The organism is Actinomyces sp. oral taxon 180 str. F0310, assembly GCF_000185285.1.
Taxonomy (GTDB): domain Bacteria; phylum Actinomycetota; class Actinomycetes; order Actinomycetales; family Actinomycetaceae; genus Pauljensenia.
In genome coordinates this window covers 1-56,414 of the sequence record NZ_GL622194.1, presented here as the reverse complement: position 1 = coordinate 56,414, position 56,414 = coordinate 1, and the positions used below count along the sequence as shown (strand labels likewise).

Genomic DNA, 56,414 nt, shown 5'->3' with positions numbered 1-56,414 from the left:
GGGAGATCACGGCCTCGCGCTCGAGCGCATCGGCGACGGCGCGGGCCTCTAGCAGCCGAAAGATCGCCTCACCTTCACTGGCGAAGATCTCAGCGATCGAGCGGCCCGTCCGCTCGACGATCATCGCGTCGGTGTCGATGTGCGGCACGTCCAGGTCGCGTGCGAGGAGGCGTCCCACCTTCGACTTGCCGGCACCGGGTAGGCCCACGAGCACGATGGGCAGGTCGGCGCTCATGCGCGTTCTCCGACGCGGCGCAGGTACGCCGCCAGATTGCGGCGCATCTCGGTCACCGAGCGCCCACCGGCGTGCTCAAAGAGCGCGTCCGCTAGCACGAGCGCGACCTCCGCTTCACAGATGAGCGCACCGGGAACGACCTGACAGGTGTCCGACCGCTGATGGAGCCCCACTGCCTCTTCCCCGGTGGCTAGGTCAACGCTGCGCAGCGCGCGCGGCACGGTCGAAATCGGTTTGAAGGCGGCGCGAGCAACCACGGGTGCACCGTTGGACGTTCCCCCTTCGATTCCCCCGGCGTGATTCGACGCGCGCACAAGGTGCCCATCCTCCCCGCGCACGATCTCATCGTGTGCGGCCGAGCCGGGAAGGGCCGCCTGGGCAAACCCGTCGCCAATCTCGACCCCCTTGACCGATTGAATGGACATGAGTGCTCCGGCGATGCGCGCATCCAGTCGTTCGCGGGCGGTGACGTGAGAGCCGAGTCCCACCGGCACGTCATACGCGATCACCTCAACGACTCCACCGATCGTGTCCCCCGCGCGCTTGGCCTCGTCCACGGCTGCCTCGAAACGGTCGTTGTCGGCGGCATCCAGAGTGCGCATCGACGCCTCGCACAGCGCCTGCTCGTCCAGCGGAGTCGGGAGGACGCAGGACGTTGCGCGTTGCGAGCCGACAGCAACCACGTGAGACACGAGGCGGATCGCGCCAACCTGAGTGAGGAGCGCCTGCGCAAGCACACCGAGCGCGACGCGAGCCGCGGTCTCGCGGGCGCTCGCGCGCTCCAGGACGGGCCTGGCCTCCGCGAGGTCGTAGGACAGCATACCGGGAAGGTCCGCGTGTCCGGGTCGAGGCCGAGTGAGCGGGCGATTACGCGCGATCTCGCGTTCATCTCCGGTGCCCGCGTCAATGAGCAGATCGCGTGGATCCACGGGGTCGGCGCTCATCACGGTCTCCCACTTAGGCCACTCCGAGTTGCCGATACGAATCGCGATCGGCGCCCCGGTCGTGACTCCGTGGCGCACCCCTGCAAGGATCGTCACCTCGTCGGCTTCGAACTTCTGGCGTGCACCGCGCCCGTAGCCGAGGCGCCGACGTGCCAACCCCGATCGTAGGTCGTCCGTCGTGATCTCAACCCCTGATGGGAAACCCTCGATCGTGGCGATCAAGGCAGGCCCGTGCGACTCTCCGGCGGTCATCCATCTCAGCATGTCCACCAGTGTCCCACATCGCCGAATGCTCCTGCGCGCCTGCTCTCATGGGGTGAACTACGATTGGGGCGTTGTCTCGCCCGGCCCTGCGCCGGGTTCCGTTCCCAAAACGTCAATGACGATGCACAGGGTGTCGTCGCCCGCGGCGAGGTTCGGGGGAATGGTGATGGCCAGGCGTGAGCCGACCTTCTGGTCAACGAGGGCAGAGACGAGGCCCGGCATCGCGGTACTGAGCTTCACGACTTCGGGAACACCGGTCTCCCACGTCGACACCCGCACGACCCCGTCGCTCCACCCGACGACTGTGAACTGCGCAACCACGCGGTCACCGTCGTGAACCTGAACGCCTTCGCCCTTGATGAGCGTCTGCGTCGTGACCCCACCCGGCAGGTCGGCGATGTGGCTGATGATGGGGCCCTCCGGGCTCATCTCGACGCTGAGCGGACCGACGCTTGCATCCACCGCTGTGCCGGTGGCAATCGAGGGAAGAATGTCGACGACATCGACCTCAACGGGGTGCTCCGCCCCCGGCGAGTCCTGTGACGAAGCCATCGTACGCAACGCGAGCAGTCGGGAACCCTCGCGCTTACCGATGACCATTCGTGCGAGCTCGGGGCCTATCTGATCCGAGCCGACGATTCCGAGGCTCATCTGCGGGCGACCGGATTCGGAAAGCATACGTCCCGTGGCACCATCGAATGCCGTAATCGCGACCAAAACGGGAGAACCCTCGGTGATCTCGCGGCCCCCTCCCTCCTCGATGACACGCGCCTTGAAGCTGTCAATCTCCAACGGAGCCTTAATGTCGATCGTCGGCGTGGCCCCGACGCGCCCCGACACACTGATGCGCTCAAAGAGAGGGAGGACCGTCGATTGTGTCGCTGCTTCCGTCGTCAGCGTGGGTTCGGCAGGCGCCGTCGGCGTCAGAGCCCACCATGCGAGACCGCCTCCTGCCCCGATGAGCACGATCCCGAGAATCACGCGCAGGAAGATCGACGCGCGTGACGGCCCCCGCGAGCGTTCGGCCCGGGCGGCCGCCCTCTGGGAGGAGCCTTTCGAACGCCGAGCGCCCGACGAACCTGGGGTGGAAGATGCGTGGCTCATGCAGGAATGGTAGGAGACTGCGCGTCTATCTGCGCGATGAGCGCATCAACGCGCGGATCCGACGTGGCCAGAGGATCCTGTAGCGACAGCGGGACGGCAGTCGAATCGTCGAGGCGCACGTGGACCCAGTCGACGCTGAGGTCCGCCCGAGCATCCTCGGCCGCAGCGATGATCCGTCCGCGCAGGCTTGCCCTGGTGGAGGCCGGGGGCTGCGTCGTCGCACGCGCGACCGCCTCGGGAGTGGTGAGCCGGTGCATGAGGCCGCCTTCCTCCATGCGTGTACGCAGGCCCTGGGCCGTAATGTCGCAATAGGACAATTCGAGGCGCGCGACGCGCGGATCGGCCAGGGAAGCTCCCGTGCGGGCGCAGTAGGAGGACAGTAGGCGTCGCTTGATCGCGATATCGAGTTCCGTCTCGATGGAACTCCAGTCGCCGCTCTCGATGGCGTCCAGGCCCCTCCCCCACAGGTCGATCACGTAGGCGCGCATGGGATCCAGCTCGGCGGGATTGACGCGCGTCAGCACGCGCCCGCGAATCTCCCGCTGAAGGGCCACGGCACTGGTGAGGCGCCCATTGGCCAGCTCGATCGGAGCGCGACCGGTGAGGTCCGCATTGATCTCCCGGATGGCCCGCATCGGGTCTGCGAGTGCAAGATCCTCAATGTGGAGGCCATCCTCGATCGCGTGGATGAGAAGCTCGGTCATTCCCACCTTGAGCGCGCTCGTCGGCTCCGCAACGTTCGTGTCGCCAACAATGACGTGCATTCGCCGATAGGCACCCGAGTCGGCCAACGCCTCGTCGCGCGTGTTGATGATGGGACGCGAGCGCGTGGTCGCTGAGGAGACGGAGTCCCACATCTGGTCGGCACGCTGTGAGAACTGCAGTCGGGGGGTCGCCGCGCCGGTGTTGATCCATCCGTTACCGACCAAAATCTGACGGGTGACGAAGAAAGCGACGAGGGCGTCCGCCACCTGCCGGAAGTCACGCCGACGGTGCAGGAGGTAGTTCTCGTGACACCCGCAGGAATTTCCCTGGGAGTCGAGGTTGTTGCGGAAGAGGTGGATGGACAGGTCGGTTCCGAGCTCGGCAAGGGCGCGGTCCGCCTGCGCGGCAAGATCGGCGAGAATGGACTCACCGGCCCGGTCCTGCTCAAGGAGGTCACTCAGCTGGTCGCATTCAGCCGTCGCGTACTCGGGGTGCGCACCAACATCGAGGTAGAGCCGCCCGCCGTTGCGCAGGAAGAGGTTCGAGGAACGACCCTGGTGTAGCAGCGGCTCGAACAGCTGGCGCGCAGCGTGTTCGGCGTCCATCGGGGCGCCGCCGGATGCGGAGGCGGCCGTCAAGCCGTACTCGGTTTCGATTCCGAAAACGCGACGCCTCACGTCACTGGCCGCCCTTCTGGACGAATCCCTGCACGAAGGCCTCGGCGTTTGTTTCGAGAACGGAATCAATCTCATCAAGCAGCGAATCGATCGAGGAGGTGCGTGCCTGGATGCGCCCCGCGTCGTCGTTCGTCTCGTCTCCGGGGGTCGGGGCTCCCGCAAACAGCTGGTTCGACATGGTTTCTCTCTTCTTTCGTTCGTCGTTAGCGGGTCGAGGTGTCGCGCGCGTCGGCAATCGGGAAGCGAACGAGGTCGCCCTCACCGGGATCAAACACGAGCGAGGTCCACGAGGCCTTGACGAGGTCGGGCCGATTGGCCACCGCCCATCCTCGCACGTGCGCCCGAGTGTTCGTGGGCGCGACGTCCGCCGCTCGCTCCACTTGCGCCTCGCTCACGAGGCGCGTGACCATGCCGGCCGCGGCGAGCCGGTAGGCCAGGCCGTGGTCGGGGCGAAGGTCCGCCCACTGCAGGTCCATCGCAGCCAGACGCGGGTCCGACCACTCCAAGCCGGCACGCTCCCTCTGCCGACTCAGAAGCTGATACTTGCCCACCCATTCGACGTCTGCGGACACGGAGAATAGATCGGCGCGCATCCGATCAAGAACCGACTGCCAGCGCGTGAGAAGCTCATGGTCGGCCTCGGTGGGCTCCACGCCGGTCTCCGCGAAGGTGTCCAGGACCAGGTCCAGATAGATCTGCTGGATCTCGGGGGCGGTGAACGAACCTCCGGCGGTGGGAATCGCGTAGTCCAGGTCGGGGTGGTGAGAGACGTTCCAGGTCTCCTGAACGGGATCGTCCATGACGAGGCTGTCCCAGCGCAGGTCCGTCCCCTGCTCCAGCGCCCACAGAACGAGAGAAGTCGTGCCGAAACGCAGGAATGCGGACACGTCGAACATGTTGCCGTCGCCGCCGATGACGTGCAGGCGCCTAAACTGAGCGGGATTTGCGTGCGGTTCGTCGCGGGTGTTGATGATCGGGCGATTGAAGGTTGTCTCCAGTCCCACCTCGTTCTCGACGAAGTCGGCGCGCTGGGACATCTGGAAGCCCGCCGACTCGCTCTTCTGGCCGATGCCGACGCGTCCGGCCCCGCAGATGACGGGACGGGTCACCATGAACGGCGTCAGAGCACGCACGATCACGTCAAGGTCGGTGGCGCGGGGCATCTGATAGTTCTCGTGGGTGCCGTAGGCCGCGCCCTTGCCGTCGGTGTTGTTCTTGACCAGGACGATGGGGGCCTCACCGCTTTCGGCGAGCCGCTCCATCACGCGACGTGCCACGACCTCGCCCGCGCGGTCCCACAGGAGCGCGTCGCGAGCGCCCAGGGCCTCGGGTGCGGAGTACTCGGGATGGGCGTGGTCAACGTAGAGGCGCGCGCCGTTGGTCAGCACGGCGCTCGTGGCCGCCGGCAGCGCCAACTCCTCCGGGGTTGGCCGTGCGACCCTTTCACTTCCCCCCGAGGGTGCGAGGTGGTACGGGTCGTCGGTGAGCAGGGAAGGATCGGCAGCGGCGCGCGACAGACGCATTCCGCGCAGGTCGTTGAGCGGATCTTCGCCCGTGTAGTCCCACCGTACGACACCCGAGCCCTCGCTTGCCGTGTTCTCGCGGCTCATCTGCCCGTAGGTGGCGACCACCCGCGTGGACAGAGCGATGGGATTGGCCCAGGGATCGCCCGGACGGTAGACGCCGTACTCGGTCTCTGTGCCGATGATGCGTTCGCTACTCATATCGTCGATCCAATCGGTTTGACGCTGACAATCTCGGGCGCGAGTCCGCTCGTGCGTGCCCAGTCCTCGGGCGAGGAGGTGGCGGCCAGCTCCAGGGACTCGCTCATCTCCTCGCGCACGCCGCGCAGCAAATGTTCCATGAGCAACCCGTTCGCCCCACCCGACAGGGCGTCTTTGATGGCGTACTTCTTCGCGCGTTCCACGATACCGGCGATCAGCGCTCCCGAGACGAGATCCGACAGGTAGATGCGCTTGTGTTCGCCGCTGGCGAGGGTCGCGAGGAACAGGGCGGTCGTCTCGTTACGGGCGTACAGCGCGTCCACGGCCTGCCGCCCCATCGCTGCCACGGCCTCGGCGAGGCTACCAAAGCGTTCGACCTCTGCGGCGCCGATCGGAACGTTGGTCGTCAGATACTTGGAGAAAATGTCGAGCGCGCCGGCGCGATCGGGTCGATCAACCCGGATGCGCACGTCGAGTCGCCCGGGGCGCAGGACGGCGGGATCGATCATGTCGGCACGATTGGAGGCGCCAATAATGACGACGTTGTCGAGAGACTCGACGCCGTCCATTTCCGCCAGCAGCTGGGGGACGATCATGGTTTCCACGTCCGAGGAAACTCCGGAACCGCGCGTGCGGAACAGGGCCTCCATCTCGTCAAAGAAGACGACGACGGGGGTGTCGGATGCCGCGAGTGTGCGGGCGCGAGAAAAAATCGCTCGGATCTGTCGTTCGGTCTCACCGACGAACTTGTTGAGCAGCTCCGGCCCCTTGATCGACAGGAAGAACGTCGAGGCGCCGCCTCGCTTGGACAACGAGTTGGCGACGGCCTTGGCGATCAGGGTCTTGCCGGAGCCCGGCGGCCCGTACAGCAGAATGCCCTTTGGGGGACGAAGCCCAAAGCGGCGATACAGCTCCGGATGATTGAAAGGCATCTCGATGGAGTCGCGCACCTGAGCGATCTGTTCGTCCAGGCCACCGATGTCCGCATAGGTGACGTCGGGCACCTCCGGGGTCAGTAGCTGCTCGACGTCCTCTCGCACGATGCGTTCGAAAGCGATGCCCACGCGCGGATCCACGACCAGAGAATCGCCGGGACGCAGATTGCCGTGGCGCACGGGTCCGGCGAGCTCCATCAGGGTCTCCGCGCCGCCTTCGGTTGCGACGAGGACCCGGTCGGTGCCCACTATCTCCAGCACGGAGACGACCTGGCCCGATCGAGGGAAATCATCCGCGGCGACCGCAACCATCGTGTCGTCGAGCCTGACCCACTGTCCGATCGACAGATCCGTCACGTCCAGCTGAGGCGAGACGGCGACTCGCATCCGCTTGCCGCCCTGCCCCACCTCGATCTGACGCGATGCGGGGAAGGAACGAAGGAAGGTTGCGAGCGTCTGCGGCGGACGGGAGACGTCCGCGAGCTCGCCCTGGAGCCGAATGAGCTCGGTGCGTGCGGTGGTCAGCGCGTTGGTGAGTCGCCCGTTCTTCTCCTCAAGCGACACGAGGCGCCGGCGCAGCGTGCGCAGCTCGTCCTCCTCACTCATCTGCGTCTTCCTTCCGTCCCTCGCTCGCCCACGTGTCCGCCTGGGCGACGACGTCACGGCGCACTTTGCGTACCTTCTTCTCGGAGTTGACGCGCTGCCCGACCTTTTCCAGGGTCCACTCCTGCTCCTCGTCCCAGGCTCCACCCAGGCCCTCGGCCGCCTTCGCGGGGCGTGTCGTCCTCTCCTGGGGAGCCACGCCGGGGGCAAGCAGACGGGTGACGACGAGGAAACCGGTGTGCGCCACCATGCGATGCTCCGGTCGCACCGCCAGGCCATCGAGATGCCACTCGCGCCGCATGTCCTCCCACGCGATCGGGTCGGTGAAGCGCTGGGAGGCGCGCAACTCCTCCACCAGTCGAGACATCTGGGTCACCGTGGCGACGTAGCAGACGAGGACGCCACCGGGCATCAGGGCGTGCGTGACGGCTCCGATGTTCTCCCAGGGGGCGAGCATGTCGAGCACGACCCGGTCGACGCTTGCGGGTGTCAGGCCCGCAAGGACCACGTCGACATCGCCGACGCGAAGATCCCAGGCCGGATGACGACGCCCGAACCACAGGTCCACGTTGGCCGCCGCGATGTCGGCGAAGTCTTGGCGCCTTTCGACTGAGATGAGGGAGCCGCCGGGTCCCACGGCGTCTAGGAGAGCCATCGACAGCGCGCCGGAGCCCGCGCCGGCCTCGACAACGCGTGCACCGGGAAAGATGTCTCCCATGTGCGTGATGACGCCGGCGTCTTTGGGGTAGACGACCGCCGCGCCCCGTGGCATCGACATGACGTAGTCCACCTGCAGTGGACGCAGGATCTGAAACTGGCGCCCCTCGTCGGTGACGATGACCTGGCCATCGGGGGCCCCGATGATGTCGTCGTGGTCGAACCCGCCCCGGTTGGATTGGAAGCGCCCACCGCGCACCAGGATGATCTGGTGGAAACGGCCCTTGGGGTCGCGCACCTGGACGCGATCGCCCTCGGAGAGCGGGCCTCGGCGGGTGGGCTGGCCGAAGCTGCCGACCGTATCGCAGTTATTTCGCTGAAGTGTCATTACGCAAAGGATAGCGCCTGAGGCGAGACGCGCCCACGCCAGAACGCAGATGCGGACGCGAGGAGCTAGCGTGGTGTTCATGACAGAGCTGATCGCACCCTCGCCCGCAGAGCGCACATGGGATCCCGCGCTCTCGGCCTCGCGAGCCAAGGAGTACGAGCGGTGTCCCCTCCAGTACCGCCTTCACGTTGTCGACGGTTACCGTGAGCCTGAGAGTCGCGCCAAAGCGCTGGGCACCCTCGTGCACGCGGTCCTGGAGGATCTCTTTTCCCTTCCTCCTCGCTCGCGCACGCGCGATGCCGCCCGGGCCCAGCTTGCCCCCGCTTTCGAGGCGCTGACACAGAAGAACCCCGAGGTCGCAGCGCTCTTTGGCGACGAGGCGGATCGCGAGGCGTGGCTTGAGGACGCCCGCAGCGTCGTCGACGGTTACTTTGCGATCGAGCAGCCGCAGTGGATCGCTCCGGCCGCGCGCGAGGCCCGGGTAACGGCAACGACGAAAGGCGGCGTGCGCCTGCTCGGTTTCATCGACCGGGTCGACCGAGCCCCGGATGGGCGTTTGCGGGTCGTGGACTACAAGACCGGGAAGGCTCCGTCGCCTCGCTACGTGGACGAGGCGCTCTTTCAGATGCGCTTCTACGCACTGCTGCTCGCGCGCACGCAGGTCCTTCCCTCGCGCATGCAGCTGGTCTACCTGCGTGCCGGCCAGGTTATTACTTTCGATCCCGATCCCACCGATGTCGCCGACTTCGAGCGGCGCATCGATCAGCTCTGGGGGCGCATCGAGGAAGACCTCGCCAACGATTCCTTCCAGCCTCGCAAGAATCCCCTGTGCAACTGGTGTGGCGTGCGATCCCTGTGTCCCGTCTTTGGCGGTACCACTCCCCCGATGCCACCCCAGCACGCCCGATGGCTGGCGCGGACTCGGCTAGGCTAGGAGCATGAATCAGAACCAATGCGGTCGTAGCGGTCTCTATCTGTCGTCGATCGGTCTGGGAACCCTCACGTGGGGTCGCGATACGGACTCTCACGAGGCCGTCGAGATGCTCTCCCACTTCGTGGACGCGGGGGGCACCCTCGTTGAATGCTCCGCCTCTCACGGCGATGGCATGGCCGTTGATGTTGTGGCCGAGGCGATGGCGTCTCTGGGGCGCCACCGTGTCGTCGTAGCCTGGCGCGGTGGCGTGCGCCGCACGGGCGAGGGGGCGTGGGTCGGTGCGGCGGGCAGGGGGGATCTCCTGCGCAGCTTAGACGATGCGCTTGCGCGCCTGGACACCGACTACGTTGATCTGTGGCTGGTTGAGCCCCGCGACGAGGTTCCCCTCGCGGAGACCCTGGAAGCCGCCTCGGTGGCTTATCGCTCCGGGCGCGCGCGCTACGTTGGCCTGTCTCGCGCGTCGCATTGGCAGCTGGCAGAGGCCGTCACGCGCGGCGAGATCGGGGCCAGCGCGCCGATTAGCGCCGTGGAGTTTCCCTTCTCCCTCGCGCACGCCCAGTGTGCATCCACGGTCGCCGAGCTCGCATCGCGAGGAGTGGGAGTGATTGCGGCCTCGGCGCTTGCCGGAGGGGTCCTCACCGGGAAGTACCGTCACTCGACCCCTGCGGATTCTCGGGCTGCATCCCCTCATCTTCGTCACATGGTCCAGCCCTACCTCACGGGTTCCTCGCGAGGGGTTATCGAGGCGGCTTCGCGCGCGGCTGCGGGCCTCGATCGATCGATGGGCGACGTCGCGCTGGCGTGGGTGCGGGACCATCCGGGTGTCTCCAGCGCACTTGTGGGGCCGCGCACGGTGCGCCAGCTCGACACGCTGCTGGAACACACGGATCCGCTGCCGGCGCCGATCCGCCAGGTGCTCGGCGAGGTCGCGCTCTAGGCGACCGGGACGCGAAACGGGGCCTGACCGTGGTGGTTCAGGCCCCGTTTGACGCGCGCGGTGACGCCAGGATCAGTCGTCGACCTCGACGAAGTCGTCATCCTCGTCGTAGTCCTCCGGATCCTCCTCGTCCTCGTCGGAGTCGTCGAAAATGTCGAAGGGAAGCTCCACGCCCAGCTGCGTGAACAAAATGTCGTCGTAGGTGAAGAACGCGTCGCGCAGCGCGAGCTCGGCGGCCTCGAGCGCGGCGTCGTCGGCCTCGTCGCCATCGCGCGCGATGTCGAAGTGGTTCTCGAATGCGTTGAGCAGGCGCGTCAGCGCGCGGCGGGCATCTCCAGTCATGACCCTCATTCTACCGTGACACCGGGCACTTTATCAGGGGAGGTTCAGCTGGGAACGTATGACGGACACCATCAGGTCCGTGCCCTTGATCTCGGCGGTCTGGTCCGCGCCGAGGATGCGGGTCTTGCCATCGGCGTCAAGCAGCTGGGAGGCGCCCATGTTCGGGCCGAGCGGCAGGATGACCCACTCCTTGGTGGGCTCGTAGGTCGCGTCGGGCGCCTCGCCCTCGATCTGCGCGGAGATGTTGGCGATGACGACGCGCGCCTGCTGGCGGGCGGCATCTGCGCGCTTGGACTCGCGCACGTCGGTCAAGTCTCCGACCGCGTATACCGTGGGGTGTCCGGCCACCTGCATGGTTCCCTCGACGCGAATCGTCCCGTTGGGGTGCATGACCGACTCGTAGTCGCTTCCGATGAGGAAGCCCGTGTTGGCCCGCGCCCCGTAGCACTGGAACCACAGGTCGGCCTCGACGACGTCCCCGTTCTTCGTCTGGACCATGAAGTGTGCCAGGTCGCCGACGTTCTGCGGGGGAAGATAGGCCAGCTCCGATCCTGTGATGACGCGCACGCCCAGCGTGGCCAGCTGTTCGCTGATCTCATCTCGCAGCGCGTCCGTGTAGCCAGGGGTCCCCAGGATCCTGTCCGAGGCCTCGACGATCGTGATGTCCAGGCCCGGGAAGGCGCTTGCCAGTTCTCCCGTGAGTTCAATGCCGACCGTTCCGCCTCCGACGATCATGACGGACCGGGCGCGGCCGAGGTTCTCGTGAAGCTGCTCGAGACGAGCCTTAGCCACGGACGAACGGTAGGACGAGTACTTGGCCGGGAAGGGGTAGGTCGATCCGGTCGCGAAGACCACGTAGTCGGCCTCGATCGGTTCGCGGCCGAAGACGTGAACCGTCGTGCCGTCGACGCGCGAAACCGTCCCGTGAACAACCTGCCCGCGGCTGAGGAGGTTCGTGTAGGGCATGAAGATCGCGTGCTCCCACACATTGTCGACCGCGGCGCGCAGGGCCGCCGCGTGGTGGACGAACTGGTCCTTCTGTTCGATAAGAATGACGTCCGCGAGGGGATCGAGCCCCTTAGCGACCGTGACGCCCCCGTATCCTCCGCCGATGACTGCAACGCGTGCCATGTCTTTCCTCTCTGATGAGCCGACCGGGTCTATTGTGGCATCCGGAGGACGCGAACGCGCGCTCTAGGGACCTTAGTCCGCCTCGCCGTCTGTCTCCCGGCTCTCGATGCCGAGGCCGCGCGCGATGTTCGGCGCGAAGAAGTGAGGACCTTTGAGAACCTTGCCGTCCTCGCGAAGCTTGACGGAGCCGTCGGGCATGAGCTTGGACAGGTTGGAGGCCTGCACCTCGGCGAGGACGGAATCAAGATCCATGCCGGATTCGATCGCCATCCCGTAGATGACGTAGACGAGGTCGGCGAGGGCGTCGGCGGACTCGATGACGTCCCGGCGCCCGTCGTCGGCCGCGACCGCACGGGCCGTTGCCTCCTCAACGATCGCGCGTGCCTGTCTGCCGTAGACGGCGCCGATCAGTTCGGCGAACTCCTCTGCGATGAGGCTCATGCGCATGCCGAGACGCTCGTAGGACAGCGTCGGATCGTCGAATGAGCGAATGGGCACCGAGTAGGTGCGATGAAACTGCATGACGAGGTCCATCGGGCTGGGCGGCGCGGTATCGGTGTGCTTGTCGGTCATGCTCGGTCCTTTCCGGCATCGTCCCAGGCGGTTGCCAGGATGTTGGTGAACGCGGTGACGGTTTGATGTCCCTGAACGAGGAAGCGGGCGTCGAAGACGTAGGTGGGCACGGTGCTCACTCCCATGTGCATGGCCACCTGGACGTCTGAGTAGACCCGAGATGCCCATTCCTCCTCGCCGATAGCCCGCGCGGCGAGCGCTGCGGGCATTCCGATGTCCTGCGCGCAGCCGATGAGAACGTCCGGATCTGAGACATCAAGGCCCATTTCGAAGTGGGCGCGCATGATGGCCTCGGCCACCTTGAGGTGAAGGGTGGAGGCGCCGGCGACGGTCCCCGCGTCAATGTCGGCGTCGTGCGCCGCCGCGATGACCCGGTGGGCCCGTGACGTCGGCGCGATGACGAGCGAGTCGAAGTCGAAACGAATGCCTTCGCTCGCGCCCAGGGCTTTCATCCGCTCGTCTGAGGCCCGCACCTCTTCCAGGGTTGCTTCGCCCGACTCGATGAGGGCGACGATGCGAGGCTTGTCGAGCGGGGCGTCCAGATCCGGGTCGAGAAGGAATGCATGCAGGTAAACCTCGGTGAGATCGCGATGCGCGAACCCCTCCAGGGCGGCACGCAGATGACGCACTCCCAGGTAGCTCCACGGATCGCAGGTGTCGAGCCACATGTCGATTCGCACGATGCCTCCTGGTGGTCACATGGAAAACCCCGGGGCCTCGGCCCCGGGGTATCTCGTGCGCGGAGGGGGACTTGAACCCCCACCCTCGTAAAATGAGGACTAGCACCTCAAGCTAGCGCGTCTGCCTATTCCGCCACCCGCGCAGGTGAACGATGCGAACCGTTGCGATCCGCAAGCGAGTAGAAGCCTAACATGATCCGGTCGCTACGCGCCAATCGAAAACTACGGGCCCGTCCGATCGTTGCGCAGGCGGGAGTCGAGGGTGGCAAAAACCTTGGCAATAGAGTCAATATCCTCATCGGTCATGCCATCGAGAAGGTACTCGCTGACGGTCTGCTGATGCAGTTCTGTGGCAGCTAACACAGTCTCGATTCCCTGTGTCGTCAGGCACGCGTCGTAGCCCCGCCGATCCGTCTGCGAAGGAATGCGCTCCACCCACCCGTCGCGCGATAGGTTGGACACGAGGTAGGTGACTCGCGACGGGGAATACACGACGCGTTCGGCGAGCTCTCCCATGCGCAGCCGGTGACCCGGCGCCTCCCACAGGGCAAGCAGGATGTTGTAGTCGGGCATGGAGACGCCGTACGTTCGCTTCAAGCGCGTCTCGAGGATTCCCTGCAGGCGCCCGGACGCCTCGAAGAAGACTCGCCATGCGGCCGCACGCGCGCTGTTGGCTTGGACGATTGGTGTCAGCCGCGCTCGCGATTCCATGTTCCCCTCCTTCTGGTCGTTTCGGATGCCCTCCTGGGGATAATAGGGCATAGTGACTAGGAAAGCACCAACGACGCGGGGGATGTCAATGTCTGTCACGTTTTCTGTCGTTCTGTTCGACGTTGACGGCACGATCGTCGATTCGGCCCCCGCGGTCATGGGGGCGTTCCGCGCTGTTCTGTCGGACTTCGGCTTACCGGTCCCCGATGACCGTCGGCTCCGCGGCTACGTGGGTCCTCCCCTGTGGCATTCCTTTGCGGACCTGGGGTATTCCGGTGACCTCCTGGCGGATCTGGTTGCCGGGTACCGGCGCAGGTATGCGGATCACTACTTGGACCCGGTGCCTTTCGCGGGCGTGCCGCAGCTGTTGCGTGACCTGCACGAGCGCGGCGTTCCCCTCGCAACGGCCACGTCGAAGCAGGCCCCCATGGCCCTGGCGCAGATGCAGCACCTGGGTCTCACCGATGTCTTTGACGTGATCGCGGGAGCGACCCCCGACCCGTCCTCCACCAAGGCGACCGTTATTCGCGAGGCCTTGGCCCAGCTTGAGCGCCGGGGGGTCGATGTCGGGGCGCCGCTTCTCGTCGGCGACTCGCTCTGGGACGTCATCGGGGGGCACGAGGCCGGCATTCCGGTCCTCGGCGTGGGATGGGGGTACGCGACGGCGGGCGGCCTCGACGATGCCGAGGAGGTGTGCGAGGGCGTCGAGGAGCTTCGGTCCTTCTTACTGTCCCACACTCGGCGTGAGGGCTAAAGAATCGGGCCTAGCGGAAGTCTCGGGAACGCACACGTATCGGGAGGATGACGGGTGTGAGCCGGAACGCGCGAACATTGACGGCCCCATCCGCCTCGAGCGTCCCCCGCACCAGCATCGCCTCCGATTCGAGGGCAACACGACGAAACTTCTCCCATGTTCCCGGGGAGATTGAAACGTTGACGAAACCGGTCTCATCCTCCAGGGACAGGAAGGTCACGCCGGCGCCCGTGTGGGGACGCTGTCGATGAGTAACAACCCCGGCCACGTCGACGATTCTTCCATCCAGGTGCTCTCCCAGCTCCCGAGCCTTGAGAACGCCGTCGGGAAGCTCGCCCCTGACGGAGGAGAAAGGATGTTCACCGGGCGTCAGCCCCATCGTGCGCATGTCCGAGCGCATCAGCTCTACCCGAGAGGGTGAGGGCAAAGTGGGTGGGCGCGCCCCTACCTCGGTTCCGGGAAGAAAGGGCTGCCACTGCGCCGAGTCGGCCTCGGGAACGGCGAGCGCACCCGCCGCCCACATGCCCTCGCGACGCCCCACGCCCAGGCACTCCAGGGCACCTGAGAGAGCCAGCTTCTCCATGTCCCCCTCCCTCAGATGCGCCCTCCTGGCCAGGTCGGCCTGGCTTTCGAAGGCGCCTTCCTTCCGGGCCTCAAGGATCCGCTCGGCCGCCTTGCCCAGACCGCGCACCTGGGACAAGCCGATGCGGACGGCGAGGGAGGGGTCAACGTCCACGGGAACGATCTGGCGAGAGGGAAGAGGGTCCGAACGCCCGGCTCGGTAGCTGCTTGCGGAGGTGGCCCCCCTCTCCACCGAGGCATCGAGGAGGGAGTCGTTGACCGAGGGGGCAAGGACCCTCACTCCGTGGCGGCGCGCGTCTTGCACCAGCGTCGCTGGCGAGTAGAAGCCCATCGGTTGGGAGGCCAGGATTGCCGCGTAAAAGTGCTCGGGCGCATGAACCTTCAGCCACGCGGACGCATAGACGATGTGCGCAAAAGAAAAGGAGTGGGACTCCGGGAAGCCAAAGTCCGCAAACCCTTTGAGCTGGCCGAAGATGCGCTCCCGAGTCGGGGCGTCGATCCCACGCGCCGCCATCCCCGTCATGAGGTCTGCCCTGAGTGCTTCCATGCGTTCACTGCTGCGCTTGGCGCCCATGGCGCGGCGGAGCTGGTCAGCCTGGGCGCCGGACAGCCCCGCTGCGTCCGCGGCGATGCGCATCAGTTGCTCTTGAAACAGAGGGACCCCCAGGGTCTGTCGCAGGGCCGGTTCGAGGAGCGGGTGCAGGTATGTCACCGCTTCGCGCCCCGCGCGACGGCGCAGGTAGGGGTTGACCGCACGCCCCTGTATGGGACCCGGCCGTATGAGGGCGACCTCGACGACGATGTCATAGAAGCACCGAGGCTTGAGCCTGGGCAGGGTGTTCATCTGCGCGCGCGATTCCACCTGGAAGACGCCCACCGTGTCAGCGGCGCACAACAGGTCGTACACGCGCGGATCCTCCTCGGGGAGCGTGTGCAGGCCGAGGGGCATCTCCCGCCGTCCGAGTAGGGGACGAGGAGCCCACCCTCGAAGAGGAGCCCTCCCCAAGGTGTCGGCCGAGCGGTTACTCCCGTTGAGCTCATCGAAGGCAATGCGCAGAGCGGTGAGCATGCCGAGCGAGAGGAGGTCGAATTTCACCAGGCCCGCATCCGCGCAGTCCTCCTTGTCCCATTGGAGCACCGTGCGCCCTTCCCTTGCCGCCCATCTCACCGGGCATATTCGAGAGACCGGCTGATCCGTGAGCACCATGCCACCGGAGTGAATACCCATGTGGCGGGGAAGTCGCGCCAGCGCATCGGCCGCCTCGCGCACGAGGGTTGGGGTCTGTCCCTTTCCCCGCGACCACGCCTGCGCCGCCCCGGCGGGGTAGCCCAGGGCGCGCGCGGCATCACGCATCGCCGATCGAGGACGGTAGGTAATGACGTTGGCCACCTGCGCCGCGCGGTTACGACCGTAGGTGCTGTAGACATGTTGGATGACTTCCTCTCGTCGACACGCCTCAATATCGACGTCAATGTCCGGTGGTCCCGATCGAGCATCCGAGAGGAAACGCTCGAAAAGAAGGTTGTGGCGCACGGCATCGACCGCAGTGATTCCCAGGCAGTAGCACACGGCTGAGTTCGCTGAGCTACCCCTACCTTGACACAGGATTCCTCGCTCCGCACAAAAATCAACGATCTCCTTGACGATGAGGAAATAGCCGGCGAAGCCGAGGCGAGCAATCACATCCAGCTCGTGGTCGATCGTCTCCCATGCCCGCGGGTGCTGTGCGCGCGTGCCGTAGCGCTGCTGCGCTCCCTGATGCGTCAGGTGTGCCAGCCACGTGTCGTTCGTGTGCCCGTCGGGAACGCGGGTGCGAGGAAGCTTGGGGGCAACGAGTCGCAGGTCAAATGCCGCGTCTGCGGCGACATCGCACGCATGCTCAAGGGATTCGAGGTGACTGCGATGCAGATGCGCCATCTCTCGGGCGGAGCGGAGGAATGCGCGGTGGGCTCCGAGGTGGGCGTTTGCCTCCTCCAGCGATGAGCGCAGCCGCGTGGCGGTGAGAACGTCTCCGAGGGCCTGCTTCGACGGCGATGACATGCGCGCCCCGGTCGTGGCCACCAGCCGCGTCCCTGTCTGACGCGCAAGGTCAGCGAGCACGTCGCCGACTTCCTGCCCGTCTCCGGCCGCCGCCTGCCACTCGATCAGCACGTTATCCGCCCCGCAGACCTCGGACAGAGCCCGCACCACCCGGCGCGCCCACACGGGTCCTCCCGCTCGCAGGGCGCGCATGAGGGGACCGCGCGCTCCACCGGTGAGTACTCGCAGGCCGCTTCCGGCCCCGCCCACGTCGTCTAGGCTGTGCGTGGGCGAACGTTCGCCCCGCGTGGCGAGTGCTCGCTCGCTCATCGCGCCGACGAGATTCGCGTATCCCGTCGGGCTGGCCGTCAGGACCGGCAGTCGTATGCCGGGATCCTCCGCCCCGGGCGGTAATCCCCAACCCGTGCCACACGAGCCGGGCAGGATCGAACGCAACGCGTTAGAGCCGAGGGTTAGCTCCGCGCCGTAGATAACGGGAAGTCCGCATCGGCGCGCCGCGACGGTCGTCTGCACGGTTGAGTACATGCCGTCGACATCAAGGATGGCCAGCGCATCCAAGCCCAGACGCGCGGCTTCCTCGACCATGGAAGCGGGCTCATCGGTCCCCTCCAGGAAACTGAAGGCACTGTGGGCATGCAATTCCGCGTACCGCCGTTCGTTGAACACAGCACCCACCATATCGAACACCTGTTCGATATGGTGGGTGCTATGTGACACATGCCGTATCCTGGCACCATGACCTTCATGCGCGTGGCCTCCCTCCAATCCCCGGGTTCGTTGACCCTCCAGAGCCGACCCGTGCCGCGCGTCCAGCCACGCGAGGTGCTCCTCGCGGTCGAGGCCACAACCCTGTGCGGGACGGATCTTCGGATCGCAACGGGGCAGAAGAAGGCCGGAGTCACCCCTGGTGTGGTTCTCGGTCACGAGATCGCGGCGCGCGTGTGGCGCATCGGCGAACGCCTCACCCCCGGCGTCGACGTCCCACAGGTCGGAACACAGGTGGGATTGGCCCCCGAGATTCCCTGCGGAACGTGTGCGCCGTGCAGCGCCGGACGTTCCAACGTCTGTGCACACATGCGCCTCTTCGGCACAGGAGTTGACGGCGGACTCGCGGACTTCATCCTCGTTCCCGAACACGCGTTGGCGTGCGTGACGCCGACGAAGCGCGAGATCAACCCCTCGCTTCTCGCCCTCGCGGAACCACTCTCGTGCTGCCTGCGGGCGAGGGGGCGCCTGCCTATCGATCCCGGCTCGCGCGTCCTCGTCATTGGCACGGGACCAATTGGCCTGATTCACTGCGCGCTGGCCGTAGCCGCGGGCGCAACCGTCATGGCTTGCGGGCGTCCCGCCAGGCTCTCCCCGGCACGAGCCATGGGTGCGACAAGGACCACCGCCTCCGAGGGAGAGGCGCTCGTGCGCGACGTCAGCGAGTGGACGGACGAAGCGGGCGCCGATGTCGTCATCGTCGCCGTCGGTGACCCGGCCCTACTCAACGTGGCTGCCCGTTGCGCGGGCATCGGCGCTCACATCTGTCTCTTCGCCGGATTCCCGCTCTCCTCCCTCGCGCGGATCGACCCGAACCTTGTGCACTACCGCGAGCTGACGATCTCAGGCAGCGCAAACGCGACGCTGAGCGACTACGCGGCGGCCGTCGCAATGCTCTCCGACGGGACGCTCAACCTCTCCCCACTCCTCACGCACGAATTTGCCCTCCACGACATCGCGGCGGCCCTTGACGCGGTGCGCACGCGGGCCGGCCTCAAGGTGGCCGTGCGTCCAGGGCTCGCGCCCACCGCCGAGGAGGACGCGTCCCGCACGGTGCCCGCGCCGACGCTTGCCTAGTCGATCAGCGCGCGAAGGTCGGCGGCACTGAGCGGTGCGGGCGCAGCGGCACCGTTCATGACGGAGGAGATCAGGCGCCGCTTTCGGTCCTGGAGTTCCACGACCTTCGCCTCGATCGTGTCCGCCGCGACCAGGCGATACACGTTCACTTTCTTTGTCTGACCGATGCGATGTGCCCGGTCGATCGCCTGCTCCTCGGCGGCGGGATTCCACCAGGGATCCATGACGTAGACGTAGTCTGCTTCCGTCAACGTCAGGCCCGCCCCTCCCGCCTTCAGCGAGATCAGGAACACCTGCGCCTGGCCCGACCGGAACTCCTCGATAACGCGATCGCGATCGCGGGTCGAACCATCCAGCTGCACCACCGCGATCCCGCGACGCTCCAAGGCGCCACGAATGCGCGCCAAGAATGACGTGAACTGGCTGAAAACCAGGGCCTGATGCCCCAGCGGAACAATCTCGTCAAGGTGATCCGCAAGGTACTCGATCTTCGCCGATCCGACACGGGAGTAGGCCCCGTCCACGAGCGCGGGATCGAGCGCCAGCTGCCTCAGGCGGGTCAGGGAAGACAGGACACTCATCCGGTTGGCATCGACATCCGCCAGAAGGTCCAGGATGCGTGCGCGAACGCGCGCGAGATGCTGGTCGTAGATGCGGCGGTGTTCCCGCCCCAGGTCGACGCGCACCACGTCGATAACCTTGTCCGGCAGGTCTTGGGCAACCTGTTCCTTCGTGCGGCGCAAGATGAAGGGAGCGATATAGGAGGTCAGGCGGGCGAGCATCGCCGGGTCCGCTCCGCTTTCGATGGGCTTGCGAATCCTCCGGTTGAATGCCTCCCACGAGGGAAGCAGGCCGGGGCAGGTCAGCGACAGGAGCGCCCACAGGTCTGCGAGCGAGTTCTCGATGGGGGTGCCGCTGACCGCGAGCCGCCACGGGGTGTTCAGGTCGCGCAGCGACCTGTAGGTTGCCGTGCGCGGGTTCTTGACCGCCTGCGCCTCGTCGATGACCACTCCGTCCAGCTCCACGTGTGTCCACTGATCGGATTCCAGGCGAACCAGCGTGTAGGAGGTGATCACCAGGTCCGCGCCGTCGACTTCCTCCTCGATGCTCGTTCCCCTGCGCGCTTCGGTCTCCGTGACGGCCCGCACCCGCAGGTCGGGAGCGAATCGCGCCGCCTGTTCCATCCACACAGCTACGACCGAGGTTGGGGCAACCACAAGAATCGGACCTGTTCGCGCGGCTTTCGCATGTCTGATGGCCGCAATTGCCGACAGAATCTGAATGGTCTTTCCCAGTCCCATATCATCGGCGAGAATTGCGCCGAACCCCCGGGCGAGGCGTGCGGTCAACCAGGCGTGTCCCTCCCGTTGATAGGGACGCAGGATGCGCCCCAGGGAAGGCAGTGGCACCAACGCGTCCTCGGGCTGAGGGTCGGCAACGAGCGCACCAACGCGCTTTGTCCAAGCGCCGCTGACGCAAACCGTGTCCGCTGCGGGCGCCACCACGTCGACGGCGCCGACGTGGAGGGCCGACAGGCGCAGCCCCTCCCCATCCCAGCCCACCAGGGCGCGCGCTTCCTCCAACGCCGCTGCGAGTGCAACGATGCGTTCGCCGTCGAGACGCACCCAGGCGTCGCCCGCACGAACGTACTCGTCGCCGCGTCCCAGCGCTTCCAGCGCCTCGCGCACACTCACCGAGTGGGACCCCACGCTCAGGCGGGCCGTCAGGTCAAACCAGTCCGCCTCGCCCCGCTCAATGGACAGGTCGACGCGGGAGGCAGCATCGACAACCTCAATCGTGCGCACGTCGTCGGACACATCCCACACGAGGCCTTCCGGCGCCTTTTGGTCGACAACGCGCGCCAGGAAACGAGGCGCCATCCACGGGGGCATGCGTCCGGCCTCCGGGGGATGTGGCCACAGCTCGCCACCGCACGCGCTCCCCCACCGATCAACGCGCTCAACGAGGGCAGCCACCGCCTCGTCCGAGAGAGCTTGGGCAACCGGAGCACGCGAGCGCGACTTGCCCAGCTGGTACTCCGCCCACCAGCGCACGATGACCCCCTCCTCGTCGCGGTGCACCGTCCCGACGAGGGTGGCCTGCGTCGCCGCCCGCGGATCGAAGCTCCCGTCGGCCGAGCTGATCACGAAGCGCCTGCGCAGAGCGGGCAGCCAGGTTCCGCGAAATTCCGCAACATCGGAGGAGGGAATCCGCAGCGCCCGATCGAAGGGAAAACCCTCGAGTGTGGACGCTCCTTCAAGACGCGCAACGCTCCGGCCTCCGTTGAGGACCAGCAGGCCAGTGGCGGCGTCGATGCGGGGCGAGTGAATAACCCGGTCCCCGTTGCGGGCCACGACCGTGACCGCGAGTCCCGTCTCCTCGGATACGACATCGATGTCCGCGTCCCACGTCGCGTGTGACACCTCGAATAGCTCGTCGGTCGTTGGCGACGAAAATAGCGTCACTCCCGCGCGAACAAGTCGGTTGAGCCAGGGGTAGGCGTGCTCCCCCAACGACGCCAGGGTCACCTCGGTCCTGGAGTGCCACGAGCGCGACTCACGCGAGAGCCGGTAGCCTTCGCGCACGAGAGACAGGTGAGTTGGATCGATCCCGTCGGTGACCGACGCCCACTGCGTTGCTGTCAGATCCAGCCACGACGCCCGCTTGCCGGTCCATTCGCAGAAGGCTCCGCGGCGCAACGGTGTCAGCGATATCGGCGCGCTCGAGTCGTGGGCGTCAATGATAAGAGCGAGCGGGTCTCCGGCGCGCTCACGTGAGCTTCCCACCACCTGGCGCAGCACGCGACTCCACTCCGCTTCCCCATTGTCGCGCTCGCGGGCTTCCTCGCGCGCGACGATCAGCGTCGCGGCCGCGTGTGGACAGTTCGAGCGCAGGGGGCACGCGCACGTGAGCGCCATCCGAAGCGTTGCCTGAGCGACGCGCACTCGGTAGGCCAGACCTCCCTCGGTGACCCTTGTTTCGAGCTGGTCCTCGGCAGAGTGCCAGGTGAGCTCGCGTACCGCTCCCCTGCGCGCCAGGCGCAGGCCATTCGCCCAGGTTGCGGGGCCAACGAGCGCCATCAGGTCGTCGTCGGTCATCGAAGCGAGGGTGTCGCGCAGCGAGCCAGATACCATCCTTTCAGTCTACGGCACACCCCGTTCATCGTCGTTGCCTCAGTCATCGACCCCCTCCAGTGCCCACTCACCCTCGTTCCACACGAGCAGGGTTGTTCGTCCATCCTCAAGCTGGGCACGCATGTAGGCACGAGGTGCCTCCCGTGCCCACCACCGTCCACGTACGGGCCACGGTCCCCGCACCTCGCAAATCCTCACGCGGCTCCCCGCCCCCGCAGCACCCGTGAGCGCGGGGGAGGCGGAGTGGGCTTCAACGAGGTAGGCCGGAGTCGCCGTCAGTCGACCACGCGAATCCACGCGAACGTCTGCGGTGGATGGAGAATCGGGGAGAATCCTGACCCGAGGAGGCTCGTCAAAGAGGGTGGCCGGCGCGGTGGCGACGCCCCCCTCCCAGGCTCCCTCGAAAGGCCGCAGGACGGGCTCGCTCCCCCACCTGGCCATCACGACGCGACTACGCGGGTCATACCCTCCCTGGACGCGGGGAACCAGGAGCGCATCCGGCCCCACCAGTGCCTGGATGCGCACGGCGCTGCGCGATACGTCCTGCTCGCGCTCGCTTCTGCCCCACAGCGCGGACGGAGAGGTGCCGGCTCGGGGATCGCAGGCCGTCAGGCGGATCGATGATGCCTGGCCGGAGGGCCCCTCGGCGCCGGACATCCAGCCGGACAGCGTCCATCTCACTCGCAGGGCGACGTCGGAGGGAATCGCCAGGTCGCACCCGCTCCAGGTGCGGCTGCGCGCTCCTCCCCCCGCGTCTTCGACGTCGATGCGCAGCGTCTGGGAGACCACGCCGGATTCGTATAGCCGACGAGACAGAGTTGCGGCTGCCCGCATGATGGGGGCAATCATCGTGTCGATACGATCCCCTCCCTCATCGATCTCACAGGTGACCGATATGTCCGACTGAGTGCGTTCGTGTCGAGTAAGCGCGCCGTCTGCACCCGATGCGAGTGTCCACAGTCGCTCACCGACGTCACCGAATCGTTCGAGCACGGGACCGCGACCGAGCGCGAGAAAATCGGCACAGCGCCTCACCCCCAGTCCCTCAAGGAGGCCAATCGATGCGGTGGCTCGATCACGCATGTGGGGAGGAACGCACTCGAGAGCGCGGGCCAGCTCAACACCGCTGAGGAAGGACTGTGTGTCATCCGGGGCAACAATGCGCCCCTGCCGGGCGGCCATCAGCGAGGCCAACGGCCCCTCGGCAATCCCCACGAAGCACTCGACACCGACGGCGGCCTCAATGGCGTCCACGAGCAGCGACGCAGCTTTCTCTTCGCTTCCCGCCCACCTCGCAGGCCCGTGGGCATGGCACCTGGCAACCCCGGGGCGCAGGCACTCCACCCCTGCCGCAACCGTATCGAACGCGTCGATGACTGCACTAAAGGACCTGGCCTCTCGGTCCCGGTCTCGCGGTAGGTGCACCAGATCTGGGCACAGGTACATTGCTTTTTTCAGGCTCATGCCCGAGCGGATTCCGGCTCTCCTGGCAGCCGCGCTAGCAACCGCGATCTTGTCCCCGTCCACGACGGCTCCGCTCCCGCCCGGAGGCAGGTCAATGACCAGGCAGTTGACGGGCCAGTCAGGCACCCATAGCACCATGTAACGCATCTCTAGACGGCCATTCGCATCGCGTCGCGGTTACTCGGTTCGCGTGAGACGCCGGGCCAGGGGCGCAGTGTCACGATGGTGCGCCCCTGGACACGGGCGCGGGCGGACAGCGCGCGCTGTTCGGCCCTGCTTAGCTCGGGCACGTCCAGGCACACGACGTCGCAGGCATCCAGCAGTAGAGCGCATGCCTGCGCCACCCCCGATATCGTCTGGGCATTGAGGATGAGCACCCGCCCCAGCTCCATCCCCTGGCCAGATGCCCACTCCCACCCGATGTCGCGCACCCCGCAGAGGCCAATCCACCCTCCGGGAGGGCAGGTGTCGATGAGAAGGCGGATCAGGTCCGACCTGCGCGCGGGACCGAGAAGAACGGGGCCGCCCCCTGCCCTATGATGCTGGTCAAGCTCGACCCGCGTCCTCAGGCCGACAGAGTTCTCCGCAAGGCTCAAGGCCTCTCGGGCCCTGAGCAGCCGAGCGCGCGCGTTGGTCATGTCCCCCTCCCACACATAGAACACACGTTCGATAGAGGAAGTGTAGAACCCCGGTCACACATCTGCGTCCCGAACGCCCGATCGCGTTCGCATGGGCGACAATAGAGGCCAAGAGGAAAGGAAGAACCATGCACATCAATTCACGCCCCCTCGCCCTATCCCCCTACGAGGGACTGGACGTCCCGACTTTCACGCTCTCGTCGCGCACCCTCACCGACGGCGCCCCCATGCCGGAGTCGGCAACGGCTCGGGCCGGTTCCCTATCCCCCGACCTGACGTGGGAGGGCTTCCCCACTCACACGGCAAGCTTCATGGTGACCTGCTTCGACCCGGATGCGCCAACCCCAGCGGGCTGGTGGCACTGGACCGTGCTGGACATTCCCGCTTCTATGACACACCTGGACGCGGGGGCGGGAGCCTCGGATCTCACCCTTGACGGCCCCGCGTTTCACCTGCGCGCGGACACCGGCGACGCCGCATACTTCGGAGCGGCCCCACCCCCGGGAGACCGCCCTCACCGCTACGTCTTCACCGTGCACGCGCTCGACGTTGACACCCTGGGATTGGACGACGATGCCACTCCGACAATGGCCTCGTTCGTGGCGCTTGAGCACACAATCGCCCGCGCGTGCCTGACCGTGACCCATCAGGCCTGAGGATTATGCTGCACGTCATCTTCTGGGAGCCGGAGATCCCCGGCAACACGGGCGCGGCGATCCGGTTGTCCGCATGCACGGGTTCGATGCTGCACCTTATCAAGCCTCTGGGCTTCGACATGGACGATGCAAAGCTTCGTCGAGCGGGTCTGGACTATCACGATCTGGCGCACGTCACGGTGCACGAAAACCTGGATGAGGCTCTCGATCAGGTGCCCGGACGCGTCTGGGCCTTCACTGGACACGCGCACACCATGCATTCCGAGGTGGCCTATGCGGACGGCGACGGCCTGCTTTTCGGGCGTGAATCCGTCGGACTTTCCTCCGAGGCGATGGCCCATCGCCGCGTGGAGGACCTCGTTCGCATCCACATGGTTAAGGGAGTGCGCTCTCTTAACCTGGCCAATTCCGCGTCGATTGCGCTCTACGAGGCGTGGCGACAGCTCGGCTTTCCCGGCGGGGTATAGCCTGAGATAGGTGAGCTAGCCCGCCTTCCAGGGTGAGCCCGGCCGCTCCACCTGTTCGGCGAGAGAAACGATTCTACGAGGGTTGGAGCGCCACATCCAGATGACGCCAACGACCGACAGAGCGAGGGGGAGGTAGTAGAAGTCCGCACCGAGGCCGGTCCAGGCAGAGCGCGCGGTATTGAGCTCGTCAAGACCGAGCGAGGCCACCCACAGGACAAGCGGTGCGGCGATCGACAGGGCGATGGCAGACCAACCAACGAGGCGCATCCGGCGCCCATTGTGGGTCAGCGCGATCGCCGCCACGACGTAATCCACACCCGCGAGAAGAGCGACGAGGCGAGGCCCCCACGGGAGCCCCTGCGCATGAAAGAGGTCGACGACGGCCATCGCGACGATCCAGACTCCGAGGATCCAAAACAGGGCGATAATGATGCGCCCGAGTCCCAGCGATGGCGGGCGCTGGTCTCGCGCGCCAGCACCCTCATTCATGTCCTCATATCCCTGCACGCCTTTGATCCTAGCGAGACACCTACCTGCACGCATCGCATTCGCCGCCGCTGTGCGAGATTCGGCCCTGTGTGGCCCGATACACCAACCAAGATCACTAAGCTCCGGGACAGCACTACACAAACGTGGGACAATAGGCCCATAAGGACCGTGAGGCCCGTCATGAAAACAGTCATCTGAGCGTGAGGCTCATCAACGAGGAGTTGTTACCTTGAGTGAATCGACCTACGACATCGTCATCCTCGGCGCGGGTTCGGGCGGCTATGCGACCGCTCTTCGGGCCGCGCAGTTGGGCATGACGGTCGCCCTCATCGACGGCGATAAGGTGGGCGGGACGTGTCTGCACCGCGGCTGCATCCCTACCAAGGCCTACCTGCACGCCGCAGAGACCGCCGAAGCCGTGCGTGAATCCGCTCGCTTCGGCGTCTCCTCGACGTTCAACGGTATCGACATGGCGCAGGTGGGCAAGTACCGCGACTCCGTGGTCTCCGGCCTCTACAAGGGCCTTCAGGGCCTCCTCAAGTCCCGCAACGTCGAGGTGATCTCCGGTTGGGGCCGCCTGGCGGATGCCAACACCATCGAGGTCAACGGAACGTCCGTTCGCGGCCGCCACATCGTCCTGGCAACCGGCTCGTACTCGCGCTCGATCCCCGGCCTCGACATCGGCGGGCGCATCATCTCCTCTGACCAGGCCCTGCAGATGGACTGGGTACCGTCCTCGGCCGTCATTCTGGGTGGCGGTGTCATCGGCCTTGAGTTCGCCTCGGTGTGGCGCAGCTTCGGCGCCGAGGTCACGATCATTGAGGCGCTGCCTCACCTGGCCAACAACGAGGACGAGGCGATCTCCAAGCAGCTGGAGCGCGCCTACCGCAAGCGCGGCATCAAGTTCCACACGAATACTCGCTTCGCCTCGGCCACACAGGACGACGGTGGCGTTCACGTCGCCACCGAGGATGGCAAGGCCTTCGACGCCGACGTGCTCCTGGTGGCCGTTGGCCGCGGCCCGGTGACCGAGGGCCTGGGCTACGAGCAGGTCGGCATCACCCTCGACCGCGGTTTCGTCATCACCGACGAGCGACTGCACACGGGTGTGGGCAACATCTATGCCGTCGGCGACATCGTCCCCGGCCTCCAGCTCGCGCACCGCGGCTTCATGCAGGGCATCTTCGTCGCGGAGGAGATTGCCGGAATGAACCCGGTCGCGCAGGCTGACATCAACATTCCGCGCGTGACGTTCTGCGAACCGGAGATCGCCTCCGTGGGAATGACGGAGAAGCAGGCGCGCGAGAAGTACGGGGATCGCGTGCGAACGGTTGAGTACAACCTCGCCGGTAACGGAAAGTCGTCTATCCTGGCCACATCGGGCATCATCAAGCTGGTCTCGGTGGAGGGTGGTCCGATCGTGGGATTCCACGGCATCGGCGCACGCATCGGCGAGCAGATTGGTGAGGGAGAACTGATGGTGAACTGGGAGGCATACCCCTCGGATGTCGCTTCCCTCATCCACGCCCACCCCAGCCAGAATGAGTCGCTCGGCGAGGCGGCCATGGCGCTGGCCGGTAAGCCCCTCCACGTCCACAACTGACCATAGAGTTTTAACTAGGAGAACACACATGGCAACGTCAGTGACCATGCCCGCGCTGGGCGAGTCCGTCACCGAGGGTACCGTGACGACGTGGCTCAAGCAGGTCGGCGATACCGTCGAGCTTGACGAGCCCATCGTCGAGGTGTCCACGGATAAGGTCGACTCCGAGGTCCCCTCCCCCGTCGCGGGTGTCCTGCTCGAGATTCTGGTTCCCGAGGATGAGACCGTTGAGGTCGGCACCGAGATCGCGCGTATCGGCGACGCCTCGGAGGCGCCCGCCGCTGCGGCCCCCGCGCCCGAGTCGAGCGCGGCCCCGGCTCCTGCTCCGGCCGCCCCTGCGGCTCCCGCTCAGGCGTCGGCCTCCTCGGCCCCCGTTGACGGCACAGAGGTGCGCATGCCCGCGCTGGGTGAGTCCGTCACCGAAGGGACGGTTACCACGTGGCTGAAGGCCGTGGGCGACGCCGTCGATGCCGATGAGCCGCTGCTCGAGGTCTCCACGGATAAAGTCGACTCCGAGGTCCCCTCCCCCGTGGCCGGTTTCCTCGCGGAGATCCGTGTTCCCGAGGATGAGACCGTCGAGGTCGGCACCGTCGTTGCGGTCATTTCCGCCTCGGCTCCATCGGCCAAATCCGCTCAGCCGACTCAGGCACAGGTTGCCCCTGCAGCACCGGCCGCCCCCACCGCCCCGTCGGCTCCCGCAGCTCCTCGCAGCGCTGGGATCGATCCCTTCCCGAACGCCACGACGCTCGCCCAGGCCGCGTCATCGGCTCCCGTCGCGGCGACGCCTGCAGCGGCGACGGGCACCGCGTACGTGACCCCCATCGTGCGCAAGCTCGCTCGTGAACTCGGTGTCGATCTGGCGTCCGTCTCCGGAACGGGTGTCGGCGGTCGGGTGCGACGCGAGGATGTCGAGGCTGCGGCTCGCGCCGCTGCCGCCGTGTCCGCGCCTGCCGTTGGCACCACGCAGACGGCCACGGAACCCACGAGCGTGCGCGAGCCCTCGCCGCTGCGCGGCACAACCGAGAAGATGAGCCGCCTGCGCCAGACGATCGCTCGGCGCATGGTCGAGTCGCTTCAGACGGCCGCCCAGCTCACGACGGTTGTCGAGGTGGACGTCACGAAGGTTGCCGCCCTGCGTGCTCGCTCGAAGGACGCATTCGCGGCTGCGCACGGCACCAAGCTGACCTTCCTGCCCTTCTTCGTCAAGGCCGCGACGGAGGCCCTCGCCTATCATCCGAAGATCAACGCGACGATCAACGACAAGGAGGTCACGTACTTCGACTACGAGCACGTGGGCATTGCCGTTGATACGCCGCGAGGGCTGCTGGTTCCGGTCATGAAGAACGCCGGCGACAAGGACATTGCCGGCATCGCGGCGTCCATCAACGATCTGGCTGCGCGCACACGCGACTCGAAGATCGGCCCGGACGAGCTGTCGGGTTCGACCTTCACCGTGACAAACACGGGTTCGGGCGGAGCACTCTTCGATACCCCGGTTCTCAACATGCCGGAAACCGCGATCATGGGAGTTGGAACCATTGTCAAGCGCCCGGTCGTCATGAGGGGCGCCGACGGTTCCGACGTGATTGCGATCCGTTCGATGGTGTACCTGTCGCTGTCCTACGACCATCGCCTCGTCGACGGCGCGGATGCTTCTCGTTTCCTCATGGACGTGAAGAAGCGTCTGGAGGAGGGTGCTTTCGAGTCCGATCTCGGACTCTGATCACCTGAGACCTTCGCGGGGTGGGGGCGCAACCGATGGTTGCGCCCCCACCCCGTTTCCCTCGCCCATCCCGGGCGCCGCATCGGCGCGTCAGCTCGTGACGCACGCTCACGGAGCGGCGTACTTGTTACGCGTTGGCGGGCGCGGCCGCGACGACCTTTCGAGAAACGGGGTCGACGCGTATGAGGAGTTCCGTCGACTCTGGGGTATCGCTGCGCTGGCATGACTGATTTGCGCAGGTCTGCGAGGCCGTCACGACCAGCGTCGCATGTGCTTCGAGCGCGCCGGGTTCGCAGTTGAGCAGGGTCACGGCTTCGATTCTCGAGGAGAGTTCGCGAACGGTGATGCCGTCGTTGATCATCGCTTGAATGCGTGCGGTGTCTTGGTTGAGAAGCTCGCCACCCAAAACGGCATCAAGGCCGGAAGGATCGGCGTCGATGACGGCCTGATCGCGCACCCTGATGGCGTTGCCAATCAACTCCGTCACCTCCTCCACGTTGCACAGACCCGTATCGGATTGGGCGCTCATGGGCGATGCCTGCGTCGTCTCGTTGTCCGAGCCGGTGCCGTGCGGAGCACCTGCGCGCCACACGGCATAGGCGATCATTGCGGCTCCCGCAATGATCGCGAGAGCGCCGATGATAATCACGCCGAGGCGCCGCTTGCGTCCGGAATATGTTGGTCGCACGGCCGCTGCGTCGCCCCAGATGCGCGTGCTCGACTTCTCGCGCCTAGGCTGCCCGTCCTCGGAGACCGTATCCTCACGCAATGCCGCCGCTCGCAGATCCGCTATCACTTGCTCAGGATCGACGGGCTCACGCACAATCTCGTGCGCCGGTGGGTCTGTGACGAGGGGTGTGCTCCCTCGATCTATTCCCCGTGGAGCGTCCAGTCCGAGCTGCGCCAACGCATCGTCGAGCTCGAGCCGGCCCGCGATCATGCGCAGGCACTCCCGGTCGCATTCCATTCCGCGCTTTCCGAGGCTCCAGCCCGGGGTGCCCTCCCCCTCACCGAGCTCGTCGATGATGTCCACAATCACCGCTCGTCCCTCGGGCGTGATCATGACGTTGGCGGGCGTCAGGTCCCCGTGGCAGATACCTGCTGCGTGAAGCGCGCTCATCCCTGCGGCGATGCCGTTAAGAATCTGGCGTCTCGTTGCGATCGGGCGAAGGTCGGGCGAACCAAGCTCCGCGTCCAGGCTCCGACCGGCGACATAGTCCTGGACGAGTGCCCACCGGCCATCGTGGGATCGCACGACGTCACGCAGCCGGACAACATGGGCGGACTCTACCGTCGACCATGCCTTCCACCGCGGAAGGAACCGGTCGCCGTCATCGGCCGAGCGCAGCGCCAACAGGGCTGCCCCCGCACGCGTGCGCGTCATCCACATGGGGCCCTTGGCGCCAACATGAAAGACCTGCCCGATCTCGTAACCGCCAATGTTCATATCCCCATTGTCCAAACAAAGCCAGTGTGATGCAACTCATTTCACATTGCTCCTGGTCGGACGCGCACACCGCCAGGGTGATGAGCACGTAGAATAATGGTCCTATGAGCGATTCAAATCCCCCCAGCAAGAGGCGGTTCTATCACAACCTTCTCGACGCGTACCGCCTGAGTGCCCGTACATATCCCGCGCTTCCGTGGATTCTTCTGGGCACGGCAGCGGCGATTATCGGCGCCTTTATGCTGACGGCCTGGATCATCCACAGGTCGTGGATCGGCTGGCTGATCGTCGGCATCATGACCGCGATCACCGCCGTGCTCGCGCTTCTCACGTTCCTGACGCGCCGAGCGCTTTTCGCCCAGGTCGAGGACACGGCCGGGGCTGTGAAGGTGGCGCTGCAGCAGATTCAGCGGGGCTGGATCATCCCCGAGCAACCGGTGGCCTACACCCGCGAACAGGACCTTGTCTGGAGAATCGTGGGAAGGCCGGGAGTCGTGCTCATCTCCGAGGGACCCTCGGCTCGCGTTCGTGGGCTCCTGCAGACCGAGGCCAGGCGCGTGACGAAGGTGATGCGCAATGTCCCCGTCCACCAGATCCAGGTCGGACGCGAGGAGGGGCAGGTCGCCCTGCGTGATTTGCAGCGCGAACTACGCAGGCTCAAGAACACGCTCACCTCGGAGGAAGTTCCCCAGGTGTCGTCACGCATCAACGCACTGCGGTCGGGAGAGCCTCCCATTCCCAAGGGGATCGACCCGATGCGCGCGAGACCGTCGCGACGGGCCTTGCGCGGACATTGAGGTTGGAGTCAAGTGGGCGAGCACAGCGTGCTCGCCCACTCGTGCATCCAGCATCTGAGACCCCCTCGACATGCATACTATGCACGTGTTTGCATATTTTCTACCACTCATTCGCATCATCACGAAACCGAGGAACATAGTCATGCATACGAAGAGGATTTTTTCGGTCACAACGACACTCGCCCTGACGCTCACGGTGGCAGCATGCTCAGACCCGTCGACAAACTCCGGCCAAACCGGAAGCACCTCACAGTCCAACTCCGCGGCCTCCGCCGCCCACACCTCCTACGACGTAGCATCGATTCCCACCGTTGAGGAGATCGCGGCGCTCGTTCCCGAGGAGATTAAGGCGAGGGGAACGCTGCGCAACGGAGCGTCGACCGGATACGCGCCGGCCGAGTACATGGCGAGCGACGGCCAGACACCCATCGGCTACGACATCGACATCAATCGGGCACTTGCCAAGGTCATGGGACTTACCGATGCGACAACCAAGCACGCGGAGTTCCCCACCATCATCCCCGCGCTGGGAACCAAGTTTGACGTCGGCCTCTCGTCCTTCACAATCACCGCCGAGCGGGAACAGCAGGTCAACATGGTGTCCTACCTAAACGTCGGATCAGCATGGGGCGTCGCAGCCGGTAACCCAAAGGGTTTCGACCCTTCCAACCCGTGCGGAGCAACAATCGCCGTCCAGACGGGAACTGCCCAGGAAACCTACGCCGCCACGCTCTCCCAGGAGTGCACGGCCTCGGGCAAGGCGCAGATAACCATCATGCCCCACGAGCTCCAGACCGACATCGCAACCAAGCTCATCGGCGGACAGTACGATGCGACGCTTGCTGACTCCACGGTGATTGGCTACACGGGCGCACAGTCTGCCGGGAAGATCGAGCAGCTGGGAGACACCTTCAAATCCGCACCCCAGGGGGTGGCCGTCAGCAAGGATGACGAGAAGCTCACAACCGCCATTCAGGCCGCGCTTCAATACCTCATGGACAACGGCTACCTGAGCGACATTCTCGCCAGCTATGGAGCCCAGGACGCGGCCCTGTCAACCGCCGATATCAACCCGTCGGCGAAGTAATCCCACGTCACAGTACGATGCGCATATTCATGCACGCGGGTGCATAATGGTAGCAATAGTGAGGCGCCCGAACCTCACCCCATCGGAAGGCACATCATGACCATCTCCAAGGCACGCATCGTCATCGCGTGCGCGGCTACACTCGCGCTCCCTCTCGCAGCCTGCGCCGACCCGCAGGCAGCACCGACGGGCGCGGCAACGACCTCGGCACCGGGCGCCACGCCCTCGTCGGTGCCCGCCTACGACGTATCGGACATTCCAACCGTCGACGAGATCGCCGCTCTCGTTCCCACCGACGTCAAGGCACGGGGAACGCTACGCAATGGGGCCTCTGCGGACTACGCCCCGGCGGAGTTTCTGGGAGATGATTCGCAGACCGCCCAGGGCTACGACGTCGACATCACGCGCGCCCTCGCCAAGGTCATGGGCCTGTCCGAGGGAACGACCACCCACGCCGAGTTTCCAACGATCATTCCGGCGCTCGGCACCAAGTTCGACGTCGGCATCTCCTCGTTCACGATCACCTCTGAGCGCGAGCAGCAGGCAAACCTTGTCTCCTACGTTGAGGTCGGATCGGCTTTCGGCGTAGCCAAGGACAACCCCAAGAACTTCGATCCGACCAATCCGTGCGGTAAGACGATCGGTTTGCAGACCGGCACAGCCCAGGAGGACTACGCTCGGGAGCTGTCCGAGAAGTGCGTGGCGGCCGGTCAAGACAAGATCACCATCATGCCCCACGACCTGCAGACCGACATCGCCACCAAGGTGATCGGCGGCCAGTACGACGCTACCTTCGCCGACTCCACCGTCATCGGTTACACGGCGTCTGTCTCCGGCGGCCAAATTGAGCAGGTGGGCGACGTCATCGAGTCGGCGCCCCAGGGCGTTGCCATCAACAAGGATGATGCGCAGCTCACGGCAGCGGTCCAGCAGGCGATGCAGTACCTGATGGACGGCGGCTATCTCGCCGACATTCTGGCGCGCTACGGTGCCCGGGATGCCGCGCTCACGAGCGCGCAGCTGAACCCGGCAACCAGCGAGTGAGGATCCCATGGCTATCACCAAAGACGGCGTCGAATTGATCGACGCCAAGCCCGTTCCCCGCCCGGGGAGATGGGCGAGCGCGGTCGTCGTCACGATTCTCGCGGCCATGGCCCTCCACGCTCTCATCACGAACAAGAACTTCCAATGGCCGGTCGTCGCCCAATGGCTGTTCTCAGCGTCCATCATGCAGGGCGTCCTCTTTACGATTATCCTGACCGTTTTGGCGATGTTTGTCGGCACCGCCCTGGCAATCACGATGGCCATCATGCGCCAGTCCGTCAACCCGGTATTGCGCTGGGTGGCGATGGCCTACATCTGGTTCTTCCGTGGCACGCCAATCTACACGCAATTGATCTTCTGGTCGCTGCTGCCCACCCTCTACCCCACTCTGTCCTTCGGGGTGCCGTTCCTCGGTTCGCTGTGGGGCTGGGAGATCCCGTTTGACACGGCCACCTACTTCACCCCGTTCTGGATGGCTTTCATCGGGCTGGGTCTGAACGAAGGCGCCTACCTCGCCGAGATCATGCGCGCGGGTCTCCTCAGCGTGCCGAAGGGCCAGTGGGAGGCGGCCACAGCCCTGGGAATGCCGCGTGCGACGATCTTTCGTCGCATCATCCTTCCGCAGGCGATGCGCGTCATCGTGCCGCCCATCGGCAACGAAACAATCTCGATGCTGAAGACCACATCGCTGGTGTCGGCCATCCCCTTCACCCTCGAGCTGACGTTTATCGCTCGTCAGCGCGGCCAGGCAACTTTCGCGCCGGTGCCCCTGCTGATCGCCGCGGCCATCTGGTACCTGGTGATCACGAGCCTGCTCATGTGGATTCAGTCGTTCATCGAGAAACACTTCGGTAAGGGCTTTGAGCGCCGCGATAGCGCCGCAACAGCGACGACGGCAACGCCCACGGGAGACGACCACGGCAGCGATACGCACGCGACAACGCTCAAATTCTTGGATGTGACACCATGACGGCAACGACACCCATGGTCTCCGTTCGCGGGGTCCACAAGTTCTTCGGCGACCTGCACGTTTTGCAGGGGATCGACCTGGATATTGCGCCCGGCGAGGTATGCGTCATTCTCGGTCCCTCCGGGTCGGGCAAGTCCACCCTCCTGCGATGCCTCAACCTGCTAGAGGAGATCAGCGCTGGCCGCGTCTACGTGGACGGCGAGCTCTTAGGCTACCGTGAGGACGCGGCGGGCGTCCTGCACGAGCGGCGCGACAAGGAGATTGCCGCGCAGCGTTCCCGCATCGGCATGGTCTTCCAGCGCTTCAACCTCTTCCCTCACAAGACGGCTCTTGAGAACGTCATGGAGGCCCCCATTCAGGTACTCAAGAGGCCACGGAAGGAAGCGCGTCGCCAGGCCTTGGAGCTTCTCGATCGAGTTGGTTTGGCCGACCGCGCCGATCACTATCCTGCCGAGCTGTCGGGTGGCCAACAGCAGCGCGTGGCCATCGCCCGTGCTCTCGCCATGGAGCCGGAGATCATGCTCTTCGATGAGCCGACCTCCGCCCTGGATCCCGAGCTGGTCGGCGAGGTGCTTCAGGTCATGCAGGACCTCGCGGCTTCGGGAATGACGATGGCCGTCGTCACCCACGAGATTGGCTTTGCCCGCGAGGTGGCCGACCAGGTCGTTTTCATGGACGGCGGCATCATCGTCGAGGCGGGGTCGCCCGCCGAGGTCATCGACAACCCGCAGTCGGAGCGGACCAAGGAGTTCTTCTCGAAGGTCCTCTGAGGCTCTCGAAGGGCCGGGGCACCAGCGTATCCCGGCCGAGTGCATGCCTCAGCGCGGATTGACGCCGCCGCTCAGGTGAGCGTGACGAGATCCAGGTAGCTGTCGTCCCACAGGTCCTCGTCGGCGTCGGGAAGGAGCAGGACGCGGCCCGGACCCAGCGCGCTTACCGCTCCCGGGTCGTGGGTGACCAGGATGACCGCGCCCTCGTAGTCGCGCAGCGCAGAGAGGATCTCCTCGCGCGAGGCCGGGTCCAGGTTGTTGGTGGGTTCGTCCAGGAGAAGAACGTTGGCGCCCGACACGACGAGGGTCGCCAACGCGAGGCGGGTCTTCTCTCCGCCGGAAAGAACGGCCACCGGTTTATCGACGTCATCACCCTGGAACAGGAACTGACCGAGGATGTTGCGCACGTGCGTGTCGTCGAGTCCGGGAGCGGCGTCAGCCATGTTCTCTCGAATGGTGCGCTCCTCGTCGAGGGTCTCGTGCTCCTGGGCGTAGTAGCCGAGCTTGAGCCCGTGCCCGGGGATGACGGCACCCGAGTCAGGTTCCTCCACCCCGGCAAGCAGGCGCAGAAGCGTTGTCTTCCCGGCGCCGTTAAGTCCCAGGACGACGACCTTGGAGCCGCGGTCGATCGCCAAGTCGACGCCCGTGAACACCTCGAGCGACCCGTAGGACTTTGACAAAGCCTCGGCGGTCAGTGGAACGCGGCCACAGGGAGCGGGTTCGGGGAATCGCAGCCGCGCCACTTTCTCATTGACGGTCTCGGCACCTGCCTGCGCGAACAACTCCTCGGCACGCCTGAGCATCTGCTGAGCCGCTACCGCCTTCGTGGCCTTCGCGCGCATCTTCTCTCCCTGGGCCTTCAGATGCTCGGCTTTTTTGAGGGCGTTGGCACGTTCTTTGCGGCGCCTGCGCTCATCCTCCTCGCGCTGCTTGAGATACGCGTGCCATCCCAGGTGGTACATGTCCACGTGGGCGCGGTTGGCGTCGAGGTAGAACACCTGGTTGACGGTGTCCCCCAGGAGCTTGACGTCGTGGGAAATGATCATGATCCCACCGGGGAAGGTCTTGATCCAGTCACGAAGCCAAACGATGGAGTCGTGATCGAGGTGATTGGTCGGCTCGTCAAGGAGCAGGACATCGGCATTGGAGAAAAGAACGCGGGCAAGTTCGACCCTGCGGCGCTGCCCACCCGACAGCGTCCGAAGCTCCTGATCGAGTACCCGGTCGTCGAGACCGAGGGAGTGAGCGATCTGGGCGGCCTCCGAGGCGGCCGCCCAGCCGCCCTGGTTGGTGAACTGCTGGTCGAGCTTGACGTAGCGCTCCATCGCGCGCTGCTGGCGCGCGCCTTCGGTCGTGGACATCTCGTGTTCCGCTTTCCGAATGCGAGCAATGATGGCATCGATTCCACGCACTGAGATGATGCGGTCACGAGCCAGCATGTTAGGGTCCCCAACGTGCGTGTCCTGGGCGAGGTAGCCAATCGTTCCGTTGGACGTGATCGTTCCCGTATACTCCGCCGCTCCCCCGCGATCCTCCTGCCCAGCGAGCAGGCGCATCGTCGTCGTCTTGCCGGCTCCGTTGCGCCCGACGAGACCGATGCACATTCCTTTGTCAACGCGGAAGGAAGCGTGGTTGACGAGTTCGCGGGCACCGATGCGCAAAGAGAAGTCCTGGACGTTGATCACCCTCCAAGAGTAGAGGGACGGGCTCGTGTGGGCGAATCAACCCGGCGACGGCACGCCTCCAGCAAACCACCGGGACACGATTGCGGGCACAATGGGAGTCGTTAGTAGCATCCCGCTTTCGTCCAACCGAGGTTTCTCCCCATGACCGACAGCCCGATCCCGTCTGGATCGGCGCGCCCATCGCGCGCCCTCGACATCATCTCCGTCGCCTTCGTTGCTCTCCTCCTCATCTCGAACATCGCCGCAACGAAGGCGTTCATGGTGGGGTCGCAGACCCACTACTTGATTTTTGACGGGGGTGCCGTCCTCTTTCCGCTGACATACATCATCGGTGATGTCCTATCGGAAGTCTACGGATTCGTTCGAGCGCGGCGCGTCATCATCATGGGTTTCGTGGCTTCCTTCCTGGCCTCCGTCACGTTCTTCATCGTTCAGTACCTGCCACCCGCTCCCGACTACGCCAACCAGGAGGCCTTTGCCGCAGTCCTCGGCGTTGTCTGGCGTGCGGTCGTAGCCTCGCTGGTCGGATACCTCGCGGGGCAGCTCCTCAACTCCTACGTGCTCGTGTGGATCCGTCGCAGGTGGGGCACCAAGCACCTGTGGGCGCGCCTCATCGGCTCGACCATCGTTGGTGAGGCCGCAGACACGATCCTGTTCTGCACGATCCTGTTCTACGGCGAAATGACAATGAGTAACTTCATCAACTACACAGTCACCGGCTACTTCTACAAAGTGCTTCTTGAGGTCGTCCTTCTTCCGCTGACCTATCCGGTGATCGGGTGGATCCGCAAAGCCGAGGGCCTCGGGCATGACGAGGTGTTCGCCCAGTGAACGACAACTGGCTCTCGGCCGCTCATCCGGAGCAACTGGCGCCCTTTCCCGCTCCGCCCGCCACGCATGCACCCGAGAGGGGTTTTGAGATCGGCACGCGCCTATCAAGCAACGGCGGCTTGGGACGCGCCGGCGTCATTCACACGGCTCACGGCCTGATTCGCACTCCCGCGTTCATTCCCGTTGGAACTAAAGCAAATGTCAAGGCACTGACCCCGGAGATGGTACGCTCCCTCGGCGCTCAGGCCGTCTTGGCCAACGCCTATCACCTGTATCTTCAGCCCGGTTCCGACATCGTCGACGAAGCCGGAGGTTTCGCCGCCTTCATGAACTGGGCGGGCCCCACCTATACCGACTCCGGTGGCTTTCAGGTGCTGTCGCTGGGCGCGGGCTTCAAGAAGGTGCTCTCGCAGGAGTTCTCGGGCGCAGTCGACCCCAGCGATCCCACCGTGAACGCTCAGGCGATCAAGGCCTCCCATGCCGTCGTCGACGACGACGGTGTGGTTTTCTCCAGCCACATCGACGGTTCCAAGCACCGCTTCAATCCCGAAGTGTCGATGGGGATCCAACACCAGCTGGGCAGCGACATCATGTTTGCCTTCGATGAGCTCACGAGCCTGCTGCATCCGCGTTCCTACCAGGAGGAATCGCTCGAGCGCACACACGCCTGGGCCGCTCGTTGCCTCGCCGAACACAGGCGACTGACACAGGCGCGCGCGGACAGGCCCTACCAGCAGCTCTGGGGAGTCATCCAGGGGGCCCAGTGGGAGGATCTACGCCGCCGGGCCGCCCGCACCATGGCCGACATGGAGGTCGACGGAGCGCGTTTCGATGGATTCGGAATCGGAGGCGCGCTCGAGAAGGAGAACCTCGGCACGATCGTCGCCTGGGTGTGCGAGGAGCTCGGCGAGGATCGCCCGCGCCACCTGCTCGGCATCTCCGAGCCCGAGGATCTCTTCGCAGGGGTTGCGTCGGGAGCGGATACCTTCGATTGTGTCAACCCCTCGCGAGTGGCCCGTAATGCCGCCATCTATACCCCCGACGGCCGTTTCAACATTACGAATGCCCGTTTCAAACGGGACTTCTCGCCGCTTGTCGAGGGCTGCGGATGTTACACGTGCACGCACTACACGCGCGCCTACCTCCACCACCTCTTCAAGGCCAAAGAGATTCTCTCGGCGAGCCTGGCCACCATTCACAACGAGTGGTTTACGCTCCGTCTGGTTGACGGGATCCGCGATTCCATTGAGGATGGGTGTTTCGACGAGTTCCGTGCCGACATGCTCGGACGCTACCAGTGTGGTCGTCGCCCCTAAGAGTGAGGAGCACTCATGAGTTTCAACGACAACATCCGTCTGGATCCAACACGGGTGGGAACCTCGGGCGCGGGGCGCAAAGTCGTCGGAGTCGGCGGCGGCTCACTCCTGGGGCTCCTCCTCGTCCTCGGGTTCTCCTATTTCACCGGAATTGATCTCACGAGCCTCCTGTCCTCGCCCTCCGTCTCCTCCCCCTCCTCGTCGACGGTCGACGTGTCGACCTGCCGGACGGGGGCGGATGCGAACGCGCGCGTTGAGTGCCGAATGGTCGCCACCGCCCAGTCTCTTGATCAGGTGTGGAAGACGCAGCTGACGCAGCAGGGCACGAACGTCGCCTACGAGCTTCCCGACTTTCAGATCTTCACGAACTCGGTGTCCACCGCGTGCGGCAACGCGACCAGCGCAGTGGGCCCCTTCTACTGCCCGGGCGACTCCACGGTCTACCTGGATCTGGGTTTCTTTGACGATATGGTCACCAAGTACGGGGCCTCCGATTCGGTTCTGGCCCAGGAGTACGTGGTCGCTCACGAGTGGGGGCACCACATCCAGAACCTCCAGGGAGTCTTCCGCGCACACGACACGCGCGAGACCGGGGAACAGGGTGCGGGCGTGCGCAGCGAGCTGCAGGCGGACTGCTACGCGGGCGTGTGGATGCACTGGGCGTCCACGACGAGGGATCCCGCCACGGGAGCGTACTATCTGAACACGCCCACCGCAGACGAGCTGCTGGGCGCCCTGCAGACGGCCCAGGCCATCGGGGATGACCGCCTGCAAGCCGAGTATCAGGGAACGTCAAACCCGGAGACGTGGACCCACGGAAGCGCGAACCAGCGTGCCGCGTGGCTCCAGCGAGGCCTGGACTCGGGCGAGATCGCAACGTGCGACACCTGGAGCGCTCCTCGCGTGTGAGTCAGCGTGGACCAGCCGCTACAATCGGGGATGCCCACTTCCAGGAGGATCTCATGACAGGCACCATCGTTGAGCAGGCGCGCTCCTTCTACGACGCGGTACCCTACGAGGTACCCGAACCGGATTCCTCCCTCTTTGAGCTACTGGATACCGCCGCCCGCCTCTACCCGAGCCGCATCGCCCTGGACTACTTCGGCCAGACGCTCTCCTATGCCCAGGTACATGACCAGGTGCTGCGCGCCGCCCGCGTTCTCCTCGATGCGGGTGTCCGCCCGGGAGACACCGTGGCAATCGCATTGCCGAACTGCCCACAAGCATTCGTCGCCTTCTACGCCTGCATGCGTATTGGCGCGATCGCCGCTCAGCACAATCCGCTGGCTCCCCCTGCGGAGGTTGCCGACCAGCTGGAGCGCCATGGAGGCAGAGTCGCGATCGTGTGGGAAAAGTGCGCCGAGGCCTACCCGCTTACAACCTTAGACACGGTGTTGACGGTCGACATTTCTCGCGCCATGCCCGCCTCGCAGCGCGTCTTGCTGAATCTTCCGGTGGCTCGCGCTCGCCAGACACGTGCTCAGCTACGCGGTGCGGTGCCTGCCGGGACGGTGTCCTGGGATCGAGCGACGGCCTCATCGGCACCGATCGACTCCGCTTTTCCTCTTCCTTCCGTGGATGACCTCGCTGTCATCTTGCACACCTCGGGCACGAACGGCGTCCCCAAGTCCGCGCCGCTCACTCACCGCAACATCGGCGTCAACGTCAACCAGTGCATGTTTTGGGTCTGGAAGCTGCACGAGGGTGCCGAAACGTTCTTCTCCCTACTGCCCTACTTCCACGCTTTCGGGTTAACATTCTTCCTGTGCGCCGCCGTACGCAAGGCCGCGACCCAGGTGTTGCTACCCAAGTTTGATGCGGACATGGCCTTGGATGCACACAGGCGACGCCCCATCACTTTCTTCGTCGGTGTGCCTCCCATGTTCGAGCGGATCCTCGCGCGCGCGACACAGACGAACACGGACATCACGTCCATCCGTTACTCGGTGGCCGGAGCGATGCCCCTCTCGACCGCGCTCGCGAGCGCCTGGGAGGAAGCGACCGGGGGCATGATCGTCGAAGGATACGGCCTGTCCGAGACGGCCCCGGTCCTTGCGGGTGCTCCCCTCTCGTGTCGGCGCAGGCACGGAGTTCTCGGGCTGCCGTTTCCTTCGACTCAGCTCCGTCTGGTCAGCCTCGATGATGAAACGGTGGACGTCGAGGACGGTCAACCCGGAGAGATCCTTGTCAAGGGGCCGCAGGTCTTCTCTGGCTATCTGAACGCGCCGGAAGAAACCGCTCGGGTCTTCACGTCCGACGGATGGTTCAAGACCGGTGACATCGGTGTCAACCGGGACGGCTTCATTTCCATGGCCGACCGTAAGAAGGAACTGATTCTCTCAGGCGGATTCAACGTCTATCCGTCCCAGGTAGAGGATGCAATCCGCTCCCTTCCCGGGGTGGCAGATGTCGCCGTCGTCGGTGTCCCGGTCTCGGATGCGACGGAGGAGGTCACGGCCGCGATCATCATGGAGCGCGGAGTTCCTCCCCTGACGCTGGAGGAGGTGCGCGCGTGGGCCGAGAAGTCGATTGCGCACTACGCGCTACCTCGTCAGCTCGTGTTCATCGCCGAGCTTCCCCGCAACCAGATGGGTAAGATCCTGCGCCGCAAGGTCGCCAAGCTCGTGCGCGAGGCGCTCGGCCGGTAGCGGGTCGCAGCCGCACAGAGCGCGGTGGGCCCCGGCACGCGAATGTCGGGGCCCACGAGTACGGTGGCGGTGCTCAGACGTTAAAACCGATGGCTCGCAGCTGCTCGCGCCCGTCGGGTGTGATGCGATCGGGGCCCCACGGCGGCATCCACACCCAGTTGATCTGCACCTCGTCGGTGATCGAGGACAGGATCGTCTGCGCCTGACGCTCAATGACGTCGGTCAGTGGGCACGCCGCCGAGGTGAGCGTCATGTCGAGGCGCACCTCGTTCTGAGGGCCGATGACGATGCCGTAGACAAGCCCCAGGTCGACGATGTTGATCCCCAGCTCGGGGTCGATGACGTCCTTCATCGCCTCCAGGACGTTCTCGGCGGCAAGGGTGCCCTGCTCGACAACATCCGTGCCGTCAATCTGCCGAGTGGGGGCGGTGCTCACTGCCTCCTCGCTCGCTCCGGCCACACCGAAGCGCTGCTCGACCGGCTCGGACTGAGCCATCGGGTTACTCATAGCTGTTCCTTTACTGCTCAGCGGGCTCGCCCGCGGTGGAAATGTCAATGCCGGACTTGGCCATGGCATCACGGAGCGCGTACCATCCAAGGAGGGCACACTTAACGCGGTTAGCGAATTGCGAAGTGGACTCCAGAGCGGCGGCATCACCAAGGTCATCGAGAATCTCATCATCGACACCGAGGTTACGCGAGTGCATCATGACTTCCATGTCCCGATAGAGACGAGCAATCTCGTCAGCGGACTTGCCTTCGGTCAGGTCGGTCATCATGGACAGGGAGGCACGCGAAATCGAGCATCCGTCGCCGTCCCACTGAATGGAGGCCAGGTGCTCGCCATCCATAGACACACCCAGTGTCACCTCGTCACCGCACGTGGGGTTGACCTGATGAGACGACGCATCCATGCCTGACGGATCGCCCTCGCCATGCTTTTCACGCGCGTGATCGAGAATCACCTGCTGGTACAACTGCTCAAGACTGCCCATGATTTCCTTTCCTGCCCAACATTTCTGAGCCGATTCTACCGGCCGAAGAAGCCACGTACCTTCGACAGACCATCGACAAGGCGCTCGATTTCCTCCGGAGTTGTCGTCGGAGCAACCGACGCGCGCGCGGAAGAACGCACCTGGAAGAATGTGTGAAGCGGAATCGCGCAATGATGGCCAACCCGAACCGCAACATCGACCGAGTCCATGAACTGGCCGACGTCGTGCGGGTGGACTCCGTCAACAGCAAAAGCCACAACGCCGATACGATCCGTGTCGCTATCGGGGCCGAGGACCGAAATTCCCTCGATCGACGAGATGCCCTCCAGCATCATCCGTGTCAGCATGTGCTCGTGTGCCTCGACGCGATCCATACCCAGCGTAGACAGGTAACGAAGCGCCTGCGCCCATCCGGCGACCTGGGCAACGGGCTGTGATCCCGCCTCGAAGCGCTCGGGCGGCGCCATGAACGTGGATTCCTCCATGGTCACCCATTCGATCATCGACCCACCTGTAAGGACCGGGGGCATCGCGGCAAGAAGATGACGACGTCCCCACAGCGCGCCCGCGCCCGTGGGGCCGAGCATCTTGTGGGAGGAAAAAACCGCAAAATCCACGTCAAGCGTTGACAGGTCGAGAGGCATGTGCGCGCTGGATTGGCATGTGTCGAGCAGGATGAGCGCGCCGACCGAACGCGCCGCGGCGGCGATGACCGCCGCCGGCGAGATCGCGCCGGTCACATTGGAGACGTGGGTGAAGGCAACGAGTCGCGTATTCGGGGTAATGACCGACAGCGTCTCCAGGTCGATGCGCCCGTCGGGAGTCAGATCGAGCCACGCGAGCTCGGCGCCGGTTCGCGCGCACAGCTGCTGCCACGGGACGATATTCGCGTGGTGCTCCGCCCGCGTACACACGATGCGGTCGCCCTCCCCCACCCGCAGTGCGGTGGAATCGGTGCCGCCGATGCCCTGGGAGGCATTGCCCATGCCGATGGCGACGAGGTTGATCGCCTCGGTAGCGTTCTTCGTCCACACGATCTCATCGGGAGCGCCCCCAATGAACGAGGCAAGGGCTCCTCGGGCGCTCTCGAACGCGTCGGTGGCCTCGTCGCCCAGCAGGTGAGTGCCCCGATGAACGGCCCCGTTGCGGAGGCGGTAGAAGTCGGCCTCGGCGTCGATGACGCACGTGGGTTTCTGCGAGGTCGCCGATGCGTCGAGGTAGGCGATCGGTGCGCCGCCGCGCCCGACGCGTTCCAGAATCGGAAAATCCGAACGAATCGCGTCGAGCTCGGCGGCGGTGAAGTCGGTCGGCACGGTGATCAGAGACCCAGGTACTTGTCGTAGCCGTTCTCTTCGAGCTCGTCTGCCAGCTCAGGTCCGCCCTGGGCGGCAACCCGGCCATCGACAAACACGTGAACGTGGCTGGGCTTGATGTAGCGCAGGATGCGCGTGTAGTGGGTGATGAGCATGATGCCGCAGCCAGTTTCACCGTGGACGCGGTTGACGCCTTCAGAGACGATGCGCAGGGCGTCAACGTCGAGACCGGAGTCGGTCTCGTCGAGGACCGCGAAGGAGGGCTTGAGGAGCTCCATCTGAAGGATCTCCAGGCGCTTCTTTTCTCCACCCGAGAAGCCGACGTTGACGTCGCGCTCGGCGAAATCGGGATCCATGCGGAGCTTTTCCATGGAGCCCTTCATGTCCTTGACCCACGAGCGAAGCGCGGGCGCCTGACCGTCAATCGCCGTCTTGGCGGTGCGCAGGAAGTTCGACACGGACACGCCGGCGACCTCCACGGGGTACTGCATGGCGAGGAAGAGGCCTGCCTTCGCGCGCTCGTCAACGCTCATCTCGGTGATCAGTTGGTCGTCCAGCCATGCCTCGCCCGACGTGATCTCGTAGTCCGGGTGGCCGGCCAGCGCGTAGGCCATGGTGGACTTACCGGAGCCGTTGGGGCCCATGATGGCATGGATCTCGCCGGAGTTGATCGTGAGGTTGACGCCCTTGAGGATTTCCTTGGGGCCTTCGGCGGTCTCGACGGAGACGTGCAGGTCCTTGATGCGAAGAGTCGACATGTGTATTCCTTAAAGCTCAGTTGGTACGGGACTTGGCCAGCTCGGCCTCGACGGTTGCCATGAGGTGGTCAACCACCTCGGGGACACCGATCTGGTTGATCAGCTCGGCGAAGAAGCCGCGCACGACCAGTCGGCGCGCCTCGTCTTCGGCAACGCCGCGGCTCATCAGGTAGAAGAGCTGCTCGTCATCGAAACGGCCGGTCGCGGAGGCGTGCCCCGCCCCCTTGATCTCCCCGTTCTCGATCTCGAGGTTGGGCACCGAGTCGGCCTTCGCCCCCTCGGTGAGTACGAGGTTGCGGTTCAGCTCGTAGGTATCCGTGTCGTCGGCTGCCTCGCGGATGAGGCAGTCACCGATCCACACCGAGTGAGCGTCCTTGCCCTGGAGGGCACCCTTGTAGGTGACGCGCGAGTAGCAGTTCGGCTGGGAGTGGTCGACAAAGACGCGGTGCTCAAGGTGCTGGCCGCCGTCCACGAAGTAGATGCCGAGCATGCTCAGCTCGGCGCCTGGGCCGCGGAAGTCCGTATCGGCGCACAGGCGCACGAGGTCGCCGCCGAAGGTGACGACGATGTGGGTTAGTTTCGAGTCACGGCCGAGCGCGAGGCGCTGGTTGGAAGCGTGCACGACGGTGTCGTCCCACTCCTGCAGGGACACGACGGTCAGGTCGGCGCTGTCGCCGGTCTCGACCTCCACTGTCTGGTTGAGGCCCGCGTCCGCGCTGCCCGTGTGCGACAGGATGACTGTCGCCTTGGAGAAGGCGCCGGCGCGCACCACGATGTGTTGGGCGCGCGTTCCGTTGATGTCGCGGACGTTGATGCGGATCGGTCGGTCGAGCTGAGTGTCGGCCGGGATGTCGACGATGGTCGCGGTCTCGAAGCCGTTCCACGCGACGACGGCAGTGCGGTCACCGGGGGCCAGGACGGTGCCCAGCCGCTTGTCGGCACGCGCGACGGTCTCCACGCCAACGCCTGCGGGGGCTTCCACCGATGCGGGCGCGTCACCCGCGTCGTAGTTGGCGGGTTCGAAGAGGCGTTCGATCCGACGCATCGGCGTGAAGCGCCAGTCCTCCTCGCGTCCCCCCGGAACGGGAATCGCATCCAGGCGGAAGGAGGTTGGGCGGTCCGCGCGCGAGGGGTGGGCCTTGTCGCGAGTGCCCGCGCCGTGCGAGTGCGCCTTGTTCATGGTGTCGACAATAGTGTTGGGGGTGGTCATCAGCCGACGGATCCTTCCATCTGCAGTTCAATGAGGCGGTTGAGCTCGAGGGCGTACTCCATGGGAAGCTCTTTGGCGATGGGCTCGACGAAGCCGCGCACGATCGTCGCCATGGCCTCGTTCTCGTCCAGGCCTCGGCTCATGAGGTAGAACAGCTGGTCGGCGCTCACCTTGGTCACGGTGGCCTCGTGGCCCATCTCGACGTCGTCGGTGCGCACATCGACGTAGGGGTAGGTGTCGGTGCGGGAAACCTTGTCCACGAGGAGGGCATCGCACAGCACGTTGGACTTGGAGTGGCGCGCGCGCGCGTTGACTTGAACGAGGCCTCGGTAGGAGGTGCGTCCGCCACCGCGCGACACGGACTTGGAGACGATCGACGACGAGGTGCGGGGTGCCATGTGCACCATCTTCGCGCCGGTGTCCTGCTGCTGGCCGGGACCGGCGAAACCGATGGAGAGGGTTTCGCCGCGGGCGTGTTCGCCCATGAGGAAGCAGGCGGGGTACTTCATGGTGATCGCGGCACCCATGTTGCCGTCGACCCACTCCATGGTGCCTCCCTCTTCGACGATCGCGCGCTGGGTCACCAGGTTGAGCACGTTGGTCGACCAGTTCTGAATGGTCGTATAGCGCACGCGCGCGTCCTTCTTGACGAAGATCTCGATGACGCCCGAGTGCAGGGAGTTCTCGTCGTAGATCGGGGCTGTGCATCCTTCGACGTAGTGAACGTAGGAGCCTTCGTCGGCGATGATGAGCGTGCGCTCGAACTGTCCCATCGCGGAGGTGTTGATCCGGAAGTACGCCTGCAGCGGGATGGTGACGTGAACCCCCTTGGGCACGTAGACAAAGGATCCACCGGACCAGGCCGCAGTGTTCAGTGCCGAGAACTTGTTGTCGCCGGCGGGCACGCACTTACCGAAGTACTCCTCAAAGATCTCGGGGTGCTCGCGCAGGCCGGTGTCCGTGTCGGTGAAGATGACACCCTGACGCTCCAGGTCCTCCTGGATCTGCTGGTAGACAACCTCGGACTCGTACTGCGCGGCAACACCGGACACCAGGCGTGACTTCTCGGCCTCGGGGATTCCGAGGCGGTCGTAGGTGTCGCGAATCTCCTCAGGGAGGTCTTCCCAGTCGTTGACCTGGCGGTCCGTGGGACGCACGTAGTACTTGAAAGCGTCGAAGTCCACGTGGGACAGGTCCGGCCCCCACGCGGGCATGGGCTTACGTTCAAAGAGCTCTAGCGCCTTGAGTCGCCGTTCCCGCATCCACTGGGGTTCATCTTTGACGTCCGAGATGAATCGAACGATTTCTTCGTTAATGCCGGTGGGGACGTCCTTTGAATAGTCGTCGGAGTCGTGCCATCCGTACTCGTAACTGCCGATGGAACCGATGATCTCGTCATCGGTCATACGACGGTCCTCAGCGCCCGAGGCGGGTGCCTGCGTCATTGTTGTATCAACCTCTCGTTCTTACCTGTGTGCTACTTGCGTCGCACATTCCTCACCCCCGGGCGGATGAGGGGCATCCCCACGGGAATGTGGGTCGTGCACACGTGCCCTCCGCCGGCGAGCGTGGAAAGTCGTTGGACGTGGACGTCGAGGAGTTTGCCGAAGGCAATTGTCTCGGCGTCGCACAGCTGCGGGAAATCGCCCGCCACGCTCTGGATCGGGCAGTGCCCCTGGCAGAGCTGGACCGCGAGGGTGCCTCCCCCGATGTCGCGTACCGTCGCGGCGTAACCGTCTTGGGTCAGCGCGTCGGCGAGCGCCTGGGCGCGCACGCGAGGATCCGAACCCGCGTCGCGAACGATCGGCGCGTAGCGCCGCTCGATCTCTCGCGAGCGTGCCGCTGCGAAGGATTCGACGGCTTCCTCGCCGCCGACCTGTCCGAGGTAGCCGAGTGCCTTCGATGCGAGGTCGGAGTAGCCGTCGGCGAGATGAACGTGCGCGCGTTCGGTCGCGACGTAGTGCCGTGCAGGCCGACCCCGTCCGCGTTTGGTCGGGGCGTTTGGCTCCCGTTCGACTATTTCTTTGGACTCGAGCAGCAGCGTGATGTGGCGCCGAACGGCAGCCGTGGTCAGGCCCAGGACCTTCGCGATTGCCGACGCCGTGACGGGTCCCTTCTCGACGATGAGATCGAGCACCTGCTGCCGAGTTGTGGCGTCTGCTTCTTCTGCCACTTCTCCTCCGCTCCGGCGCGGCTGCCCTGCGCCTGTGTGTGCTTGTCTCACGGGAAGAGTCTACGCTAATTTCGATAGATCGGCGTTGCGAAAAGCCCGATAAGGTGTTATTCCTCCCACACGTCCAGGGACCTAAGACCTATTTGTTGATTGCTAGCGCATCCACGGAGCATCCGGGGACCGCAGTCCCTCCCACTGCCGTCCCCGCGCAGCGTGGGCGGCCAGGATTCCGAGGACCGCTGAGGGGTTGTGAAGACGCCCGGCCGCCACCATGTCGAGCGCCTCGGTCAGGCTCACCCACGCGTAGATCATCGCAGCCTCTTCGTCCTCACGCGCGAAGCTCTCGGCTGCCTGCGTCAGGTCTCGGGCGAGAAAGATCCGCAGCGGTTCCGTCGTACCCCCCGGGGAGGTGAAGAAGTCGACGAGGACGTCCCACCGGCGCGCTGTCAGGTCTGTCTCCTCGGCAAGCTCGCGCTTGGCGGCGACCAGGGGATCCTCACCGGCGATGTCGAGCAGGCCGGCCGGTATCTCCCACAGGAGGGCGCTGACGGGATGGCGGTACTGGCGCAGGAGCAGAATCTCCTCGGCGCCGCGCTCGCCACGCATCGCGACGACCGCGACCGCTCCGGGGTGGCGGGTGTACTGACGCACAACGGGCGCTTCCCCGTCGACAACGACGACATGGTCCTCCACGACGTCGACGATTCGTCCGCTCCACACGGTGTGACGCGACGTGACCTCGCGCGATGTCTTCTCGTCGGAAATCGCGAGAGCTTCCTCATGGGACAGGAAACGCATGTCCCTCCTCCTATCTTTCGTGTTAACGCGCTGCGTCCAGGGCGCCTTCCGGATTCAACGGGACGGGTGGCAGGTTCGACGAGGCGCGAGAGGGCGCATCGAGACGCATCCACCTGCGGCCGCGTGTCCTACTTCGTGCTGGGTACGACGGATTGAGCGCCGTTGCCGACGCCGAAAGCGCGCGCACCGGAGCCGCCGTGGGCGAGGGCCAAAGCGGTGTCGACTGCGGCGAGGGTCGTGCCCACCGAATCGACCGTGGTAACGCCCGTCGCCGAGCCTCGCAGGTAGGTAATCATCGCGTCGCGGCTGGAGGCGTCACCGACCACGACACCGGAGGTCGAGCCGACGGCCTGGGCCAAGCCAGCCCAGGCATCGGAGCTCTTCGAAACTGCGGAGGGAGAGGCTGTGGCCTGCGGCTGCGCCTGCGCACGCGCTCCGATGGCAACGAGCGTCGAAGCACCACCGGCTGGGTCCTCGTCGACGGTCATAATGGGGGTGGACTGGTCGGTGAGAATCTGACGAAGCAGGTCGGTTTCCGCGCCCGTTGAGGATAGAACCTGGGCGATGGCGTATCCAACGATACCGTCCGCACTGGCTGTCTTCGCACCACCCGAGCTGAGATGCGACGCCAGCGTCGCAGACAGCGTCGTACGATACTGGCTCATGGAGGTTGACTCCCAGTTGTCCGTCAGGCTGACCCGACCGACAACGCTTGCGCCGGCGTCGGTCAGCGTTGAGCGAATCGCGCTGACGTCGTCCTCGGAAGCTCCCGGCAGCACGACAAGGGCAACCTGGCGGCCCGCAAGCGAGCCCGCGAGAGTGGAGGAGGCCAGTGCTTTCAACCCGGCCGCTTCGGCTTCTGCGTGCGCGCTGGCCGCAGGGTCCACGGTCGTGGTCGCGCCGGAGGAGCTCACGCCCGCGCGAATCCGGGTTTGCAGCGGTCCCGCGCCGAGTACGACGCCAACCGCCAGGGCGACGAAAATACCGATGATGGACACGACGTGGTAACGGAAGTTGATCATAGGGTTCCTCCAGCAAAGTGCGTGAGCGAGGACAGCAGGGACGTCACAGGTTCGAGAAGATCGTGCCCCCAGGGCGTTGACCAGAGGGCCACGCCCATCAAGCCGATGGCGACCAGGGCGAGCAGGACGAGCGTCCATCCACGAGGACGAGGACGGAAGGTTGCCGCGACCCCGCGGGCGCCGATTAGGCGAGATCCGGCGGCGAGGCGGGAGAAGAAGGCCGGGGCGACGAGCGCCCGGCCAGCGTCCACGAGCTCATTCTCTCCATAGGAGACACCGACGGTGACGATCGCGCTCGCTGAGGAGTGAGCCGCCACCACGATCGCTGCATCGACGGACGTGCCCGCCATCACGACGGACTCGTAGACGACGCCCATTTTGTCGAGCCTCTCGGCACCCGGTGCCAGGCCGTCGCCGCCAACGCGCACGATGAAGGTGCGGGCGCTCCGGATCGCCTTCTCGCTCATGAGGTCGGCGTCTCCGATCACCGCGTCGAGGGGCACGTGCGCTGCGAGCGCCACGTCAGCGCCGGAGTCGACGGCGATAATGAAGGGTGCAGCTTCGGCACGCCAGCGAGCGAGCGCACGCAACTCCTCGCGCGCCTCGGCCGATCCCGTGATCAGCACAATGGGGCGGTCACCGACGCGCGGGAGCGCGGGGACGTCAACGCCTCTGAGCACCGTGGCTCCGTCCTTGGCAAGGTAGTCCTCTATCGCGCCTTCGAATCCCGCAAAAAGCGTCGCGGAGTCGGCCACCTCAACGTCCAGGTCATCGCGGGTGACGGCTTTGCCGGTGGCGATCACCGTGCCATCCAGGAGCACCTTTCCCCCGACGAGCGTGACCTCCTGCCCTTCGCGCAGGGACATGATGTCTTGGCCGAGATCATCCACGAGGGTGATTCCCGCGTCAAGGATGACCTTCGGCCCCATCGCTCGCGTGCGCCCGGTCAGCGACGGCTGGGCATTCAAGACCGCACTCGGACCCGCCGCGACCAGCGCCTCGGCGCTGTCACGGTCCAGGTCCGCGACGTTGATGACCGCCATGTCGGACTTTTCGAGGCGCGTGGCCAGGTGCTTGGGCCGGTCGTCAATGCGGACGCGCCCCGACCTCGGTCGCGCATCCCGTGAAAGTGTCTCGCTCATCCCTGCGATTGTGACACGGCGGAAGCCAAGACGTGCGAAGCGTGGCGGCGCGCCGCCTCCGAGTGCGGATCGCCACCCATCATGCGCGTCAGTTCCGCCTCGCGCTGCGCGCCTTGGACCGGGCGAACGCTGGTCGTTCCGTTCTCCTTCTCGATGACGAGGTGTTGGTCGCCGAATGCGGCCACCTGGGCGAGGTGCGTGACGACGATGACCTGTCGCGACTGGGCCAGGCGCTTCAGGCGGGCGCCGACCTCGGTCGCGGTCTGGCCGCCGATGCCCGCATCGATCTCATCGAAGATGAAGGTGGAGGAGGCCTCGGTTTGCCCGAGCATGAGTTCGAGTGCGAGCATGACGCGTGACAGCTCACCGCCTGAGGCTCCCTGGCCGAGCGGGCGGGCGGGCGCGTGCGGGTGGGGCTGGAGGCGGAACATGACCGTCTCGCAGCCGTGGGAGGACGGTTTGGTCGCGCCAAGGTCAATGTGTAGGGTCGCGTCGGGCATGGCGAGGGCGTGCAATTCCTCGTTGACGCCCGCGGCGAGTTTGCGCGCCAGGCGCGTGCGTGACTGGGTGAGGAGGCGCCCGCGGGAGAGCACACGTTCCTGGGCGGAAGCGAGTTCCTGTTCGACGAGGGCTGGATCCGAGCTCGGCTTCGAGAGCTCGGCCACGCGCGCGTTGGCGTTCGTCCTCCATTCCAGCAGCGACTCGATGTCGGCCGCGCGCCCCCGCAGTGCGTCTCTCATCGCGGCACGTCGCGCGTGGATTTGCGCGAGCCGGGCCGGGTCCGCATCAAGGTGGGACAGGTAGGAGGCCGTGTCGTCAGCGAGCGCTTCGAGTTCGAGGACCTGGCTGCGCGTGCGAGCCACCATCTCAGCCAGGCTTTCGTCAAACCGCAGCGCTTCGTCGAGTCGCGCGTAGGCGCTGCGGGTCGCCTCAAGCGCGCCAGCGTAGTCTGAGCGCTCGTCCCCTCTCAGGCAGGTCACACACTGTTCCAGCAGCGCTCGCAGATCTTCGACGTTGGTCAGGCGCGCGGCTTCACGGGTGAGCTCTTCCTCTTCGCCCACGTGAGGATCGAGTTCGTCGATCTGAGCGATCGCCGAACGCAGATCCTCGAGTTCTTCTGCTCGCTCGCTCGCGTCAAAGCGCAGCGAATCGAGGCGCCGCTTGACCTCGACCGCCTCTCGGAATGCCGAGCGATACTCCTTCAGGAGCGCGCGGTGTTGCGCGCCCCCGAACTGATCGAGCGCGCGGCGTTGGGCGGCCTCGCCCGTGAGTCGGATCTGGTCAGCTTGGCCGTGAATCGTCACCATCGCCCCGACAATATCCGACAGGGCCGAGGCGGGAACGGGCCGTGACCCCAGGTGTGCCCGCGAGCGTCCGGCTGCTCGGACGCTGCGCCCGACGATGAGTTCTCCGTTCTCGACGACGCCACCGAGTTCCTCGACCGCTGCCGCGATGTCGGCAGGGACCGAGAAAATCCCGTCAACGCTGAGGCTTTCCTCGCCGCTTCGCACGAGCGCCGTGTCCGCGCGCGCACCGAGGAGGAGCTGGAGGCTGCTGAGCACCATCGTCTTGCCGGCTCCCGTCTCGCCGGTAACGACGGTGAGTCCGGGGGCGAAGTCGACGTGAGCTGAGGCGATAACCCCGAGGTTGGCGATATCGAGAGATTCGATCACTGTCCCCCGTCCCTCCATCCGCGGGCCGGTAGGTTGAACTTGTTGACGAGGCGCGCCGAGAAAGGCGTGTCGTCAACGCGCACGAGGCGAACCGCAGAGGCGCCGACACGCGCCCGCACGACAGCCCTCGCGGGAACGGTGATGCGTCGTAAGCCATCGCACCACATCTCCGGGTCGCTCCACGTGTCCTCCAGGACCACGATCTCCACGCACGCGGACGGCCCGACAACGAGGGGACGGGTGAAGAGTCCGTGCGCCGCCAGGGGTGCGACGACGATCGCCTCCGTATCGGGCCAGACGACCGGGCCGCCGGCCGAAAAGGAGTAGGCGGTGGAACCGGTCGGCGTGGAGAGGATCATTCCGTCGGCACCGTACGTCGACACTTCCTGCCCGTCGACGACGAGGGCGAAGTGAACTGGGTGGGCAACGTCCGTGTGCATGATAACGGCCTCGTTGAGCGCCCAATCGTGGGCTGTTGTCGCATCGGGACGTTCCATCGCCACATCGAGCGTCATGCGTTCTTCCACCGCGAAGTCGCCTTCGGCGATCTTGCGGGCGAGGTCCCCCGTGCCCGTGGCGGCGAGCTCGGTTAAGAAGCCCATGTGGCCCGCGTTGACCCCCAAAAGCGGCACGCCGAGTGCTCGCGCGCTTGACGCTGCGGCGAGGAACGTGCCGTCGCCGCCGATCGAGAGCACCATGTCGATGCCGCCGACTGCTGCGTCCTCGACGACGTCGATGCCGCGCGCCCGCAGTGCTTGCGCGAGCGTCACCGCGCTGGTGGCGGCGTTGGTGCGGTGGCGGTGACGAACCATGAGAACTCGCGTCATGACGTACCTCCTGCTGGTCCTTCAGCCACAGCCCGGCGGATGCAGCCGGTCAGGTCTTGCGCCGCGATCGGGTGCGGGTGGGAGCGGCGCATGTGAATGAAGTACTCGACGTTACCGCTCGGGCCGGGCAGCGGGGATGCGGCGACTGCGGCGATGTCGAGTCCGAGATTGATGGCGCAACGGGCCACCTTGTCGACGGTTTCGACGTGGTGCTCCGGATTGCGCACCACTCCCCCGCGGCCGAGCCGTTCTTTGCCGATCTCAAATTGCGGCTTGACCATGAGAAGAAAGTCGGCGTCGGCCGCGGCCGCGGCGACCAGGGCCGGGAGAACGAGTGTTAGCGAGATGAAGGACATGTCACCGACAACGAGCTCGGGTGCCGGGGCGACTGTGGCGGGGTCGAGCGTGCGCACGTTGGTTCGATCGTGGACCTCAACGCGGGGGTCGGCCTGCAGCTTCCACGCGAGCTGCCCGTAGCCGACGTCGACGGCCACGACTGATGCTGCTCCGCGCCGCAGCAGGACGTCGGTAAAGCCTCCCGTCGATGCCCCCGCGTCGAGGGCTCGACGGCCACGGATACGCGGAGCCCGATCGCCGAGCGCGTCGAGGACGCCGGCAAGCTTGTGTGCGCCGCGCGAGACGTAGTCGGCCTCGTCTGACTCGGCAACGACGATTGCCTGGGCGGGGTCCATCTGGCGCGCTGCCTTGAGCACAACCTGGCCGTCGAGTTTGACTCGCCCTTCTTCGATCATCCGCGCTGCGCTGGAGCGGGACGGGGCGATCCCGCGGCGCACCAGCTCGGAGTCGATGCGTCGCAGTTTCACTCGCCCGTCCCTCTCACCGTGCGGACAGTGGGATGTGGCGAGGCGCCGGCAGCCGCCGCCGCATCGGGGCCGGACAGCGCCTGGCGCAGCTGCGCCTCGATCTGCTTCAACGTCTCGGCCTGGGAGGGGGCGTCAAGCAGATCAAAGCCGACCAACCGCGCTTCGACCTGTGTGCGTAGGCTCATCGCTCCTCGTCGTCCAGGTCCGCTGTGCGTGCGAGAAGCTCTTCCAACTCTTCTTCGCCGGGCAGGAAGGTGGGCGTCTCTTCTCCCGGCTCGGGCAGCTCGTCCGCCGTGGCGGTGGCTGCGAGGATGTCGTCTCCGCGTTCCTCGCCCGCGGCTGCTTCGGGCGCGCGCACGATGCCGGACGGATCGTCGTTGTCCACGACGCTCATCTCGGGGCATGTCACGGGCTCTCCGGCCGCGTCCGCGTACTCCCAGGCGGCTGCGGCAAGTGCGCGGTAAGAGTCGATCGACACGGTGACCGGCACAGTGAGCTCGACGTCGTCGAGCATCAGCGAACCCGAACGGGTGACCTTGGCGACCTGCGAGACACCGCACGTCCACGTGCCATCGCGGTGGTGTTTCGGCGCGGGGTGAGACTCCAGGAGTCCACGCATGTCGATGGCGAGGTAACTCGGGCGCTGGCCACGCGGGGCTCGGATGACGTCACGAGCCTGGTGCACGCCGGTCAGCACGTGCATGGCGGGAATGCCAGCGGCGACCGCACCCATGATGTCGGTTTCGAGGCGGTCACCCACGGCCAGCGGGTTCGTCGCTCCGACCAGCGCGCTGGCGCGCCGATAGATTCCGGGCTCGGGCTTGCCTCCCGCTGTGGGGCGCTTGCGGGTCGCGTGCGTGATGGCGCGCACCAGCGAACCGTTGCCCAGCGCCTGGCCGCGCTCGACCGGCAGCGTCGCGTCAAGGTTCGACGCGTAGAAAGCTGCGCCCCGCTCAATGGCGAAAGCACCCTCGGACAGCGCCGCCCAGTCGACCTCCTTGTCGAGGCCCTGAACCACGGCGGCCGGCGACTCATCGGCGCTGCCCACCAGCGTGAAACCCTGTTCTTCGACGGCGAGACGCAAGCCGGGGCCGCCGAGGACAAACACCTTGGATCCCTCGTCGAGTTCTTCGGCCATGATGGCGGCGATGTCCATGGCCGAGGTCATGACCATGTCGGCGTTCGCATCGAAATCCATCCCGTTCAGCTTCTCAGCCACCTGGGCAGGCGTACGCATCGCGTTATTGGTAACGAACGCTGAGCTCATGCCCGCCTGACGCGCTTCGATCACGGAGGCGGCGGCGTGCTCGATGCGCTCATCGCCAGACCAGGCGGTGCCATCGAGGTCGAGGAGTGCGCAATCGAACTCTTCGGCGAGCGCCGATCCGGAGCCTCGCAGCGCCGAGCGCTTATTGTCGACATCGGCGTCCTGGAAGAGGGCAACGTCAATAATGTCCGTATCCTCGACCGGCGCGGGCATAGCTTCGAGGACGTCGGCTGCCTCGGCGTCCCTTCCGAGTTCGGTGAGGCGTTCGGCCTTGACCTCCATCAGGCGGCGTCGGAGCTCCTCGTCGGCTGCCTCAGGCAGTACTGCGAGCGCATCGTCGACGATGACAAGGCCGACGTCCGACTGTCCTAGGTCGGCGCGCGCCCCGGAAGAGACGAGGACCAGTTCGACCTGTTCGGCGAGATCGAGACTTGTGGCGTCGGTTGCCTCGATGATCTCCACAGCTTTGTCGGGGTGTCCGAGGCCTCGCTCCGCATCGGCTTCGATAGCCCTCAGAGACGAGTCCGCCCTCATGCGGCGCACGGCTCGCACCTCGCGCAGCGCCTCCTCGTAGCGTCCCGACGCATAGGCCGTCAGTGCGGCAGCCTCACGCACCACGTCGACGCGACCGGCTCGGCTCACGGCCGCCTGCGCGTGCTGATACGCGGCCTCCGGGTCGAGGTCGATCAGCTGCCCGGCCAGCACGAGGTGGCGAGCGACAATGTCACGGTTGGGGCCTGACAGCGTCGTCAGCGCGCGCAGTGCCTGCGCATCTAGTTCGTCAGCGCTGACACCTGCGGGAATAGTCGGCTCATCACCGTTGGGAGCAACGTACTCCTTGATGGACGAGTGGTTCTGGTACTTGGAGTCCTGACGACCT

Annotated in this window: 52 protein-coding genes and 1 tRNA gene (1 of these 53 running past the window's edge); 17 read left to right on the top strand and 36 right to left on the bottom strand. The window is 65.6% G+C overall.

Annotated features, from left to right (window positions below):
* The 8 genes in view from HMPREF9006_RS00270 to HMPREF9006_RS00235 are tightly spaced (at most 57 nt apart) and all read right to left on the bottom strand, a layout consistent with a single transcriptional unit that may run on beyond the window.
* Positions 1-235: the start of a shikimate kinase gene (locus HMPREF9006_RS00270; RefSeq protein ID WP_009211522.1), read on the bottom strand. The gene continues 275 nt to the left of window position 1, outside the view; the window shows 235 of its 510 coding nt (coding positions 1-235); its start codon is at positions 233-235; the stop codon falls past the left edge of the window.
* Entirely contained in the window at positions 232-1,443 is a 1,212-nt protein-coding gene (gene aroC / locus HMPREF9006_RS00265; RefSeq protein WP_034230769.1) for a chorismate synthase, read from the bottom strand. Before aroC ends, HMPREF9006_RS00270 begins: the two co-directional genes overlap by 4 nt.
* A gap of 57 nt (positions 1,444-1,500) precedes the next feature.
* Positions 1,501-2,547 carry an FKBP-type peptidyl-prolyl cis-trans isomerase gene (locus HMPREF9006_RS00260; protein ID WP_034230767.1) on the bottom strand — a complete coding sequence of 349 codons (1,047 nt, stop codon included), beginning with the start codon at positions 2,545-2,547 and terminating at the stop codon, positions 1,501-1,503.
* Positions 2,544-3,929 carry a Pup--protein ligase gene (pafA, locus tag HMPREF9006_RS00255; protein WP_009211519.1) on the bottom strand — a complete coding sequence of 462 codons (1,386 nt, stop codon included), beginning with the start codon at positions 3,927-3,929 and terminating at the stop codon, positions 2,544-2,546. The genes HMPREF9006_RS00260 and pafA overlap by 4 nt, the downstream gene beginning before the upstream one ends.
* 1 nt (position 3,930) lies before the next feature.
* Positions 3,931-4,107, bottom strand: a complete 177-nt coding sequence (locus HMPREF9006_RS00250) for a ubiquitin-like protein Pup (protein ID WP_009211518.1) — start codon at positions 4,105-4,107, stop codon at positions 3,931-3,933.
* A gap of 25 nt (positions 4,108-4,132) precedes the next feature.
* The gene (dop, locus tag HMPREF9006_RS00245; protein ID WP_009211517.1) at positions 4,133-5,653 is read right to left on the bottom strand and encodes a depupylase/deamidase Dop; all 1,521 of its coding nucleotides are present in this window, start codon (positions 5,651-5,653) and stop codon (positions 4,133-4,135) included.
* Positions 5,650-7,194: a proteasome ATPase gene (arc, locus tag HMPREF9006_RS00240; RefSeq protein ID WP_009211516.1), complete on the bottom strand. Its 1,545-nt coding sequence runs from the start codon at positions 7,192-7,194 to the stop codon at positions 5,650-5,652. The genes dop and arc overlap by 4 nt, the downstream gene beginning before the upstream one ends.
* Positions 7,187-8,236: a tRNA (adenine-N1)-methyltransferase gene (locus HMPREF9006_RS00235; RefSeq protein ID WP_009211515.1), complete on the bottom strand. Its 1,050-nt coding sequence runs from the start codon at positions 8,234-8,236 to the stop codon at positions 7,187-7,189. Before HMPREF9006_RS00235 ends, arc begins: the two co-directional genes overlap by 8 nt.
* Before the next feature lie 79 nt (positions 8,237-8,315).
* Between HMPREF9006_RS00235 and HMPREF9006_RS00230 the strand changes: the two genes are divergently transcribed.
* Together HMPREF9006_RS00230 and HMPREF9006_RS00225 are read left to right on the top strand one after the other, a co-directional pair.
* The gene (locus HMPREF9006_RS00230) at positions 8,316-9,170 is read left to right on the top strand and encodes a RecB family exonuclease (RefSeq protein ID WP_034231826.1); all 855 of its coding nucleotides are present in this window, start codon (positions 8,316-8,318) and stop codon (positions 9,168-9,170) included.
* A gap of 4 nt (positions 9,171-9,174) precedes the next feature.
* Entirely contained in the window at positions 9,175-10,107 is a 933-nt protein-coding gene (locus HMPREF9006_RS00225) for an aldo/keto reductase (RefSeq protein ID WP_009211513.1), read from the top strand.
* A 72-nt stretch (positions 10,108-10,179) separates the two neighbouring features.
* On the opposite strand, the gene HMPREF9006_RS00220 is transcribed toward HMPREF9006_RS00225, so the two are convergent.
* The 6 genes from HMPREF9006_RS00220 to HMPREF9006_RS00195 all read right to left on the bottom strand — a co-directional run bounded on the left by HMPREF9006_RS00220 (position 10,180) and on the right by HMPREF9006_RS00195 (position 13,544).
* Complete coding sequence (locus HMPREF9006_RS00220; RefSeq protein ID WP_034230764.1) at positions 10,180-10,449, bottom strand: hypothetical protein; 270 nt, start codon at positions 10,447-10,449, stop codon at positions 10,180-10,182.
* A 33-nt stretch (positions 10,450-10,482) separates the two neighbouring features.
* A complete protein-coding gene (locus tag HMPREF9006_RS00215; RefSeq protein WP_009211511.1) occupies positions 10,483-11,580 on the bottom strand; it encodes an NAD(P)/FAD-dependent oxidoreductase in 1,098 nt (365 codons plus the stop codon).
* Positions 11,581-11,652: 72 nt separating this feature from the next.
* A complete protein-coding gene (locus tag HMPREF9006_RS00210; RefSeq protein WP_009211510.1) occupies positions 11,653-12,153 on the bottom strand; it encodes a nucleoside triphosphate pyrophosphohydrolase family protein in 501 nt (166 codons plus the stop codon).
* Positions 12,150-12,821 carry a DsbA family oxidoreductase gene (locus tag HMPREF9006_RS00205; protein ID WP_009211509.1) on the bottom strand — a complete coding sequence of 224 codons (672 nt, stop codon included), beginning with the start codon at positions 12,819-12,821 and terminating at the stop codon, positions 12,150-12,152. Before HMPREF9006_RS00205 ends, HMPREF9006_RS00210 begins: the two co-directional genes overlap by 4 nt.
* Positions 12,822-12,889: 68 nt before the next feature.
* A tRNA-Leu gene (locus HMPREF9006_RS00200) sits at positions 12,890-12,976 on the bottom strand.
* A 79-nt stretch (positions 12,977-13,055) separates the two neighbouring features.
* Positions 13,056-13,544, bottom strand: coding sequence for a MarR family winged helix-turn-helix transcriptional regulator (locus tag HMPREF9006_RS00195; protein ID WP_193389653.1), 489 nt, complete (start codon positions 13,542-13,544; stop codon positions 13,056-13,058).
* Positions 13,545-13,632: 88 nt separating this feature from the next.
* Here HMPREF9006_RS00195 and HMPREF9006_RS00190 point away from each other — a divergent pair, with 88 nt between their 5' ends.
* Complete coding sequence (locus HMPREF9006_RS00190; RefSeq protein WP_009211507.1) at positions 13,633-14,298, top strand: HAD family hydrolase; 666 nt, start codon at positions 13,633-13,635, stop codon at positions 14,296-14,298.
* Between the two features lie 10 nt (positions 14,299-14,308).
* Here the strand turns inward: HMPREF9006_RS00190 and HMPREF9006_RS00185 are convergent, their stop codons facing one another.
* On the bottom strand, positions 14,309-17,587 hold the full coding sequence (locus HMPREF9006_RS00185; RefSeq protein WP_156794373.1) for an error-prone DNA polymerase: 3,279 nt from the start codon (positions 17,585-17,587) through the stop codon (positions 14,309-14,311).
* Positions 17,588-17,665: 78 nt separating this feature from the next.
* Here HMPREF9006_RS00185 and HMPREF9006_RS00180 point away from each other — a divergent pair, with 78 nt between their 5' ends.
* Positions 17,666-18,763 (top strand): alcohol dehydrogenase catalytic domain-containing protein, encoded by a 1,098-nt coding sequence (locus HMPREF9006_RS00180; RefSeq protein ID WP_048741648.1) that lies wholly within the window; start codon positions 17,666-17,668, stop codon positions 18,761-18,763.
* Here the strand turns inward: HMPREF9006_RS00180 and HMPREF9006_RS00175 are convergent.
* Genes HMPREF9006_RS00175 through HMPREF9006_RS00165 form a run of 3 tightly spaced genes read right to left on the bottom strand, consistent with a single transcriptional unit; the run spans position 18,760 to position 23,999 of the window.
* Positions 18,760-21,897, bottom strand: a complete 3,138-nt coding sequence (locus tag HMPREF9006_RS00175; RefSeq protein WP_009211504.1) for a DEAD/DEAH box helicase — start codon at positions 21,895-21,897, stop codon at positions 18,760-18,762. The genes HMPREF9006_RS00180 and HMPREF9006_RS00175 overlap by 4 nt on opposite strands.
* A gap of 39 nt (positions 21,898-21,936) precedes the next feature.
* A complete protein-coding gene (locus HMPREF9006_RS00170) occupies positions 21,937-23,487 on the bottom strand; it encodes a DNA polymerase Y family protein (RefSeq protein WP_232209799.1) in 1,551 nt (516 codons plus the stop codon).
* A gap of 23 nt (positions 23,488-23,510) precedes the next feature.
* Positions 23,511-23,999: a hypothetical protein gene (locus HMPREF9006_RS00165; protein WP_034231813.1), complete on the bottom strand. Its 489-nt coding sequence runs from the start codon at positions 23,997-23,999 to the stop codon at positions 23,511-23,513.
* A gap of 128 nt (positions 24,000-24,127) precedes the next feature.
* Here HMPREF9006_RS00165 and HMPREF9006_RS00160 point away from each other — a divergent pair, with 128 nt between their 5' ends.
* Positions 24,128-24,655 carry a YbhB/YbcL family Raf kinase inhibitor-like protein gene (locus tag HMPREF9006_RS00160; RefSeq protein ID WP_009211501.1) on the top strand — a complete coding sequence of 176 codons (528 nt, stop codon included), beginning with the start codon at positions 24,128-24,130 and terminating at the stop codon, positions 24,653-24,655.
* 5 nt (positions 24,656-24,660) lie between these two features.
* Entirely contained in the window at positions 24,661-25,122 is a 462-nt protein-coding gene (locus HMPREF9006_RS00155; protein WP_009211500.1) for a tRNA (cytidine(34)-2'-O)-methyltransferase, read from the top strand.
* Positions 25,123-25,137: 15 nt separating this feature from the next.
* Here HMPREF9006_RS00155 and HMPREF9006_RS00150 read toward each other — a convergent pair whose 3' ends face one another.
* Positions 25,138-25,611 (bottom strand): hypothetical protein, encoded by a 474-nt coding sequence (locus HMPREF9006_RS00150; protein WP_193389652.1) that lies wholly within the window; start codon positions 25,609-25,611, stop codon positions 25,138-25,140.
* A gap of 229 nt (positions 25,612-25,840) precedes the next feature.
* Here HMPREF9006_RS00150 and lpdA point away from each other — a divergent pair, with 229 nt between their 5' ends.
* A complete protein-coding gene (gene lpdA / locus HMPREF9006_RS00145; RefSeq protein ID WP_009211498.1) occupies positions 25,841-27,214 on the top strand; it encodes a dihydrolipoyl dehydrogenase in 1,374 nt (457 codons plus the stop codon).
* Between the two features lie 28 nt (positions 27,215-27,242).
* A complete protein-coding gene (sucB, locus tag HMPREF9006_RS00140) occupies positions 27,243-28,937 on the top strand; it encodes a 2-oxoglutarate dehydrogenase, E2 component, dihydrolipoamide succinyltransferase (protein WP_009211497.1) in 1,695 nt (564 codons plus the stop codon).
* A 127-nt stretch (positions 28,938-29,064) separates the two neighbouring features.
* Here the strand turns inward: sucB and HMPREF9006_RS00135 are convergent, their stop codons facing one another.
* Complete coding sequence (locus HMPREF9006_RS00135) at positions 29,065-30,384, bottom strand: protein kinase domain-containing protein (protein ID WP_009211496.1); 1,320 nt, start codon at positions 30,382-30,384, stop codon at positions 29,065-29,067.
* Between the two features lie 104 nt (positions 30,385-30,488).
* On the opposite strand from HMPREF9006_RS00135, the gene HMPREF9006_RS00130 reads away from it, so the two are divergent.
* From HMPREF9006_RS00130 to HMPREF9006_RS00110, 5 genes are all read left to right on the top strand, one after another.
* The gene (locus HMPREF9006_RS00130) at positions 30,489-31,181 is read left to right on the top strand and encodes a DUF4191 domain-containing protein (RefSeq protein WP_009211495.1); all 693 of its coding nucleotides are present in this window, start codon (positions 30,489-30,491) and stop codon (positions 31,179-31,181) included.
* 142 nt (positions 31,182-31,323) lie between these two features.
* On the top strand, positions 31,324-32,268 hold the full coding sequence (locus tag HMPREF9006_RS00125) for an ABC transporter substrate-binding protein (protein WP_034230761.1): 945 nt from the start codon (positions 31,324-31,326) through the stop codon (positions 32,266-32,268).
* A gap of 96 nt (positions 32,269-32,364) precedes the next feature.
* Positions 32,365-33,312 carry an ABC transporter substrate-binding protein gene (locus tag HMPREF9006_RS00120; RefSeq protein WP_009211493.1) on the top strand — a complete coding sequence of 316 codons (948 nt, stop codon included), beginning with the start codon at positions 32,365-32,367 and terminating at the stop codon, positions 33,310-33,312.
* 7 nt (positions 33,313-33,319) lie between these two features.
* Positions 33,320-34,282, top strand: coding sequence for an amino acid ABC transporter permease (locus tag HMPREF9006_RS00115; protein ID WP_009211492.1), 963 nt, complete (start codon positions 33,320-33,322; stop codon positions 34,280-34,282).
* On the top strand, positions 34,279-35,052 hold the full coding sequence (locus HMPREF9006_RS00110) for an amino acid ABC transporter ATP-binding protein (protein WP_009211491.1): 774 nt from the start codon (positions 34,279-34,281) through the stop codon (positions 35,050-35,052). Before HMPREF9006_RS00115 ends, HMPREF9006_RS00110 begins: the two co-directional genes overlap by 4 nt.
* A 71-nt stretch (positions 35,053-35,123) precedes the next feature.
* Here HMPREF9006_RS00110 and HMPREF9006_RS00105 read toward each other — a convergent pair whose 3' ends face one another.
* Positions 35,124-36,737, bottom strand: coding sequence for an ABC-F family ATP-binding cassette domain-containing protein (locus HMPREF9006_RS00105; RefSeq protein ID WP_009211490.1), 1,614 nt, complete (start codon positions 36,735-36,737; stop codon positions 35,124-35,126).
* Positions 36,738-36,878: 141 nt separating this feature from the next.
* On the opposite strand from HMPREF9006_RS00105, the gene HMPREF9006_RS00100 reads away from it, so the two are divergent.
* From HMPREF9006_RS00100 to HMPREF9006_RS00085, 4 genes are read left to right on the top strand one after another with little or no spacing between them, the layout of a single operon-like run.
* Entirely contained in the window at positions 36,879-37,568 is a 690-nt protein-coding gene (locus HMPREF9006_RS00100; RefSeq protein ID WP_009211489.1) for a queuosine precursor transporter, read from the top strand.
* Positions 37,565-38,884, top strand: coding sequence for a tRNA guanosine(34) transglycosylase Tgt (gene tgt, locus HMPREF9006_RS00095; RefSeq protein WP_009211488.1), 1,320 nt, complete (start codon positions 37,565-37,567; stop codon positions 38,882-38,884). Before HMPREF9006_RS00100 ends, tgt begins: the two co-directional genes overlap by 4 nt.
* A gap of 15 nt (positions 38,885-38,899) precedes the next feature.
* Positions 38,900-39,793, top strand: a complete 894-nt coding sequence (ypfJ, locus tag HMPREF9006_RS00090) for a KPN_02809 family neutral zinc metallopeptidase (protein ID WP_009211487.1) — start codon at positions 38,900-38,902, stop codon at positions 39,791-39,793.
* 53 nt (positions 39,794-39,846) lie between these two features.
* On the top strand, positions 39,847-41,532 hold the full coding sequence (locus HMPREF9006_RS00085) for an AMP-binding protein (RefSeq protein ID WP_009211486.1): 1,686 nt from the start codon (positions 39,847-39,849) through the stop codon (positions 41,530-41,532).
* A gap of 73 nt (positions 41,533-41,605) precedes the next feature.
* On the opposite strand, the gene HMPREF9006_RS00080 is transcribed toward HMPREF9006_RS00085, so the two are convergent.
* The 15 genes from HMPREF9006_RS00080 to HMPREF9006_RS00010 form a co-directional block, all read right to left on the bottom strand.
* Entirely contained in the window at positions 41,606-42,040 is a 435-nt protein-coding gene (locus tag HMPREF9006_RS00080; RefSeq protein WP_009211485.1) for a metal-sulfur cluster assembly factor, read from the bottom strand.
* A 10-nt stretch (positions 42,041-42,050) separates the two neighbouring features.
* The gene (sufU, locus tag HMPREF9006_RS00075) at positions 42,051-42,527 is read right to left on the bottom strand and encodes a Fe-S cluster assembly sulfur transfer protein SufU (RefSeq protein WP_009211484.1); all 477 of its coding nucleotides are present in this window, start codon (positions 42,525-42,527) and stop codon (positions 42,051-42,053) included.
* 35 nt (positions 42,528-42,562) lie between these two features.
* Positions 42,563-43,840: a SufS family cysteine desulfurase gene (locus HMPREF9006_RS00070; RefSeq protein ID WP_009211483.1), complete on the bottom strand. Its 1,278-nt coding sequence runs from the start codon at positions 43,838-43,840 to the stop codon at positions 42,563-42,565.
* Positions 43,841-43,845: 5 nt separating this feature from the next.
* The gene (gene sufC, locus HMPREF9006_RS00065) at positions 43,846-44,598 is read right to left on the bottom strand and encodes a Fe-S cluster assembly ATPase SufC (protein ID WP_009211482.1); all 753 of its coding nucleotides are present in this window, start codon (positions 44,596-44,598) and stop codon (positions 43,846-43,848) included.
* A gap of 16 nt (positions 44,599-44,614) precedes the next feature.
* Complete coding sequence (sufD, locus tag HMPREF9006_RS00060) at positions 44,615-45,808, bottom strand: Fe-S cluster assembly protein SufD (RefSeq protein ID WP_009211481.1); 1,194 nt, start codon at positions 45,806-45,808, stop codon at positions 44,615-44,617.
* Positions 45,808-47,253, bottom strand: coding sequence for a Fe-S cluster assembly protein SufB (sufB, locus tag HMPREF9006_RS00055; protein ID WP_009211480.1), 1,446 nt, complete (start codon positions 47,251-47,253; stop codon positions 45,808-45,810). The genes sufD and sufB overlap by 1 nt, the downstream gene beginning before the upstream one ends.
* A 32-nt stretch (positions 47,254-47,285) precedes the next feature.
* Complete coding sequence (locus HMPREF9006_RS00050) at positions 47,286-47,981, bottom strand: helix-turn-helix transcriptional regulator (protein ID WP_009211479.1); 696 nt, start codon at positions 47,979-47,981, stop codon at positions 47,286-47,288.
* A gap of 153 nt (positions 47,982-48,134) precedes the next feature.
* Positions 48,135-48,779 carry an NUDIX domain-containing protein gene (locus HMPREF9006_RS00045; protein WP_009211478.1) on the bottom strand — a complete coding sequence of 215 codons (645 nt, stop codon included), beginning with the start codon at positions 48,777-48,779 and terminating at the stop codon, positions 48,135-48,137.
* 128 nt (positions 48,780-48,907) lie between these two features.
* Positions 48,908-49,801, bottom strand: a complete 894-nt coding sequence (locus HMPREF9006_RS00040) for a copper transporter (protein WP_009211477.1) — start codon at positions 49,799-49,801, stop codon at positions 48,908-48,910.
* Positions 49,798-50,943 carry a putative cytokinetic ring protein SteA gene (gene steA, locus HMPREF9006_RS00035; protein WP_009211476.1) on the bottom strand — a complete coding sequence of 382 codons (1,146 nt, stop codon included), beginning with the start codon at positions 50,941-50,943 and terminating at the stop codon, positions 49,798-49,800. The genes HMPREF9006_RS00040 and steA overlap by 4 nt, the downstream gene beginning before the upstream one ends.
* Positions 50,940-52,616: a DNA repair protein RecN gene (recN, locus tag HMPREF9006_RS00030; protein WP_034230754.1), complete on the bottom strand. Its 1,677-nt coding sequence runs from the start codon at positions 52,614-52,616 to the stop codon at positions 50,940-50,942. The genes steA and recN overlap by 4 nt, the downstream gene beginning before the upstream one ends.
* Positions 52,613-53,443 (bottom strand): NAD(+)/NADH kinase, encoded by an 831-nt coding sequence (locus tag HMPREF9006_RS00025; protein ID WP_009211474.1) that lies wholly within the window; start codon positions 53,441-53,443, stop codon positions 52,613-52,615. Before HMPREF9006_RS00025 ends, recN begins: the two co-directional genes overlap by 4 nt.
* Positions 53,440-54,267 carry a TlyA family RNA methyltransferase gene (locus HMPREF9006_RS00020; RefSeq protein WP_009211473.1) on the bottom strand — a complete coding sequence of 276 codons (828 nt, stop codon included), beginning with the start codon at positions 54,265-54,267 and terminating at the stop codon, positions 53,440-53,442. The genes HMPREF9006_RS00025 and HMPREF9006_RS00020 overlap by 4 nt, the downstream gene beginning before the upstream one ends.
* Positions 54,264-54,452 carry a hypothetical protein gene (locus tag HMPREF9006_RS00015; protein WP_009211472.1) on the bottom strand — a complete coding sequence of 63 codons (189 nt, stop codon included), beginning with the start codon at positions 54,450-54,452 and terminating at the stop codon, positions 54,264-54,266. Before HMPREF9006_RS00015 ends, HMPREF9006_RS00020 begins: the two co-directional genes overlap by 4 nt.
* Positions 54,449-56,414: HAD-IIA family hydrolase (locus tag HMPREF9006_RS00010; RefSeq protein ID WP_050786681.1), on the bottom strand; the 1,966-nt coding region annotated here is incomplete at its 5' end. The genes HMPREF9006_RS00015 and HMPREF9006_RS00010, both read right to left, overlap by 4 nt.

Excerpts from the sequence above, each read along its gene's own strand:
- aroC (WP_034230769.1), bottom strand. The coding sequence starts at position 1,443 with ATGCTGAGATGGATGACCGCCGGAGAGTCGCACGGGCCTGCCTTGATC.
- HMPREF9006_RS00260 (WP_034230767.1), bottom strand. The coding sequence starts at position 2,547 with ATGAGCCACGCATCTTCCACCCCAGGTTCGTCGGGCGCTCGGCGTTCG.
- HMPREF9006_RS00250 (WP_009211518.1), bottom strand. The coding sequence starts at position 4,107 with ATGTCGAACCAGCTGTTTGCGGGAGCCCCGACCCCCGGAGACGAGACG.
- dop (WP_009211517.1), bottom strand. The coding sequence starts at position 5,653 with ATGAGTAGCGAACGCATCATCGGCACAGAGACCGAGTACGGCGTCTAC.
- arc (WP_009211516.1), bottom strand. The coding sequence starts at position 7,194 with ATGAGTGAGGAGGACGAGCTGCGCACGCTGCGCCGGCGCCTCGTGTCG.
- HMPREF9006_RS00235 (WP_009211515.1), bottom strand. The coding sequence starts at position 8,236 with ATGACACTTCAGCGAAATAACTGCGATACGGTCGGCAGCTTCGGCCAG.
- HMPREF9006_RS00230 (WP_034231826.1), top strand. The coding sequence starts at position 8,316 with ATGACAGAGCTGATCGCACCCTCGCCCGCAGAGCGCACATGGGATCCC.
- HMPREF9006_RS00225 (WP_009211513.1), top strand. The coding sequence starts at position 9,175 with ATGAATCAGAACCAATGCGGTCGTAGCGGTCTCTATCTGTCGTCGATC.
- HMPREF9006_RS00220 (WP_034230764.1), bottom strand. The coding sequence starts at position 10,449 with ATGACTGGAGATGCCCGCCGCGCGCTGACGCGCCTGCTCAACGCATTC.
- HMPREF9006_RS00215 (WP_009211511.1), bottom strand. The coding sequence starts at position 11,580 with ATGGCACGCGTTGCAGTCATCGGCGGAGGATACGGGGGCGTCACGGTC.
- HMPREF9006_RS00210 (WP_009211510.1), bottom strand. The coding sequence starts at position 12,153 with ATGACCGACAAGCACACCGATACCGCGCCGCCCAGCCCGATGGACCTC.
- HMPREF9006_RS00205 (WP_009211509.1), bottom strand. The coding sequence starts at position 12,821 with ATGTGGCTCGACACCTGCGATCCGTGGAGCTACCTGGGAGTGCGTCAT.
- HMPREF9006_RS00195 (WP_193389653.1), bottom strand. The coding sequence starts at position 13,544 with ATGGAATCGCGAGCGCGGCTGACACCAATCGTCCAAGCCAACAGCGCG.
- HMPREF9006_RS00190 (WP_009211507.1), top strand. The coding sequence starts at position 13,633 with ATGTCTGTCACGTTTTCTGTCGTTCTGTTCGACGTTGACGGCACGATC.
- HMPREF9006_RS00180 (WP_048741648.1), top strand. The coding sequence starts at position 17,666 with ATGCGCGTGGCCTCCCTCCAATCCCCGGGTTCGTTGACCCTCCAGAGC.
- HMPREF9006_RS00175 (WP_009211504.1), bottom strand. The coding sequence starts at position 21,897 with ATGGTATCTGGCTCGCTGCGCGACACCCTCGCTTCGATGACCGACGAC.
- HMPREF9006_RS00165 (WP_034231813.1), bottom strand. The coding sequence starts at position 23,999 with ATGACCAACGCGCGCGCTCGGCTGCTCAGGGCCCGAGAGGCCTTGAGC.
- HMPREF9006_RS00160 (WP_009211501.1), top strand. The coding sequence starts at position 24,128 with ATGCACATCAATTCACGCCCCCTCGCCCTATCCCCCTACGAGGGACTG.
- HMPREF9006_RS00155 (WP_009211500.1), top strand. The coding sequence starts at position 24,661 with ATGCTGCACGTCATCTTCTGGGAGCCGGAGATCCCCGGCAACACGGGC.
- HMPREF9006_RS00150 (WP_193389652.1), bottom strand. The coding sequence starts at position 25,611 with ATGAATGAGGGTGCTGGCGCGCGAGACCAGCGCCCGCCATCGCTGGGA.
- sucB (WP_009211497.1), top strand. The coding sequence starts at position 27,243 with ATGGCAACGTCAGTGACCATGCCCGCGCTGGGCGAGTCCGTCACCGAG.
- HMPREF9006_RS00135 (WP_009211496.1), bottom strand. The coding sequence starts at position 30,384 with ATGAACATTGGCGGTTACGAGATCGGGCAGGTCTTTCATGTTGGCGCC.
- HMPREF9006_RS00130 (WP_009211495.1), top strand. The coding sequence starts at position 30,489 with ATGAGCGATTCAAATCCCCCCAGCAAGAGGCGGTTCTATCACAACCTT.
- HMPREF9006_RS00125 (WP_034230761.1), top strand. The coding sequence starts at position 31,324 with ATGCATACGAAGAGGATTTTTTCGGTCACAACGACACTCGCCCTGACG.
- HMPREF9006_RS00120 (WP_009211493.1), top strand. The coding sequence starts at position 32,365 with ATGACCATCTCCAAGGCACGCATCGTCATCGCGTGCGCGGCTACACTC.
- HMPREF9006_RS00115 (WP_009211492.1), top strand. The coding sequence starts at position 33,320 with ATGGCTATCACCAAAGACGGCGTCGAATTGATCGACGCCAAGCCCGTT.
- HMPREF9006_RS00110 (WP_009211491.1), top strand. The coding sequence starts at position 34,279 with ATGACGGCAACGACACCCATGGTCTCCGTTCGCGGGGTCCACAAGTTC.
- HMPREF9006_RS00100 (WP_009211489.1), top strand. The coding sequence starts at position 36,879 with ATGACCGACAGCCCGATCCCGTCTGGATCGGCGCGCCCATCGCGCGCC.
- ypfJ (WP_009211487.1), top strand. The coding sequence starts at position 38,900 with ATGAGTTTCAACGACAACATCCGTCTGGATCCAACACGGGTGGGAACC.
- HMPREF9006_RS00085 (WP_009211486.1), top strand. The coding sequence starts at position 39,847 with ATGACAGGCACCATCGTTGAGCAGGCGCGCTCCTTCTACGACGCGGTA.
- HMPREF9006_RS00080 (WP_009211485.1), bottom strand. The coding sequence starts at position 42,040 with ATGAGTAACCCGATGGCTCAGTCCGAGCCGGTCGAGCAGCGCTTCGGT.
- sufU (WP_009211484.1), bottom strand. The coding sequence starts at position 42,527 with ATGGGCAGTCTTGAGCAGTTGTACCAGCAGGTGATTCTCGATCACGCG.
- sufC (WP_009211482.1), bottom strand. The coding sequence starts at position 44,598 with ATGTCGACTCTTCGCATCAAGGACCTGCACGTCTCCGTCGAGACCGCC.
- sufD (WP_009211481.1), bottom strand. The coding sequence starts at position 45,808 with ATGACCACCCCCAACACTATTGTCGACACCATGAACAAGGCGCACTCG.
- sufB (WP_009211480.1), bottom strand. The coding sequence starts at position 47,253 with ATGACGCAGGCACCCGCCTCGGGCGCTGAGGACCGTCGTATGACCGAT.
- HMPREF9006_RS00045 (WP_009211478.1), bottom strand. The coding sequence starts at position 48,779 with ATGCGTTTCCTGTCCCATGAGGAAGCTCTCGCGATTTCCGACGAGAAG.
- HMPREF9006_RS00040 (WP_009211477.1), bottom strand. The coding sequence starts at position 49,801 with ATGATCAACTTCCGTTACCACGTCGTGTCCATCATCGGTATTTTCGTC.
- steA (WP_009211476.1), bottom strand. The coding sequence starts at position 50,943 with ATGAGCGAGACACTTTCACGGGATGCGCGACCGAGGTCGGGGCGCGTC.
- HMPREF9006_RS00025 (WP_009211474.1), bottom strand. The coding sequence starts at position 53,443 with ATGACGCGAGTTCTCATGGTTCGTCACCGCCACCGCACCAACGCCGCC.
- HMPREF9006_RS00015 (WP_009211472.1), bottom strand. The coding sequence starts at position 54,452 with ATGAGCCTACGCACACAGGTCGAAGCGCGGTTGGTCGGCTTTGATCTG.